This is a genomic window from Butyricicoccus sp. (assembly GCF_977037065.1).
Map to the genome: position 1 here is coordinate 1 of NZ_CDRQNY010000012.1, position 57,671 is coordinate 57,671.

At 56.1% G+C, this 57,671-nt stretch carries 51 protein-coding genes and 1 tRNA gene (1 of these 52 running past the window's edge); 35 read left to right on the forward strand and 17 right to left on the reverse strand.

Annotated elements, in window-relative coordinates:
* Positions 1-232: 232 nt before the first annotated feature.
* From gltA to ACWVX6_RS05765, 3 genes are all read right to left on the reverse strand, one after another.
* Complete coding sequence (gene gltA / locus ACWVX6_RS05755) at positions 233-1,627, reverse strand: NADPH-dependent glutamate synthase (protein WP_455152604.1); 1,395 nt, start codon at positions 1,625-1,627, stop codon at positions 233-235.
* A 2-nt stretch (positions 1,628-1,629) separates the two neighbouring features.
* A complete protein-coding gene (locus tag ACWVX6_RS05760) occupies positions 1,630-2,481 on the reverse strand; it encodes a sulfide/dihydroorotate dehydrogenase-like FAD/NAD-binding protein (protein ID WP_118480492.1) in 852 nt (283 codons plus the stop codon).
* A 160-nt stretch (positions 2,482-2,641) separates the two neighbouring features.
* Positions 2,642-2,884, reverse strand: coding sequence for an SH3 domain-containing protein (locus ACWVX6_RS05765; RefSeq protein WP_455152605.1), 243 nt, complete (start codon positions 2,882-2,884; stop codon positions 2,642-2,644).
* A 229-nt stretch (positions 2,885-3,113) separates the two neighbouring features.
* On the opposite strand from ACWVX6_RS05765, the gene ACWVX6_RS05770 reads away from it, so the two are divergent.
* From ACWVX6_RS05770 to ACWVX6_RS05860, 19 genes are all read left to right on the forward strand, one after another.
* Positions 3,114-3,923, forward strand: a complete 810-nt coding sequence (locus ACWVX6_RS05770; protein ID WP_455152606.1) for a basic amino acid ABC transporter substrate-binding protein — start codon at positions 3,114-3,116, stop codon at positions 3,921-3,923.
* An 84-nt stretch (positions 3,924-4,007) separates the two neighbouring features.
* Complete coding sequence (locus ACWVX6_RS05775; protein WP_442861183.1) at positions 4,008-4,790, forward strand: amino acid ABC transporter permease; 783 nt, start codon at positions 4,008-4,010, stop codon at positions 4,788-4,790.
* Positions 4,777-5,499: an amino acid ABC transporter ATP-binding protein gene (locus ACWVX6_RS05780; protein ID WP_110436534.1), complete on the forward strand. Its 723-nt coding sequence runs from the start codon at positions 4,777-4,779 to the stop codon at positions 5,497-5,499. Before ACWVX6_RS05775 ends, ACWVX6_RS05780 begins: the two co-directional genes overlap by 14 nt.
* A 748-nt stretch (positions 5,500-6,247) precedes the next feature.
* Entirely contained in the window at positions 6,248-9,988 is a 3,741-nt protein-coding gene (rpoB, locus tag ACWVX6_RS05785) for a DNA-directed RNA polymerase subunit beta (RefSeq protein ID WP_455152607.1), read from the forward strand.
* Positions 9,989-10,041: 53 nt separating this feature from the next.
* Positions 10,042-13,575 (forward strand): DNA-directed RNA polymerase subunit beta', encoded by a 3,534-nt coding sequence (gene rpoC, locus ACWVX6_RS05790; protein WP_116705140.1) that lies wholly within the window; start codon positions 10,042-10,044, stop codon positions 13,573-13,575.
* Between the two features lie 568 nt (positions 13,576-14,143).
* Complete coding sequence (locus tag ACWVX6_RS05795) at positions 14,144-14,386, forward strand: ribosomal L7Ae/L30e/S12e/Gadd45 family protein (protein WP_118285314.1); 243 nt, start codon at positions 14,144-14,146, stop codon at positions 14,384-14,386.
* Positions 14,387-14,452: 66 nt separating this feature from the next.
* Positions 14,453-14,872 (forward strand): 30S ribosomal protein S12, encoded by a 420-nt coding sequence (gene rpsL / locus ACWVX6_RS05800; protein WP_110436538.1) that lies wholly within the window; start codon positions 14,453-14,455, stop codon positions 14,870-14,872.
* Positions 14,873-15,191: 319 nt separating this feature from the next.
* Positions 15,192-15,662, forward strand: coding sequence for a 30S ribosomal protein S7 (gene rpsG, locus ACWVX6_RS05805; RefSeq protein WP_181967828.1), 471 nt, complete (start codon positions 15,192-15,194; stop codon positions 15,660-15,662).
* A 39-nt stretch (positions 15,663-15,701) separates the two neighbouring features.
* On the forward strand, positions 15,702-17,807 hold the full coding sequence (gene fusA / locus ACWVX6_RS05810) for an elongation factor G (RefSeq protein WP_118360477.1): 2,106 nt from the start codon (positions 15,702-15,704) through the stop codon (positions 17,805-17,807).
* Between the two features lie 91 nt (positions 17,808-17,898).
* Positions 17,899-19,101, forward strand: coding sequence for an elongation factor Tu (gene tuf / locus ACWVX6_RS05815; protein ID WP_118480502.1), 1,203 nt, complete (start codon positions 17,899-17,901; stop codon positions 19,099-19,101).
* Positions 19,102-19,216: 115 nt separating this feature from the next.
* Positions 19,217-19,435: a hypothetical protein gene (locus ACWVX6_RS05820; protein WP_455152608.1), complete on the forward strand. Its 219-nt coding sequence runs from the start codon at positions 19,217-19,219 to the stop codon at positions 19,433-19,435.
* 465 nt (positions 19,436-19,900) lie between these two features.
* A complete protein-coding gene (locus ACWVX6_RS05825; protein ID WP_455152609.1) occupies positions 19,901-20,200 on the forward strand; it encodes a hypothetical protein in 300 nt (99 codons plus the stop codon).
* A gap of 20 nt (positions 20,201-20,220) precedes the next feature.
* On the forward strand, positions 20,221-22,461 hold the full coding sequence (gene recD2 / locus ACWVX6_RS05830) for an SF1B family DNA helicase RecD2 (RefSeq protein ID WP_455152610.1): 2,241 nt from the start codon (positions 20,221-20,223) through the stop codon (positions 22,459-22,461).
* A 14-nt stretch (positions 22,462-22,475) separates the two neighbouring features.
* Positions 22,476-23,393: a type II secretion system protein gene (locus ACWVX6_RS05835; protein ID WP_455152611.1), complete on the forward strand. Its 918-nt coding sequence runs from the start codon at positions 22,476-22,478 to the stop codon at positions 23,391-23,393.
* Between the two features lie 153 nt (positions 23,394-23,546).
* Positions 23,547-24,578, forward strand: a complete 1,032-nt coding sequence (gene mreB, locus ACWVX6_RS05840) for a rod shape-determining protein (RefSeq protein ID WP_417189285.1) — start codon at positions 23,547-23,549, stop codon at positions 24,576-24,578.
* A 47-nt stretch (positions 24,579-24,625) separates the two neighbouring features.
* Positions 24,626-25,645: an SHOCT domain-containing protein gene (locus ACWVX6_RS05845; RefSeq protein ID WP_455152612.1), complete on the forward strand. Its 1,020-nt coding sequence runs from the start codon at positions 24,626-24,628 to the stop codon at positions 25,643-25,645.
* A gap of 7 nt (positions 25,646-25,652) precedes the next feature.
* The gene (tadA, locus tag ACWVX6_RS05850) at positions 25,653-26,153 is read left to right on the forward strand and encodes a tRNA adenosine(34) deaminase TadA (RefSeq protein WP_116705133.1); all 501 of its coding nucleotides are present in this window, start codon (positions 25,653-25,655) and stop codon (positions 26,151-26,153) included.
* A gap of 80 nt (positions 26,154-26,233) precedes the next feature.
* A complete protein-coding gene (locus tag ACWVX6_RS05855) occupies positions 26,234-27,601 on the forward strand; it encodes a sodium-dependent transporter (RefSeq protein WP_455152613.1) in 1,368 nt (455 codons plus the stop codon).
* A 791-nt stretch (positions 27,602-28,392) separates the two neighbouring features.
* Positions 28,393-28,944, forward strand: coding sequence for a hypothetical protein (locus ACWVX6_RS05860; RefSeq protein ID WP_455152614.1), 552 nt, complete (start codon positions 28,393-28,395; stop codon positions 28,942-28,944).
* 63 nt (positions 28,945-29,007) lie between these two features.
* Here ACWVX6_RS05860 and ACWVX6_RS05865 read toward each other — a convergent pair whose 3' ends face one another.
* A complete protein-coding gene (locus tag ACWVX6_RS05865; RefSeq protein WP_455152615.1) occupies positions 29,008-30,366 on the reverse strand; it encodes a C40 family peptidase in 1,359 nt (452 codons plus the stop codon).
* Between the two features lie 71 nt (positions 30,367-30,437).
* On the reverse strand, positions 30,438-30,734 hold the full coding sequence (locus ACWVX6_RS05870) for a hypothetical protein (protein ID WP_110437114.1): 297 nt from the start codon (positions 30,732-30,734) through the stop codon (positions 30,438-30,440).
* Between the two features lie 453 nt (positions 30,735-31,187).
* Here ACWVX6_RS05870 and mtaB point away from each other — a divergent pair, with 453 nt between their 5' ends.
* The 4 genes from mtaB (at position 31,188) to ACWVX6_RS05890 (ending at position 34,722) form a co-directional block, all read left to right on the forward strand.
* The gene (gene mtaB / locus ACWVX6_RS05875; RefSeq protein WP_455152616.1) at positions 31,188-32,465 is read left to right on the forward strand and encodes a tRNA (N(6)-L-threonylcarbamoyladenosine(37)-C(2))-methylthiotransferase MtaB; all 1,278 of its coding nucleotides are present in this window, start codon (positions 31,188-31,190) and stop codon (positions 32,463-32,465) included.
* 83 nt (positions 32,466-32,548) lie between these two features.
* Positions 32,549-32,728: a hypothetical protein gene (locus ACWVX6_RS05880; protein WP_270579309.1), complete on the forward strand. Its 180-nt coding sequence runs from the start codon at positions 32,549-32,551 to the stop codon at positions 32,726-32,728.
* Positions 32,729-34,037: 1,309 nt separating this feature from the next.
* Complete coding sequence (efp, locus tag ACWVX6_RS05885) at positions 34,038-34,604, forward strand: elongation factor P (protein WP_110437112.1); 567 nt, start codon at positions 34,038-34,040, stop codon at positions 34,602-34,604.
* 42 nt (positions 34,605-34,646) lie between these two features.
* Positions 34,647-34,722, forward strand: a tRNA-Val gene (locus ACWVX6_RS05890).
* Between the two features lie 137 nt (positions 34,723-34,859).
* Here ACWVX6_RS05890 and ACWVX6_RS05895 read toward each other — a convergent pair.
* The 7 genes from ACWVX6_RS05895 to ACWVX6_RS05925 form a co-directional block, all read right to left on the reverse strand.
* The gene (locus ACWVX6_RS05895) at positions 34,860-35,957 is read right to left on the reverse strand and encodes a M56 family metallopeptidase (RefSeq protein ID WP_455152617.1); all 1,098 of its coding nucleotides are present in this window, start codon (positions 35,955-35,957) and stop codon (positions 34,860-34,862) included.
* A 52-nt stretch (positions 35,958-36,009) separates the two neighbouring features.
* Positions 36,010-36,432, reverse strand: a complete 423-nt coding sequence (locus ACWVX6_RS05900) for a BlaI/MecI/CopY family transcriptional regulator (RefSeq protein WP_117490976.1) — start codon at positions 36,430-36,432, stop codon at positions 36,010-36,012.
* A 483-nt stretch (positions 36,433-36,915) separates the two neighbouring features.
* Positions 36,916-37,305 (reverse strand): DUF1284 domain-containing protein, encoded by a 390-nt coding sequence (locus tag ACWVX6_RS05905; RefSeq protein ID WP_270579304.1) that lies wholly within the window; start codon positions 37,303-37,305, stop codon positions 36,916-36,918.
* Positions 37,302-37,871, reverse strand: a complete 570-nt coding sequence (locus ACWVX6_RS05910) for a biotin transporter BioY (protein WP_455152618.1) — start codon at positions 37,869-37,871, stop codon at positions 37,302-37,304. The genes ACWVX6_RS05905 and ACWVX6_RS05910 overlap by 4 nt, the downstream gene beginning before the upstream one ends.
* Positions 37,872-38,011: 140 nt before the next feature.
* The gene (locus ACWVX6_RS05915) at positions 38,012-39,061 is read right to left on the reverse strand and encodes an FUSC family protein (protein WP_418371407.1); all 1,050 of its coding nucleotides are present in this window, start codon (positions 39,059-39,061) and stop codon (positions 38,012-38,014) included.
* Between the two features lie 254 nt (positions 39,062-39,315).
* Positions 39,316-39,525, reverse strand: a complete 210-nt coding sequence (locus tag ACWVX6_RS05920; protein ID WP_455152619.1) for a hypothetical protein — start codon at positions 39,523-39,525, stop codon at positions 39,316-39,318.
* Between the two features lie 103 nt (positions 39,526-39,628).
* Complete coding sequence (locus ACWVX6_RS05925) at positions 39,629-40,342, reverse strand: tetratricopeptide repeat protein (protein ID WP_455152620.1); 714 nt, start codon at positions 40,340-40,342, stop codon at positions 39,629-39,631.
* A gap of 255 nt (positions 40,343-40,597) precedes the next feature.
* On the opposite strand from ACWVX6_RS05925, the gene ACWVX6_RS05930 reads away from it, so the two are divergent.
* The 3 genes from ACWVX6_RS05930 to ACWVX6_RS05940 all read left to right on the forward strand — a co-directional run bounded on the left by ACWVX6_RS05930 (position 40,598) and on the right by ACWVX6_RS05940 (position 44,134).
* The gene (locus ACWVX6_RS05930) at positions 40,598-41,857 is read left to right on the forward strand and encodes an SPFH domain-containing protein (RefSeq protein ID WP_455152621.1); all 1,260 of its coding nucleotides are present in this window, start codon (positions 40,598-40,600) and stop codon (positions 41,855-41,857) included.
* Between the two features lie 179 nt (positions 41,858-42,036).
* Positions 42,037-43,143 (forward strand): hypothetical protein, encoded by a 1,107-nt coding sequence (locus ACWVX6_RS05935; RefSeq protein WP_455152622.1) that lies wholly within the window; start codon positions 42,037-42,039, stop codon positions 43,141-43,143.
* Between the two features lie 13 nt (positions 43,144-43,156).
* A complete protein-coding gene (locus ACWVX6_RS05940) occupies positions 43,157-44,134 on the forward strand; it encodes a TPM domain-containing protein (protein ID WP_455152623.1) in 978 nt (325 codons plus the stop codon).
* 68 nt (positions 44,135-44,202) lie between these two features.
* On the opposite strand, the gene ACWVX6_RS05945 is transcribed toward ACWVX6_RS05940, so the two are convergent.
* Positions 44,203-45,060 (reverse strand): hypothetical protein, encoded by an 858-nt coding sequence (locus ACWVX6_RS05945; RefSeq protein WP_455152624.1) that lies wholly within the window; start codon positions 45,058-45,060, stop codon positions 44,203-44,205.
* A complete protein-coding gene (locus tag ACWVX6_RS05950; protein WP_455152625.1) occupies positions 45,060-45,533 on the reverse strand; it encodes a hypothetical protein in 474 nt (157 codons plus the stop codon). Before ACWVX6_RS05950 ends, ACWVX6_RS05945 begins: the two co-directional genes overlap by 1 nt.
* A 315-nt stretch (positions 45,534-45,848) precedes the next feature.
* Here ACWVX6_RS05950 and ACWVX6_RS05955 point away from each other — a divergent pair, with 315 nt between their 5' ends.
* From ACWVX6_RS05955 to ACWVX6_RS05990, 8 genes are all read left to right on the forward strand, one after another.
* Positions 45,849-46,913, forward strand: a complete 1,065-nt coding sequence (locus ACWVX6_RS05955) for an FkbM family methyltransferase (protein ID WP_455152626.1) — start codon at positions 45,849-45,851, stop codon at positions 46,911-46,913.
* A 98-nt stretch (positions 46,914-47,011) separates the two neighbouring features.
* Positions 47,012-47,434, forward strand: coding sequence for an HIT family protein (locus ACWVX6_RS05960; protein WP_110437098.1), 423 nt, complete (start codon positions 47,012-47,014; stop codon positions 47,432-47,434).
* A 141-nt stretch (positions 47,435-47,575) separates the two neighbouring features.
* A complete protein-coding gene (locus ACWVX6_RS05965) occupies positions 47,576-48,625 on the forward strand; it encodes an FAD:protein FMN transferase (protein ID WP_455152627.1) in 1,050 nt (349 codons plus the stop codon).
* A complete protein-coding gene (locus tag ACWVX6_RS05970) occupies positions 48,615-48,986 on the forward strand; it encodes a NusG domain II-containing protein (protein ID WP_455152628.1) in 372 nt (123 codons plus the stop codon). Before ACWVX6_RS05965 ends, ACWVX6_RS05970 begins: the two co-directional genes overlap by 11 nt.
* A gap of 12 nt (positions 48,987-48,998) precedes the next feature.
* Positions 48,999-49,514: a Gx transporter family protein gene (locus ACWVX6_RS05975; RefSeq protein ID WP_455152629.1), complete on the forward strand. Its 516-nt coding sequence runs from the start codon at positions 48,999-49,001 to the stop codon at positions 49,512-49,514.
* Positions 49,515-49,564: 50 nt separating this feature from the next.
* Positions 49,565-49,897, forward strand: a complete 333-nt coding sequence (locus tag ACWVX6_RS05980; RefSeq protein ID WP_417191331.1) for a hypothetical protein — start codon at positions 49,565-49,567, stop codon at positions 49,895-49,897.
* A 992-nt stretch (positions 49,898-50,889) separates the two neighbouring features.
* Entirely contained in the window at positions 50,890-52,542 is a 1,653-nt protein-coding gene (gene gltX, locus ACWVX6_RS05985) for a glutamate--tRNA ligase (RefSeq protein ID WP_455152630.1), read from the forward strand.
* 139 nt (positions 52,543-52,681) lie between these two features.
* Positions 52,682-54,340 (forward strand): glutamine--tRNA ligase/YqeY domain fusion protein, encoded by a 1,659-nt coding sequence (locus ACWVX6_RS05990; protein WP_118361592.1) that lies wholly within the window; start codon positions 52,682-52,684, stop codon positions 54,338-54,340.
* 201 nt (positions 54,341-54,541) lie between these two features.
* Here the strand turns inward: ACWVX6_RS05990 and ACWVX6_RS05995 are convergent, their stop codons facing one another.
* From ACWVX6_RS05995 to ACWVX6_RS06005, 3 genes are all read right to left on the reverse strand, one after another.
* Entirely contained in the window at positions 54,542-55,201 is a 660-nt protein-coding gene (locus ACWVX6_RS05995) for a hypothetical protein (protein ID WP_455152631.1), read from the reverse strand.
* A gap of 17 nt (positions 55,202-55,218) precedes the next feature.
* The gene (locus ACWVX6_RS06000) at positions 55,219-55,899 is read right to left on the reverse strand and encodes a hypothetical protein (protein WP_455152632.1); all 681 of its coding nucleotides are present in this window, start codon (positions 55,897-55,899) and stop codon (positions 55,219-55,221) included.
* 100 nt (positions 55,900-55,999) lie between these two features.
* The gene (locus ACWVX6_RS06005; RefSeq protein WP_110437089.1) at positions 56,000-57,241 is read right to left on the reverse strand and encodes a 6-phosphofructokinase; all 1,242 of its coding nucleotides are present in this window, start codon (positions 57,239-57,241) and stop codon (positions 56,000-56,002) included.
* A gap of 260 nt (positions 57,242-57,501) precedes the next feature.
* Here ACWVX6_RS06005 and fba point away from each other — a divergent pair, with 260 nt between their 5' ends.
* Positions 57,502-57,671, forward strand: the 5' end (the start) of a protein-coding gene (gene fba, locus ACWVX6_RS06010) for a class II fructose-1,6-bisphosphate aldolase (RefSeq protein ID WP_455152633.1). The gene runs 799 nt beyond the window's last position; the window shows 170 of its 969 coding nt (coding positions 1-170); the start codon lies at positions 57,502-57,504; its stop codon lies off the right edge, out of view.

The following is a 57,671-nucleotide window of genomic DNA, read 5'->3' on the forward strand; positions in this document are numbered from 1 at the left end:
GTGCGGCAGCACGCATAAAATAGAATTTGCGGAGCAAATTCATAAAAAGTCGGGGCGTGTACCTGACTTTTTATACAAGGGAAGAAAAAATGTGCCCGCAGGGCGCGGTTTTTCTTCAGTATTCGCTTGAAAGCGTGGTTTCGAGCGAGAGGCTGCTCGAAAAACGAAGTTTTTCGACAGTCTCAAAGAACCTGTCGTAAGACAGGTTCTTTTTCACATAAGTAAGCAAAAATTACTTGTTCTTATTCTTGATGTACTCGTCCATCGCAGCCGCAGCGCGCTTGCCTGCGCCCATTGCGAGGATAACGGTAGCCGCACCGGTAACAGCGTCACCGCCGGCGAACACGCCGTCCTTGGAGGTGATGCCGTGCTCGTCGTCAGCCACGATGCAGCCCTTGCGGTTGGTATCCAGACCCGGAGTCGTGTGACGAATCAGCGGGTTCGGGCTGGTGCCGATCGCCGCGATGACGCAGTCGAGGTCGAGTACAAACTCGCTGCCCTCGACCGGAATCGGACGGCGGCGGCCGGATGCGTCAGGCTCACCCAGCTCCATCTGCTGGCACTTGAGACCGGTGACGTTGAAGTTCTCGTCAGACAGCACCTCGAGCGGCGCGGTCAGGAACTTGAACACAACGCCCTCTTCCTTCGCGTGGTGAATCTCCTCGAGACGAGCCGGAAGCTCCTTCTCGGAACGGCGGTACACGATGTAAACTTCCTCGGCGCCCATGCGCTTTGCGCAGCGAGCAGCGTCCATGGCTACGTTGCCGCCGCCGACAACTGCAACCTTCTTGGCGTGGTAGATCGGGGTGTCGGCGTTTTCCTTGTACGCCTTCATCAGATTGATGCGGGTCAGGTACTCGTTTGCGGAGTAAACGCCGTTTGCGTTCTCGCCCGGAACGCCGATAAAGGTCGGCAGACCGGCACCGGAGCCAACGAAAATTGCTTCAAAGCCGTCACCGAACAGCTCGTCGATGGTCTCAGAGCGGCCTACAACGAAGTTCAGAACAAACTCAACACCGAGGTCCTTCAGCGTGTCGATTTCCTTCTGCACGATAGCCTTCGGCAGACGGAACTCCGGAATGCCGTACATCAGAACGCCGCCGGCGGTGTGCAGTGCCTCGAAAACGGTAACCTCATAACCCATACGAGCCAGATCGCCTGCACAGGTCAGACCGGCCGGGCCTGCACCAACGATGGCAACCTTGTGACCGTTGGACTCCGGCTTTACCGCCTTTTCGGTGCTGTTTTCGCGCGCATAGTCGGCTACAAAGCGCTCCAGACGGCCGATTGCTACAGCCTCGCCCTTGATGCCGCGCACGCAGTGGCACTCGCACTGGCTTTCCTGCGGGCAGACACGGCCGCAGACAGCCGGCAGTGCGGAGGTCTCCTTGATCTTCGCAGCCGCCTCGAGGAACTTGCCCTCAGCCACCAGAGCGATGAACTCCGGAATCTTAACCTGTACCGGGCAGCCGGTCATGCAGGGCTTGTTCTTGCAGTTCAGGCAGCGCTGTGCTTCTTCGACCGCCATTTCAGCGGTGTAGCCGAGCGTTACCTCTTCGAAATTTTTATTGCGGACGTCCGGCGCCTGCTCGGGCATCGGGCACTTCTTCGGATTCATATTCGGCATGATTACTTGACCTCCTTCTTGAACAGATTGCAATGCTCCTCGCGGCGCTCTACCGCCGCGCGCTCCTGTGCCTTGTACATGGCACCGCGGCGCATTGCACTGTCAAAATCAACGAGGTGACCGTCGAAATCCGGGCCGTCAACGCACGCGAACTTGGTCTCGCCGCCAACGGTGAGACGGCAGCCGCCGCACATGCCGGTACCGTCAACCATGATGGTGTTCATGGAAACGATGGTCTTGATGCCGTACGGACGGGTGGTCTCGCAGACGAACTTCATCATGATCATCGGGCCAATCGCGATAACAGCATCGTACTGGTTGCCCGCGTCGATCAGCTCCTTGAGCACCTGGGTAACCAGAGCCTTGCGGCCGTTCGAGCCGTCGTCGGTTACGATGTGCAGGTTGGTGCAGGCGTTCTTCATCTCGTCCTCGAGGATGATGATGTCCTTGCTGCGGAAACCGGCGATCAGGTCAACCTCAGCGCCCATTTCGTGCAGCTTCTTTGCCTGCGGATATGCGATCGCACAGCCCAGACCGCCGCCGACAACAGCGACCTTCTTGAGACCCTCCAGCTCGCTCTCCTTGCCGAGCGGACCGACAAAATCATGCAGGCAGTCGCCCTCGTTCAGCGCGCCGAGCGCCATCGTGGTTGCGCCGACCTCCTGGAAAATGATCGTGACGGAACCCTTTTCACGGTCAAAATCTGCGATCGTGAGCGGAATACGCTCGCCTTCTGCGCTGACACGCAGGATGATGAACTGACCCGGCTCTGCCTTGCGGGCAACGTGCGGTGCCTCGATCACCATCAGCTTGGTGTTTGCGTTCAGCGTTTGCTTTTTCAAAATCTGATACACTCTTTTTCGTACCTCCTTGCGATTGTCGCATCGAACATTTTACATTATACTGTATCGCTTTAAGCAACGCAAGTAAAAATGCAAAATCAGCAGTAAAAATGGGCGAAATTGATGAAAATACACCTTGTTTGTCAAAAAATTAACTGATTTGACGAAAGCTTCACAAAGCCGGACGGCAGTAAAACAGCACAATGTCGGTTTTCGGAACCCAGCCGCAGGCCGTGCGCGTGCGTACATGACACCAGCCGTTCTGCTCACGCAGGATGAGCAGGCGCGCACCGCTTGCCGCACTGCCGACAATCGGCGCGGAGCGAACCGGATCGGAGTGCAGCAGGAGAAGCGCGCCGCGCGGCTCGGCGCAGGCCGTGCGAAACGCAGGCGATACATATATAACAGGGGACATAGGGCACCTCCTTGTGGTTAATGCAGACTATGCTGCGAAAATGCAGAGCGTTAATTGGCAATTAACGAATTACCGATGGCTTGCGTCAGGATTGCTGAAAAAATAAATGCTTTTCCATAGTTTTTTCGCTGAAATTTAGGTTGCATTATTATAGAACGCGCTGTATAATAATCAATATTAGAAAGAGATGCCCGTTTTGCACGGGTCAAATCGGAAGGAGTTAACACAAATGAAGAAGTTTTCCATTGCTATGCTGAGCATGGTACTGGCAGGTTCTATGCTGCTGACCGGCTGCGGCGGCTCCAAGACCGCTGATTCCAGCAGCGACGCACAGGATTCCACCACATCTACCTCTGCGGACGGCGGCACGCTGCGCATGGGTACTAACGCTACTTTCCCGCCGTACGAGTTCGTTGGCGACGACGGTAACGTACAGGGCATCGATGTGGACATTGCTGCTGCTATCGCTGACAAGCTGGGCATGAAGCTCGAGGTCACCGATATGGAGTTCGATTCCCTGATTCCGGCGCTGCAGAGCGACACCGTCGACGTGGCGCTGGCTGGCATGACCGTTACCCCGGATCGTCAGGAGAACGTAGATTTCTCGGATTCCTACGCAAAGGGCGTTCAGGTCATCATCGTTAAGGACGGTTCCGATATCGCTTCTCCGGAGGATCTGGAGGGCAAGAACATCGGCGTTCAGACCGGCACCACCGGCGACATCTACTGCACCGGTGACTACGGTCAGGAGCATGTAAAGCAGTTCAACAACGGTCCGCTCGCAGTTGCTGCACTGGTAAATGATCAGATCGACTGCGTTGTTATCGACCAGGAGCCGGCTAAGAACTATGTTGCTGCAAACAGCGGCCTCAAGATCCTCGACACCGCTTACGCTGACGAGGATTACGCGATCGCTATCAAGAAGGGCAACACCGAGCTGCTCGACAAGGTAAACGGCGCTCTGAAGGAGCTCGAGGGTGACGGCACCCTGCAGTCCATCGTTGACAAGTATATCAGCGCTGACTCCGCAGCACAGTAAATCAACAAACGCGTACAAAGGAAGAGGGACGGTTCAGCGCCGCCCCTCTTTTGCAGTAAAATGAAAAGAAAGAGGGGATGACCTGTGAACGGTATTACAATGGACCAGTGGCTGAAAATTGTACCGGATTCGGTTGTCAATCTGCCGGAGGGTCTGCGGAACCTGCTGTTCCAGCTGTACCAGACCTTTATCGCAGCGGACCGCTGGAAATGGTTCCTGAACGGTCTGAAAATCACATTTGCGGTCACGATCGGTGCACTGATCCTCGGTGTTATCATCGGTCTGCTGATCGCTATAGTCCGCACGGCGCATGATTCCCGCCGCATGGGCAAAAGCAACATCATTCTGAGCATTCTCAACGCAATCTGCAAGCTGTATCTGACCGTCATCCGCGGTACGCCTATGATGGTTCAGCTGCTGATCATGGGCTTTGTTATCATGGTGCCTAAGGATGATACAGCACGTCTGGTGTGCGGCATCGTTACACTGGGCATCAACTCGGGCGCGTATGTTGCCGAGATCGTGCGCGGCGGTCTGATGTCGGTCAATCCGGGTCAGATGGAGGCCGGCCGTTCGCTCGGCCTGAACTATGCACAGACCATGCGCCTGATCGTCATTCCGCAGGCAATCAAGAACATTCTTCCGGCGCTCGGCAATGAGATGATCACCCTGCTGAAGGATACCTCGCTCGTGTCGGTCATCGCGCTGCGCGACGTGACCAAGCAGGCACAGAATATTGTGTCCAATACCTATCAGGCCTATGTGCCGTATGTCAGCCTTGCGATCATCTATCTGGTGCTCGTTATCATCCTGACCAAGCTGCTCGGCATTTTTGAGAGGAGGCTGCGCGAAAGTGATCGACGTTAAAAACCTGCACAAATCCTTTGGCAACCATGAGGTGCTCAAGGGTGTCAACGAGCATATCGAGAAGGGCGAGAAGGTCGTAGTCATCGGCCCGTCCGGCTCGGGCAAGTCCACCTTTCTGCGCTGCCTGAACCTGCTCGAGGAGCCGACCGGCGGCGAAATTATCTTCGAGGGACAGAACATTACCGCCAAGGACACGGATATCAATCTGGTGCGCCGCCGTATGGGCATGGTGTTCCAGCAGTTCAACCTGTTCCCGCACCTGACCGTGCGCGAGAATATCAAGCTGGCACCGGTCAAGCTCAAGGTCATGACCGATGAAGAGGCGGACAAGCGTGCGCTCGAGCTGCTCGCGCGTGTCGGTCTGCCGGACAAGGCGGACAGCTATCCGGCGCAGCTTTCCGGCGGTCAGCAGCAGCGTATCGCCATCGCGCGTGCGCTGGCAATGAATCCGGATGTGATGCTGTTCGACGAGCCGACCTCGGCGCTTGACCCGGAAATGGTCGGTGAGGTTCTGGAAATCATGAAGGAACTGGCCGACGACGGCATGACCATGGTTGTTGTTACCCACGAGATGGGCTTTGCCCGCGAGGTTGCAACGCGCGTGCTGTTCATGGACGGCGGCAATATCGTAGAGCAGAACGAGCCGAAGGAGTTCTTCGCAAATCCGCAGCATCCGCGCTTAAAAGACTTTCTGTCGAAAGTCCTCTAAGGGGGACGCTGTCCCCCTTAGATACCGGAAAAGTTCCCAAGGAAACTTTTCCGGATATCCCCCTCTCGTCCGCACGGCGGACGAGGTCGCGCCGCCGCGGCGCGAGCAGTGGGATAAAAGTCAGGTACACGCCCTGACTTTTATGGGGAATTTTATGCGGTCTGCTGCGGCAGACCTGTCCCTGCCTGTTCCGGCTTCGCCGAAAGGCGGCAGGGAATGGTATTCCGTGCGCTTTGCGCGCGGAACGTGAAAAGGCACGCTGTCAGGCGTGCCTTTTTTGTATGCTGCGGTTTATTTGGTTGTTTTTTTCGGTGAACGGACGACTTTCTTCGGGGTGTTTCCGTAGGGCAGGATGACCCATCCTGCCGTTTCGGTGAACGGACGACTTTTCTTCGGAGCGTTTCCGTAGGGCGGGCTGCCCACGGCCCGCCGTATAACGACGAGAAACGGGTAAGCGGGTACGCTGCTGTAATGCAGTGGTCTGACAGGGGATTTTTGCGGAGAATAACAAAGGGAGAGGACAAAACCTCTCCCTTTTTGTGCAATTATTGTTCGTCATATGCTTGACGGATCTGTTCAAAGCATGGTATAATGGTTTGCTGCTGAAAGTTGCAGGCTTATTCCTATGCCTGTCATTATGTTAGCACTGTCTGCTGAAAAATGCAAGACGAATGAATGAAGTTCTTGCAACGCCGCCGGGCGTATCAACCAACACCAACAGCCGAAAGAAACGGAGTGATCAAAGCACATGAAGGTGAAAGACGTACAGCACGGCAAAACCACACGAAAGAGCTTTGCACGAATCGAAGAGATTCTCGAAATGCCGAATCTCATCGAGGTGCAGAAGAAGTCTTACGAATGGTTCCTGGATCAGGGCCTGCGTGAGGTTTTTGACGATACCGCGTCCATCACGGACTACACCGGAAATCTGGAGCTTTCCTTCCTCGATTTTTCGATGGACGAGGAGCCGAAGTACAGCATTGAGGAGTGCAAGGCACGAGATGCAACGTATGCAACTCCGCTGAAGGTCCGCATGCGTCTGCGCAACAAGGAGACCGGCGAGATCAAGGAGCAGGAAATCTTCATGGGTGATTTCCCGAAGATGACCCACGCTGCTACCTTCATCATCAACGGTGCAGAACGCGCGATCGTATCTCAGCTCGTTCGTTCCCCGGGCGTATACTACGGCAGGGAGCTTGACAAGACCGACAAGGTTCTGCTCTCCGCTACCGTAATCCCGTACCGCGGCGCATGGCTCGAGTACGAGACCGATGCAAACGACGTTTTCTACGTTCGCATTGATAAAAACCGCAAGATTCCGATCACCAGCTTCATCCGTGCCATCGGCGTTAAGACCGATGCCGAGATCAAGGAGCTGTTCGGTGAGGACCCGCTGATCGTTGCAACCCTCGACAAGGACCCGGCGCATACCGCCGAGGAAGCCCTCATCGAGATCTACAAGAAGATGCGTCCGGGCGAGCCGCCCTCTGTGGAGTCGGCTACCTCTCTGATGGACGCCATGTTCTTCGATATGCGCCGCTACGATATTTCCGCAGTCGGCCGCTACAAGTACAACAAGAAGCTGAACATCGCACGCCGCATCACCGGCCACAAGCTGGTAAATGCAGTCGCTGACCCGATGACCGGCGAGGTTCTGGCTGAGGACGGCGAGGTTCTCTCCCGCGAGAAGGCAACCATGATGGCTGCCCGCGGCGTAAACAGTGTTGTGATCGAGTCTGCTGAAGGCACTGCTGTTAAGGTATTCGGCAACGGCATGGTAGACGTAAACGATTTCTCCGAGTACCTCGGCGGCGCAACCGCAGAGGATCTGGGTCTCAAGGAGAAGGTTCGCTTCACCGTCCTCAAGGAGATCATCGACTCCGGCGTACAGGGCGACGAGCTGAAGAAGACCGTTAAGGAGCGTCACTTCGATCTGGTTCCGAAGACCATCATCGTTGATGATATGCTCGCTTCCATCTGCTATCTGCTCAACCTCGGTCACGGCATCGGCACGGTTGACGATATCGACCATCTGGGCAACCGCCGTCTGCGCTGCGTAGGCGAGCTGCTGCAGAACCAGTTCCGCATCGGCTTCTCCCGCATGGAGCGCGTTATCCGCGAGCGCATGACCATTCAGGACCTCGACGTTGTTACGCCGCAGTCCCTGATCAACATCCGCCCGGTAACCGCTGCCATCAAGGAGTTCTTCGGTTCCTCTCCGCTGTCCCAGTTCATGGACCAGAACAACCCGCTGGCTGAGCTGACCCACAAGCGCCGTATGTCCGCCCTCGGCCCCGGCGGTCTGTCCCGTGACCGTGCATCCTTCGAGGTTCGAGACGTACACTACTCGCATTACGGCCGTCTGTGCCCGATCGAGACCCCTGAAGGTCCTAACATCGGCTTGATCTCCTATCTGGCAACCTACGCACGCATCAACGACTTCGGCTTTATCGAAGCACCGTACCGCGTAATCGAAAAGACCAAGGACGAGGAAACCGGCGAGGTCCTCTGCCACGTTACCGACGAGGTTCGCTACATGACCGCGGACGTCGAGGACGAGTACATCGTCTGCCAGGCTACCGAGCCGCTCGACGAGAACAACAACCTCGTAAACGACCGTGTAACCTGCCGTATGCGCGACGAGTTCGTTGAGGTAGACCGCAAGGACGTTGACCTGATGGACGTTTCTCCGCGCATGATGATCTCGGTTGCTACCGCATTCATCCCGTTCCTCGACCACGACGACGCAAACCGCGCACTGATGGGCGCGAACATGCAGCGTCAGGCCGTACCGCTGCTCCGCACCGAGGCTCCGGTCGTTGCAACCGGCATGGAGTACAAGGCAGCTGTTGACTCCGGTACGATTCCGCTGGCAGAGGGTGACGGCGTTGTTACCCGCGTAACCGCCCGCGAGGTTTGCGTACACTACGACAACGGCACCGACAAGACCTATCCGCTGACCAAGTTCATGCGTTCCAACCAGTCTACCTGTATCAACATGCGTCCGATCGTTGATCTGGGCGAGCGCGTCAAGGCAGGTGACGTTCTGTCCGACGGCCCGTCTACCGATCAGGGCGAGGTTGCACTGGGCAAGAATGCCCTCATCGGCTTCATGACCTGGGAAGGCTACAACTACGAGGACGCCGTACTGCTGAACGAGCGTCTGGTACGCGACGACGTTTACACCTCCATCCATATCGAGGAGTACGAGTCCGAATCCCGTGATACCAAGCTCGGACCCGAGGAGATCACCCGCGATATCCCGAACGTCGGCGAGGACGCACTCCGCAACCTCGACGAGCGCGGCATCATCCGTGTCGGCGCTGAGGTTCATGCCGGCGACATCCTGGTCGGCAAGGTTACCCCGAAGGGCGAGACCGAGCTGACCGCAGAGGAGCGCCTGCTCCGCGCGATCTTCGGCGAGAAGGCACGCGAGGTTCGTGATACCTCTCTGCGTGCGCCGCACGGCGAATCCGGTATCGTTGTAGACGTTAAGGTATTTACCCGTGAGAACGGCGACGAGCTGTCTCCCGGTGTCAACATGGTTGTCCGCGTTTATATCGCGCAGAAGCGCAAGATCTCTGTCGGCGATAAGATGGCAGGCCGTCATGGTAACAAGGGTGTCGTTTCCCGCATTCTGCCGCAGGAGGATATGCCGTTCCTGGAGGATGGCCGTCCGCTCGACATCGTACTGAACCCGCTGGGCGTACCGTCCCGAATGAACATCGGTCAGGTGCTCGAGGTTCACCTTGGCTTCGCTGCCAAGAAGCTCGGCTGGAAGGTCGAGACCCCGGTATTCGACGGCGCAACGCTCGAGGATATCAAGGAGACGCTGGTTGCAGCAGGCGTTAACGAGGACGGCAAGAGCGTCGTATACGACGGCCGTACCGGTGAGAAGTTCGATAACCGCGTAACTGTTGGTTATATGTACTACCTCAAGCTGCATCATCTGGTAGACGATAAGATCCATGCCCGTTCGACCGGCCCGTACTCGCTCGTAACCCAGCAGCCTCTGGGCGGCAAGGCGCAGTTCGGCGGCCAGCGCTTCGGCGAGATGGAAGTTTGGGCGCTGGAAGCATACGGCGCCGCATATACCCTGCAGGAGATCCTGACCGTCAAGTCCGACGATATCACCGGCCGTGTCAAGACCTACGAGGCGATCGTCAAGGGTCACAACGTACCGCAGCCGGGCGTTCCGGAATCCTTCAAGGTACTCACCAAGGAGCTGCAGGCTCTGTGTCTGGATATTCAGGTTCTGGACGAGAACATGGAAGTGATCGAGCTGTCTGAGGACGACGACGAGGAGACCGCTGAGTACACCCGTCCGATGGAGCAGGCTGTCTCCGGCGCGGATGACGAGTTCACCGCAGCAGGCTTCGGCATCAACGATGCCGAGGAAGGCGACACCGATCTCTTTGCACTGGATAACCCCGCCGAGGATGGCGGTGACGATGCCGAAGGTGATTTCGACGACGGTCTGGGCGAATAAGGCTGAGCGTAAGTGAAATCATCTGTGAATAGGGAAGGAGCATCTTAAAATATATGGGATATCATACGTTTAACGCCATTAAGATCGGTCTGGCTTCGCCCGAGCTGATCCGCCAGTGGTCTTACGGCGAGGTAAAGAAGCCCGAAACCATTAACTACCGTACGCTCAAGCCGGAACGCGATGGCCTGTTCTGCGAGCGTATCTTTGGACCGACCAAGGACTGGGAGTGCCACTGCGGCAAGTACAAGAAGGTCCGCTTCAAGGGCAAGATCTGCGACAAGTGCGGCGTTGAGGTCACCAAGGCCAAGGTCCGCCGCGAGCGCATGGGCCACATTGAGCTGGCAGCGCCGGTATCGCACATCTGGTACTTCAAGGGCATCCCGTCCCGCATGGGCCTGATCCTGGATATCAGCCCGCGTGTACTGGAGAAGGTCCTGTACTTTGCAAACTATATCGTAATTGATCCGGGCGACACGCCGCTGATGAAGAAGCAGATCCTGACCGAGGCTGAGTACCGCGACATGCGTGAAAAGTACGACGAGGACTTCCGTGCCGGCATGGGCGCGGAGTCCATCAAGGAGCTGCTCGCGGAGCTGGATCTCGACCAGCTCTCCAAGGAGCTGACCGCAGAGCTGCGTGAGGCTTCCGGTCAGAAGCGCCTGCGCATCATCAAGCGACTGGAGGTTGTTGAATCCTTCCGTCTGTCGCACAACCGCCCGGAGTGGATGATCATGGACGTTGTTCCGGTCATCCCGCCGGAAATCCGCCCGATGGTACAGCTGGACGGCGGCCGCTTCGCAACGAGCGACCTGAACGACCTGTACCGCCGCGTCATCAACCGCAACAACCGCCTCAAGCGCCTGCTCGAGCTGGGTGCGCCGGATATCATCGTGCGCAACGAGAAGCGCATGCTGCAGGAGGCTGTTGACGCCCTGATCGATAACGGCCGCCGCGGCCGTCCGGTCACCGGCCCGAACAACCGTGCACTCAAGTCCCTGTCCGACATGCTGAAGGGCAAGCAGGGCCGTTTCCGTCAGAACCTGCTCGGCAAGCGAGTTGACTACTCCGGCCGTTCGGTTATCGTCGTAGGCCCGGATCTGAAGATCTATCAGTGCGGTCTGCCGAAGGAAATGGCACTCGAGCTGTTCAAGCCGTTCGTTATGAAGAAGCTGGTTGAGGACGGCACCGCGCAGAACATCAAGTCTGCCAAGAAGATGGTAGAGCGTGCAAAGCCCGAGGTATGGGACGTGCTCGAGGGCATCATCAAGGGTCATCCGGTTATGCTGAACCGTGCACCGACCCTGCACCGTCTGGGTATTCAGGCGTTCGAGCCGGTCCTCGTAGAAGGCCGTGCGATCCGCCTGCATCCGCTGGTATGTACCGCATTCAACGCCGACTTCGACGGCGACCAGATGGCAGTTCACGTTCCGCTGTCCGCAGAGGCACAGGCTGAGGCTCGTCTGCTGATGCTGTCCGCGAACAACCTGCTCAAGCCGCAGGACGGCAAGCCGGTTACCATTCCGTCTCAGGATATGGTCCTCGGCTCCTACTACCTGACCATCGACCGCGATACCGAGCCGGGCGCCGGCAAGGTATTCCGCAACGTGGACGAGGCTCTGATGGCGTACAACGAGGGTATCGTTGGCATTCACGCGCCGATCAAGGTACGTCTGTCCAAGGAAGTAAACGGCAAGACCGAGTCCGCTATCGTAGACGCGACCCCGGGCCGCCTGATCTTCAACGAGCGCATCCCGCAGGACCTCGGCTTTGTTGACCGCTCGGATCCGTCCAAGAAGTTTGATCTTGAGATCATGTTCACCTGCGGCAAGAAGGAGCTTGGCAAGATCATTGACAAGTGTATCCGCGTACACGGCTTCCATATCACCGCTGAGGTGCTCGACTCCATCAAGGCGATGGGCTACAAGTACTCCACCAAGGGTGCGCTGACCGTAGCCGTAGCCGACATGCTCGTGCCGGAAGGCAAGGACGAGATGATCCGCGAGTCCGAGAAGAAGGTTGCCAAGATCGACCGCAAGTACAAGCGCGGCTTTATCACCGATCAGGAGCGCTATCGTCTGACCGTAGCCGAGTGGGAAGAGACCACCAAGAAGGTTACCGCAAAGCTGCAGGCCAACATGAAGGAGCAGCGCTACAACCCGATTCACATGATGGCTGATTCCGGTGCCCGTGGTTCTATCAACCAGATCCGTCAGCTGGCCGGTATGCGAGGCCTGATGGCATCCGCCTCCGGTAAGACCATCGAAATCCCGATCAAGTCCAACTTCCGTGAAGGCCTGACCGTACTCGAATACTTCATCGCTGCCCGCGGCGCTCGAAAGGGCATGGCCGATACCGCACTGCGTACCGCTGACTCGGGTTACCTGACCCGCCGTCTGGTAGACGTTTCTCAGGACGTTATCATCCGCGAGGACGACTGCGGCGCAACCAAGGGTATCTGGGTAGAGGATATCAAGGAAGGCAACCAGATCATCGAGCCGCTGCGCGAGCGTCTGCTCGGCCGCTTCCCGGTTGACGATATCGTAAATCCGGAGACCGGCGAGGTTATCGTACCGAAGAGCAAGATGATGACCGAGGCTGACGCCGATGCGGTTGTCGGCGCCGGCATCACCCGCGTTCAGATCCGCTCCGTGCTCGAGTGCCGTGCCCGCAAGGGTGTCTGCGCGCACTGCTACGGCATCAACCTGGCAATGGGCACGCCGGTCGGCAAGGGTGAGGCTGTCGGTATCATCGCAGCACAGTCCATCGGTGAGCCGGGTACCCAGCTGACCATGCGTACCTTCCATACCGGCGGTGTCGCAGGTTCGGATATTACGCAGGGTCTTCCGCGAGTTGAGGAGCTGTTCGAGGCCCGCAAGCCGAAGAAGGCTGCAACGCTTGCCGAGATCGGCGGCATGGTCTCCATCGAGGAGTCCAAGCGCACCACCGTCAAGACCGTCAACATCGTCAACCCGCAGACCGGCGATATGCGTTCCTACCAGCTGGCTTCGTCCTCCGGTATCCGCGTAACCGACGGTCAGGAGATTCCGCAGGGCTTCCAGCTGAACGAAGGCTCGCTCAACCCGCATGACATTCTGCGTATCCTCGATCCTCGCGCCGTTCACGACTACGAGATCAAGGAAGTTCAGAAGGTTTACCGTCAGCAGGGCGTAGATATCAACGATAAGCATATCGAGGTCATCGTTCGTCAGATGATGCGCAAGGTTCGCGTTGAGGACGCAGGCGACGCTGAGGTTCTGCCGGGTTCTGTTATGGACTGGCTCGAGTTCGAGGATTACAACAACAAGGTGCAGGCACGCATCGACGCCGGCGAGGAAGGTCTCCGTCTGGCAGTTGCGGAGCCGACCCTCATGGGTATCACCAAGGCATCCCTCGCAACCGATTCATGGATGTCCGCTGCATCCTTCCAGGAGACCACCCGCGTGCTGACCGACGCCGCAATCAAGGGCAAGGTCGATCCGCTGATGGGCCTGAAGGAGAACGTAATCATCGGCAAGCTGATTCCGGCCGGCTCGGGTGTGTCCGATTACTGCACCGGTCACTACGAGCAGACTGTAAATCTCGACTGATTTGCAGAAAGCCGAAAACGCTGTATAGATTAAGTAAAACAGGGGAACACTGTAAGGTGTTCTCCTGTTTTTGCTTGTGCCGAATGGAAAATTGAGAATGGAGAATTACCGTGACGGTTTACAATGTTTCTCCGTTTCAATTTTATGCTGAATGGATACCGTATCTATCCGGTCTGTACAATCTACCCCGTAGGGGCGAACATTGTTCGCCCGCAAACCGATAACGACAGGCACATATTTATTGGTAGACCGTTTGCATAATGTTACCCCCGTAGGGGAGGCCATTAGGCCATTGGCCTCCTGTGCTATGGTTAAACGGATGCGTGGGCGAGCACTGCTCGTCCCTACGGGATAACGTGTACCAATTGTTAGAAACGGTGCGCCGAGGTCGTCGCACCCTACGGTATAGCGTAATCATTGAATGTATCCTGCGGAAACTCCTTTTGCCAGGGGTCAAATTTGTCTGGAAAAGAAATTTCTCGTAAAAAATAAAAAAATTCGAGAAAACACTTGACAACAAGGGGACAAACCCGTATACTATGGGAGTATGCCGTATAGGAGGAATATTATGCTTTCAGAACTTCACACGGCGCACAAGGTGATCGGTGTAAAGCAGTCGAAAAAAGCGATTCGGGACGGCGCAGCCGCACAGGTCTTTGTTGCGCTGGACGCAGAAAAACGAATCGTCGGACCGATTTATGAGCTTTGCAGTGAACACGGTATGGAAGTTACCGAGGTCACCACGATGACGGAGCTCGGCGATGCGGTCGGCATTGATGTCGGCGCGGCAGTAGTCGTAGTTCTGCACTGATTTTTCTTTGTTGAATTGCGCAAAACGCGCTTTTCATAAATATCTTTGAAAGAAGGAGGAAATAAAATGCCAACTTTTAACCAACTCGTCCGTAAGGGTCGTGAGGCAGTCGTTACCAAGTCTACGGCACCGGCTCTTCAGGTAGGCTACAACTCTCAGAAGAAGAAGGCTACCGATCAGTCCGCTCCGCAGAAGCGCGGCGTTTGCACCACGGTTAAGACCATGACTCCGAAGAAGCCGAACTCTGCTCTTCGTAAGGTAGCTCGTGTAAAGCTGACCAACCAGATGGAAGTTTCCGCTTACATCCCCGGTGAAGGCCACAACCTGCAGGAGCACTCTGTAGTTATGGTTCGCGGCGGTCGTGTAAAGGACCTTCCTGGTGTTCGTTACCACATCATCCGTGGTACTCTGGATACCCAGGGTGTTGCTAACCGTCGTCAGGCTCGTTCCAAGTACGGCGCTAAGCGCCCGAAGGCCGGCAAGTAATCTGCGCCTGACCGCGCATATCGTCGTTGCACCCACACTTGCGTACCTTTGTACGCGGCGTGCGGGATGCGCCTAGATCTGCACGATCATGCTTGATTACTCCTGTACAGTTACAATATGTGCTGTGCAGCCTGTAATGAGCCAACCCACAAGGTTTTGCGAGAAAGTTATTTTTCAGCAAAGCAGCTATGCTTTGTCTGAGGCATTTTAGTTCCGATTGCATAAATCGGGCCTTTACCTCGGACAGGCATGAACAACGGCGGTCAAAGATCCGCCGAAGTACCTATGAAATCAAATATTTTTGAAGGAGGGAAGTAAAGTGCCAAGAAGAGGTAATGTCCCCAAGAGAGACGTTCTGCCCGATCCGCTTTATAATTCCAAGCTCGTCACCAAGCTGGTAAACTCTATCATGCTCGACGGCAAGAAGGGCGTTTCGCAGAAGGTTGTTTATGGTGCTTTCGATATCGTTCGTGAAAAGACCGGTCGTGAACCGCTGGAGGTTTTCACCGAGGCTATGGAAAACATCATGCCGACCCTGGAAGTTAAGGCTCGCCGTGTAGGCGGCGCTACCTACCAGGTGCCGATGGAAGTTCGCCCGGAGCGTCGTCAGACCCTGGGCCTGCGTTGGATCACCAAATACTCCCGCGCTCGTTCTGAAAAGACCATGCGTGAGCGTCTGGCAGGCGAGATCCTGGACGCTTGCAACAATCTGGGCGGTGCTGTTAAGAAGCGCGAGGATACCCACAAGATGGCAGAGGCGAACAAGGCGTTCGCACACTACCGCTATTAATCTGTCGGTTTCCGCATAACGCTTTGAAAGGAGAGCAATATGCCTAGAGAATATTCCCTGGAAAGAACCAGAAATATCGGCATCATGGCGCACATCGACGCCGGTAAGACCACTACCACCGAGCGTATTCTGTATTACACCGGTGTAAACCATAAGATCGGCGATACCCATGACGGTACCGCTACCATGGACTGGATGGAGCAGGAGCAGGAGCGTGGTATCACCATCACCTCCGCAGCTACCACCTGCCACTGGTCCGGCTCTACTCATCAGTTCCCGGAGCATCGTATCAACATCATCGACACCCCGGGCCACGTTGACTTTACCGTAGAGGTAGAGCGCTCCCTGCGTGTACTGGACGGTTCTGTAACCGTATTCTGTGCAAAGGGCGGCGTAGAGCCGCAGTCTGAGACCGTTTGGCATCAGGCTGACAAGTACAAGGTTCCGCGTATGGCGTTCGTAAACAAGATGGACATCATGGGTGCTGACTTCTACAACGTAGTCGGCATGATGAAGGACCGTCTGAAGTGCAACGCTGTTCCGGTTCAGCTGCCGATCGGCTCTGAGGATACCTTCAAGGGTATCATCGACCTGATCACCATGCGCGCTGAGGTTTACTACGATGACCTCGGCAAGGATATCCGCGACGAGGATATTCCGGCTGACATGATGGAGAAGGCTCAGCAGTACCACGACGAACTGTGGGAGCACGTTGCTGAGCTGGACGAGGACCTCATGATGAAGTACCTCGAGGGCGAAGAGCTGACCATTCCGGAAGTTAAGGCTGCAATCCGCAAGGGCTGTATCGCCAACGAGATCGTTCCGGTACTCTGCGGCACCGCATACCGCAACAAGGGCGTACAGCCGCTGCTGGACGCTGTTATCGAATACATGCCGGCTCCGACCGACATCCCGGACATCAAGGGTGTAAACCCGCAGACCGACGAGGAAGATTCCCGTCCGTCTTCTGATGACGCGCCGTTCTCCGCGCTGGCGTTCAAGATCGCTACCGACCCGTTCGTTGGCCGTCTGACGTTCTTCCGCGTATACTCCGGCACCATCACCGCTGGTTCCTCCGTACTGAATGCTACCAAGGATCAGCGCGAGCGTCTGGGCCGTATTCTGCAGATGCACGCTAACCACCGTCAGGATATCGACTGCGTATATTCCGGCGATATCGCTGCGGGCATCGGCTTTAAGAACACCACCACCGGCGATACGCTGTGTGATGAGAAGCACCCGATCATCCTCGAGTCTATGGAGTTCCCGGACCCGGTTATCCGTGTTGCGATCGAGCCGAAGACCAAGGCTGGTCAGGAGAAGATGGGTATCGCGCTGGCTAAGCTGGCAGAAGAGGACCCGACCTTCAAGACCTACACCGATGAGGAAACCGGCCAGACCATTATCGCTGGTATGGGCGAGCTTCATCTGGAGATCATCGTTGACCGTCTGCTGCGCGAGTTCAAGGTAGAGGCTAACGTAGGTTCTCCTCAGGTTGCTTACAAGGAGACCATCCGCCGCTCCGCTGACGTTGATCAGAAGTACGCTCGTCAGTCCGGTGGTAAGGGCCAGTACGGCCATGTTAAGATCATCGTTGAGCCGAACGAGTCCGGCAAGGGCTACGAGTTCATCAACAAGATCGTTGGCGGTGCTATCCCGAAGGAATATATCGAGCCTGTTAATCAGGGTATCCAGGGCGCTATGCAGGCTGGTATCCTCGCAGGCTACCCGGTTGTTGACGTTAAGGTAACCCTGTATGATGGCTCTTACCACGAAGTTGACTCCTCTGAGATGGCGTTCAAGATCGCTGGTTCTATGGCGTTCAAGGAAGCTATGAAGAAGGCTGATCCGGTTCTGATGGAGCCGATCATGCAGGTTGACGTAATGGTACCGGAGGAGTACATGGGCGACGTTATCGGCGACTTGAACTCCCGTCGTGGTCAGATCCAGGGCATGGAGCCGCGCGGCGGCGTACAGGCTATCTCTGCCGGCGTTCCGCTGAGCGAGATGTTCGGTTACGCAACTGCTCTGCGTTCCCGCACCCAGGGCCGTGGCCAGTACACCATGCAGCCGAGCCACTACACTGAAGTGCCGAAGAGCATTCAGGAGAAGATCATCGACAACCGTAACAAAAACAACGACTAAAATCTGCTGCACCCTATTGCATTTTTTCTCGAAATGCAGTAAAATAAATGCAACATGACTTTTAATTCATTTTACGAGGAGGATATCCACAATGGCAAAGGAAAAATTTGACCGTTCTCTGCCGCACGTTAACATTGGCACCATCGGCCACGTTGACCACGGCAAGACCACTCTGACCGCTGCAATCACCAAGGTTCTGGCTCTCGAGGGCGATGCTGAGTATCAGGCATACGACGCAATCGACAAGGCTCCGGAGGAGAAGGAGCGCGGCATTACCATCAACACCGCACACGTTGAGTATCACACCGCTAACCGTCACTACGCTCACGTTGACTGCCCGGGCCATGCCGACTACGTTAAGAACATGATCACCGGCGCTGCTCAGATGGACGGTGCTATCCTGGTTGTATCCGCTGCTGACGGCCCGATGCCGCAGACCCGCGAGCACATCCTGCTGTCCCGTCAGGTAGGCGTTCCGTATATCGTTGTCTTCATGAACAAGGCTGATCAGGTAGACGACGAGGAGCTGCTCGACCTGGTTGAGATGGAGATCCGTGAGCTGCTGTCCTCTTACGATTTCCCGGGCGACGACGTTCCGGTAATCCGTGGCTCCGCTCTGAACGTTCTGACCTCTGACTCCACCGATCCGAACGCTCCGGAGTACAAGTGCATCCGCGACCTGATGGAAGCTGTTGACACCTATATCCCGACCCCGGACCGTGCTGCTGACAAGCCGTTCATCATGCCGGTCGAGGACGTATTCTCCATCACCGGTCGTGGTACCGTAGCTACCGGCCGTGTAGAGCGTGGCCAGCTGAAGATGGGCGAGGAAGTTGAGATCGTTGGTCTGATGGACGCTCCGCGCAAGACCGTTGTAACCGGTATCGAGATGTTCCGCAAGCTGCTCGACTACGCTGAAGCAGGCGACAACATCGGTGCTCTGCTCCGTGGTATTCAGAAGACCGAGGTTGAGCGCGGTCAGGTTCTGGCTAAGCCGGGCTCCATTCACCCGCACACCAAGTTCCACGGTCAGGTATACGTTCTGAAGAAGGAAGAGGGCGGCCGTCATACTCCGTTCTTCAACAACTACCGTCCGCAGTTCTACTTCCGTACCACCGACGTAACTGGCGTTATCACTCTGCCGGAAGGCACTGAGATGTGCATGCCGGGCGATAACGTTGAGATGGACGTTGAGCTGATCACCCCGATCGCTATCGAGGAAGGCCTGCGTTTCGCTATCCGTGAGGGTGGCCGCACCGTAGGTTCCGGCGTCGTAACCGCTATCAACGCTTAATTTCAGTTAAGCAATAGCATAACGCAATTTACAAGCTCCCATGCTTCGGCATGGGAGCTTTTTTGTGCGTAAAATCCTCTTTCCTGCGCATACTATGCGAGGGAGGGATGCAATTATGCCGGAAAATCATGAAAACCGCTATCAGCTCCGGGCGGCCGAGAAGGCGTTCGAGTGGCTGCGCCGCAGCAAACCGGCAGTGGCCGCGCGGGAACAGGAAAAGATGAGCGAGGGTATCGCGGTGCCGCCCAATGAACGGGATTGCGGCACCGCCTGTTCCATGCAGGGCACCGATCGGGAAACGCTCAACGAGTGGTGCAAAGAACACGAAACCTGAAAAAGAGACGCGAAAGCGTCTCTTTTGAGGCTGTCGAAAAACTATCGTTTTCCGAGCAGCCTCTCGCTCGAAACCACGCTTTCGAGCGAATACTGAAGAAAAACCGCGCCCTACGGGCACATTTTTTCTTCCCTTGTATAAATTCCGAGATACATGCTCCCGGAATTTATGAATTTGCTTCGCAAATTCTATTTTATGCGTGCTGCCGCACGAAGCGTGAAAATTAAAATAATACTTTTTTGACAGACTGAAAAGAGACGCGAAAGCGTCTCTTTTTCAGAAATGGAGAATTGAGAATGGAAAATGAAATTTGGATATAGTTCTATCATCACGTTCATTCTCCATTCTCAATTTTCAATTATTCCCTGATTTTCTGCTCGGTTTACTTATCCGAACAATTGTGCTATACTATATACTAACAAAGTATTCCCTCCGTGCATAGGCTGATAGCAGGAGGGAACGCTCATGTCTGTTTTTCTGCAATCGGTTCTGGCGGTATTTGCCGCGGTGGGATTTTACACCGTGCTGCACACGGTGTACGAGATCGTCTCCGCGCGGCTGCTGCGGCTGCACGGCTCGGCGGAGCTGACGCTGTACGGCGACGGCTGCGATGCCGTCAGCGAACACCTGATCCGCGCGGCACTGCGCGTGCGGCGGCAGTATTTTTCCGGTCTGCTGATCACATTTGTCGAAATCGGCAGCGGACAGGGACAGAACATCGCCAAGCACATGGCGGCACGGCAGGACATAACCTATCTGGAATGACAAGTTGGGACGGTGGGACGTTGGACGAAAAAGAATATTTGATCGTGCGCGGCACGGTGCAGCAGATCGTTTACTACAACGACGAAAACGGCTACGCCGTGCTGCGCCTTGCTGCGGAAAACGGAGCCGAGGTCACGGCGACCGGCACGTTTCCCAACATTGGACTGGGTGAGGAGGTCATTCTGACCGGCTGCTGGGTGACGCACCCGACATACGGCGAGCAGTTTGCGACCGAGGCGTTTGAGCGCCGGCTGCCGACCTCGGTGCGCGGCATCGCGGAGTACCTCGGTTCGGGTCTGATTCGCGGCATCGGTCCGCGGCTGGCGGCAAAAATTGCGGAAAAGTTCGGCGAGGACACGTTTGACATTCTTATGCACGAGCCGGAGCGTCTGTCGGAGCTGCGCGGCATTACCGACCGCAAGGCGAAGGAGATCGGCCGTCAGTTCACCGAACAGAGCGAAATGCGCCTGCTGATGGACTTCCTGAGCGAACACGGCCTGCCAGTTGCACTCACGCCGCTGCTGTACAAGCGCCTGCACGACAGCGCCATCGACGCACTGTGCGAGAACCCGTATCTGCTGTGTGACCCGTACTATGATGTGGATTTCAAGCTGGCGGACGGTCTGGCGATGGAGCTTGGACTGTCGCTGCTGAGCGATGAGCGCGTGGACGCGGGCATTCTGTATACGCTGACCTTCAACCTGAACAACGGCCACACGTTCATCCCGGTGGAGAAGCTGCTGTACGCGGTATGCATGCTGCTGAGCGACGATGACGTGGTCGTGGATGAGGATCGGGCGCTGCGCGGCATTTCCCGTCTGGAGGAGAAGGGGCGGCTGGTGCGCGAGCATATCGCGGGCCGCGACGCGGTCTATCTGCGCGATATGCACGACGCGGAGGCCTACCTTGCCGAAATGCTCAGCTACATGGCAGAGCGCAATTATGAGTACGATTTTGACGTGGATGAGCTGCTTTCCACGCTTTTGGAGAGCAGTGAGTTCACTTTTTCCGAGAAACAGCAGCTTGCGATTTCAACGGCTGCACGCAATGGTCTTGTTATCCTGACCGGCGGCCCGGGCACCGGCAAAACGACCACGGTGCGCGGCATCCTGCAGGTGTTTGAGGCACTGGGACTGGACACGCTGCTCGCTGCGCCGACCGGCCGCGCGGCAAAACGTCTTTCTGACCTGACCGGCATGGAGGCGAAAACCATCCACCGGCTGCTCGAGGCAGGCTTTGCGGGCGGCGGACGCACGGTGTTTGCCCGGAGTGTGACCAATCCGCTCGAGTGCGATGCGGTCATTCTGGACGAGGTGTCCATGGTGGACATCACGCTCATGCAGGCGCTCATCAATGCGCTGCCGCACGGTGCACGGCTCGTGCTCGTCGGTGATGCCGATCAGCTGCCGCCGGTCGGCCCGGGCAACTTCCTGCGCGACCTGATCACCTCACATCGGGTGCCGACCATTCAGCTGACTGAGATTTTCCGTCAGGCGCAGCAGTCGGATATTGTCATGAACGCGCACGCGGTCAATGCGGGTGAAATGCCCAGGCCATCCGGCGCGGACGGCGACTTTTTCATCATGAAACGGGCGGATCCGGCGTCTGTTATCGAAACGGTGGCACAGCTTTGCGCCCAGAGACTGCCCAAGCATTACGGCTTCACTCCTGCACAGATACAGGTGCTTTCGCCTGCCAAGCGGCACGGCAGCGGAACCATTCCGCTCAACCGCCGTCTGCAGGAGGCGCTTAATCCACCGAGTGAAAGCAAGCTGGAAAAGCGCTTCGGAGACACCATTTTCCGCGAGGGCGACCGCGTGATGCAGGTGCGAAACAACTACGACATCGTGTGGGAAAAGCAAGGCGACGACGAGCAGGGAACCGGCGTGTTCAACGGCGACGTTGGCGAGATCATCCGCATTTTTCCGCAGCAGGAGTGCATGGTGATTCGCTTTGACGACCGCATTGCGACCTATACCTTTGATATGCTGAACGAGCTGGAGCTGGCGTATGCCGTTACCGTACATAAATCGCAGGGCAGCGAGTTTGACGCGGTGGTGCTCGCTCTGTCGGACGGTCTGCCGCGCAAGCTGCTTACGCGCAACATTCTCTACACCGCGATCACACGCGCGAAGCGCCTGCTGGTTATCGTCGGCAGTCAGGATGTGGTAGCGTATATGGTAAATAACAACCAGAAGGGCAGACGGTACAGCGCGCTGAAAGCTCGTCTTAGGTTAGCCGAAACTTCCGGAGTTCAGTAAAAGGTGCTGATAAAATGCAGAAGAAAGAGAAAAATACCTGCAAGGGATTTACGCTGGTGGAATTGATCGTTGTGCTGGTCATTCTGGCGATCCTTGCGGCATTTATGATACCGGCGCTGATACAGTATATCGAGAGAAGTCTGGAGGCATCCGACCTCATCGAGGTGCGGGCGGCGTATATTGATGTGCTGACTGCGGTTACGGAGCAGGACAGCGAAAACATGAGCAAGACGGTCAGGCTGAAGCAAAAGCAGGATGACTGGCAGTCGAGAGATCCCATTACAATTGCAGGCGTTACCCATTCTAAGGCGCAAGGAGATACCGCAAACTGGAAAGGAATCCCTGCTGCGGGCGGGGAATGCGAGGTGTACTACGACAGCGCAGCGGCTGTGATCGTGTTTGACTGGAAGGGCAAGAGCACATCGGGCAGCACGATCGACTGGAACGAGAAGCTGCACGACATACTCGATCGGACCGGTATTTTGAAGAAACTGAACTATAATCAGAATTTTGAGATCGACTCGAAGTGCACCAATTCCACTATGGTGCCCCAGGTGAAGAAAGAGATCGGAAGCGACAGCCTGCTGAACAGGGGCACATGGGCGTTTCTCGGCAGTTCCACGAACGAGAGCAACCGCTATTTGTTCTGGACATCGGTCGATACAAATGCCGTCGGTGCGGGCAAGCAGATACCGGTCATTGTCAGCCGGGCGAGCGGCGGCTTTTACATCTCCGAAACGATTACCGCGGCCCGGAGCAACAAGGGCAAAAGCTATGTTGCGATTGCGGACCATATCAACAGTTTCAACACCTTTAAGGATTATACCACAGGAACGAAATATGACACGCTGGCGGAGGCGTATGCAGCCTATAAAGAACAGGTGGAAAACGATGTCAGATTCCAGCAGTATAAGAACACGCTGCCGGAGTGATGCCGTTTTCTCTGTCGAATTTTCGGTATTTGCCCCGGAGTCTTGCAAATGGCGCACAAAATCTGTATAATGGTAATACTGTCAATCCACGCGAACAGAGCGCGGAGAAAGGAATGAAATATGGCTTCTTTTCTGCAAAGAATCGCGAAAAAGATGTCGCTTTTTTCGAGCGATATCGGCATCGACCTCGGCACGGCAACCGTGCTGGTCTATGTAAAGGGCAAGGGTGTTGTACTTAACGAGCCGTCCGTTGTGGCGGTGGACAAGGTTTCCGGTAAAATTCTTGCCGTGGGCGAGGAAGCGCAGAGCATGCTTGGCCGTACACCGGGCAACATTGTCGCCATCCGTCCGCTGCGCGAGGGCGTTATTTCGGATTACGAGATGACCGAGCGCATGATCAAGGAATTCATCGCAAAGGTGCAGGGCATCCACCTGTTCAAGCCGAATGTGGTCATTTGTGTGCCGTCCATCATCACCGAGGTGGAGGAGCGTGCCGTCATTGATGCGGGCACGCAGGCGGGCGCAAAGCGCGTTTTTCTGGTCGAGGAGCCGGTCGCGGCGGCTATCGGCGCGGGTATCAACATCAACAGGGCCAACGGCAATCTGGTGGTCGATATTGGCGGCGGCACGACCGATGTGGCGGTTATTTCGCTCGGCGGCATTGTCGAGTCCACGTCCATCAAGGTCGCGGGCGATAAGTTCGACGAGGCCATTGTCAAGTACGTCCGCCGTAAGCACAATGCGCTGATCGGCGACCGCACGGCAGAGGAGATCAAGCGCACGGTCGGCTGTGTGTATCCGCGCAGCGAGGAAGCGATCATGGAGGTCAGGGGACGCTGTCTGATGACCGGACTGCCGCGCACGTTTACCGTAAGCTCGAGTGAGATTCTCGATGCACTCGAGGAGGTCTCCTCGGCGATCGTCGAGGCGGTGCACTGGGTGCTCGAGCGCACACCTCCCGAGCTGACCGGCGACATTTCCGCCAACGGTATCACCATGACAGGCGGCGGTTCGCTGATCTGGGGCTTCGATAAGCTGATCGCCTCCAAGACCGGCATTCCGACGCGCGTTGCGGACGAAGCGGTTTCCTGCGTGGCGTACGGTACCGGCAACTGTCTGGAAAACCTGTCGAAAATGCAGGACGGCACGATGAATCTGTCGCGGCAAAGACAAATGAAACGATAAAAGTACATAATTCAAGTTACCGGTAAACGCGAGGAGGGTGAATTCTGATGAGTAAAAACGTAGTTGCAGCTATTCGAGAGGACGCACCGTTCGTACCGGCGGGACGCTATTACTTATTTTCCGAGCCGGCGGCGTGGACGCTGATGCCGACCGACGAGGGCAGCGGGCAGCTGCCGCTCACGCTGGACAAGGGCGCGTATACGCTTACCGCGGACGCGGCACCGACCGAGCCGGACGAAATGCAGGGCATGCTTCGTGTGTACAAGCTGCGCCCTGTCGCGCTGACCCTGACCGACAGCAGCGGAAACCATGCCGCGCTTTCCGTGTCCTACGGCGCGGACAATCTTGCGGTGCTGCAAAGCTGGGGATTCGACTGCCGCAGTGCCGGTGAGCCGACGGACAAGCCTGCGGAAACCTTCACGGTTGCCGTTAAAAACGGCGGCGGACTGCTGCCGAAGGCAAAGCTGGAGGTCTGGCGCGACGGCGATGCGCTGCGCTTTTTCCGTCGGGATAAGGGCCTCTACACGGGCAAGGGCAGCCTGCAGAGCGGTGAGCTGCCGGTTCGTTCGATTCGCTCGGTAAAGGCAGCGGGAGAACTGCGTCGGGAGGCGTATCAGGTACACGGCACAGAGGGCGGTCTTATGACCGGCAGAGCGATTGCGATCGGTTCGGCGCTGGCACTTGTCTTTGGCTTGTTCGGTACACTTCTGCTGAATATTGTCGGTCTGGTAATCGGCATCGTGATCGGCATAATCGTCGGCATTCAGACCAGTTTGCAGGAGGGTGAACCGGACCGTACGGAATACCGCGAGGTAGACGAGCGCAGCACAGCGGTAGAGATTGACGCACCGACAGGCGGTGCTGCAACCTTGTTCTTTGAACCGCAGGCAATGGAGAGCTTCGCTAAATTGCTGACGTTCGAGGAAATGCGCGGAGAAGCAAGGAAAACTGCACCAAAGGCGGATATGATCGACCAGTTGGAGCGGCTGGCTGGACTGCACGAAAAAGGGCACCTGACAGATGAAGAATTTGAGCAGGCGAAAGCGCGTCTGCTCGGGAAAATCTGAGGAATTTATGACCGAACAGGAAAAATATATGAAGGCCGCGCTCAAGCTGGCGCAAAAGGCGGCGGATGAGGGCGAAGTGCCGGTCGGCGCGGTGGTTGTCTGCGATGGCAAAATTGTCGGACGCGGACGCAACCGACGGGAAACCAAAAAAAACGCACTGCACCATGCAGAAATCGAGGCCATCGAGAAGGCGTGTAAAAAGCTGGGCGGCTGGCGGCTGCACCGCTGCGACCTGTACGTTACGCTCGAGCCGTGCCCGATGTGCGCAGGTGCGCTCATCAACTCGCGCATGAAAACCGTGTACTACGGCGCACCCGACCCGAAGGCCGGCTCGTGCGGCTCGCTGATAAATCTGTTCGCACTGCCGTACAATCATCAGCCTGCGTTGGTGAGCGGCGTGCTGGAGCAGGAATGCGCGGACATTCTGCGGAATTTCTTCCGTGAGCTGCGTAAAAAACGGAAAGAAATCCGAAAATTAGAGAAATCACGCGTCGAAGAACAATCATGACGCTTGATTATAGTATGTAAGTCGTGCCGATATTGCAGTTTACTCAATACGCGGCACAGAAAAAAGGGGAAAAATAAACAATGCCAAGAGAAAGACTCGGTTCACGTCTCGGCTTCATCCTGCTTTCCGCAGGCTGCGCCATCGGCGTGGGCAACGTATGGAAGTTCCCGTGGATGGTCGGTCAGTACGGCGGCGGCGCGTTCGTTGTGTGCTATGTGCTGTTCCTGCTCATCCTCGGTCTGCCGATCATGACGATGGAATTTGCCATCGGCCGTGCGAGCCAGAAAAGTCCGGTGCGGGCGTATCAGGCGCTCGAGAAGCCGGGCAGCAAGTGGCATATCCACGGCTATCTGGCGATGATCGGCAACTATCTGCTGATGATGTTCTACACCACCGTGTGTGGTTGGATGCTGTACTACTTCTACCTGACGGTCAGCGGCCGATTTGTCGGCGCGACCGGTGAGCAGGTGCAGGCAGCCTTCCCGGAAATGCTCGGCAAGCCGGTGGTTATGACGGTCTGCATGGTTGCGGTTGTTGTCATCGGCTTTATGATCAACTCGTTCGGTCTGCAGGGCGGCCTGGAGCGCGTGACCAAGGTGATGATGATCATTCTGCTGGCCATCATGGTCGTTCTGGCGATCAACAGCATCATGACCGAAGGCTCGGGCGAGGGCCTGCGCTTCTATCTGATTCCGGATCTCGGCCGTATGCAGGAGTGCGGCATCGCCAATGTTATCGTTGCCGCGATGAATCAGGCGTTCTTCACGCTGTCGCTCGGCATCGGCGCGATGGCTATCTTCGGCAGCTATATCGGCAAGGGCCGTGCGCTGCTCGGCGAGGCCGTCAATGTTGCAATTCTGGATACGTTCGTAGCATTTACTGCCGGTCTGATCATCTTCCCGGCGTGCTTTGCCTTCGGCGTGGCACCGGACAGCGGTCCGAACCTGATCTTCGTTACGCTGCCGAATATCTTTAACCATATGGCGTTCGGCCGCCTGTGGGGCAGTCTGTTCTTCGTATTCATGGCGTTTGCGGCCTTCTCGACCGTCCTCGCCGTGTTTGAGAACATCATGTCCTGCTGCATGGATCTAACCGGCTGGAGCCGCAAAAAGACCGCAGCCATCAACATCGTGCTGATGATCCTGCTGTCGCTGCCGTGCGTGCTCGGCTTCAATGTCTGGTCCGGCTTCCAGCCGTTCGGCGCAGGCTCGAATGTGCTCGACCTCGAGGATTTCCTCGTGTCCAACATCTGGCTGCCGCTCGGTTCGCTAGTTTACCTGTTGTTCTGCACCTCCCGCTGCGGCTGGGGCTGGAAGAACTTCAAGGAGGAGGCCAACGAAGGCGGCGGACTCAAGGTCAAGGATAATATCCGCTTCTATGTAAGCTATATCCTGCCGATTATCGTGCTCATCATCTTTGCACTCGGCATTAAGGATAAGTTCTTCTAAAGAAATGCGAAAAGCACCGCGAAAGCGGTGCTTTGAGGCTGTCGAAAAACTTTGTTTTCCGAACAGCCTCTCGCTCGAAACCACGCTTTCGAGCGAATCTCGAAGAAAAACCGCGTCCTGCGGACACATTTTTTCTTCCCTTGTATAAATTCCGAGATACATGCTCCCGGAATTTATGAATTTGCAAAGCAAATTCGATTGAATGCGTGCTGCCGCACGAAGCATAAAAATCGAATATTGCTTTTTTGACAAGCTGAAAGCACCGCGAAAGCGGTGCTTTTTTTCGTATGCGAAGCAGTAATTGAGAATAGAAAATGGATATTGACCCTGCGGTGAAGCAATGTGCAGATGGGTTGCACGGCGGGGCACCCCAGTGTGGCTTCTCCTGCCCTTCGGGCAATTCACCTTACGTTGCGCCTGCGGAGAGCAGCCGATATGTGTAGCAGTAGATTATCTGTGAACTGCGTATAGGCGGAGAAAGACACGCAAGAGTAACCCGACTGCCGTTTTCCTTTTCGAAGCGGTCGCCGGTCTCTGGTATGCGTCAGATTAGGAAACAAGGGAAAGGTAGGAGTTCAAAGAGGAAGGGCACTCATTGAATCCGCGCACGGCGCGGGAACAATGTTTAGCAGCCTACGGGCAAACCGCAGGTGTCCCTTCCTTTTTGCCCACCGCCGCGGGTGCGGCGAACCTCCCAGCCAAAGGCTGGCTCCAATTCCGCATCCGATAGCACGCATATAAACCCCAATCCCGCATAAGCTGTTGCAAGAAGCAAAAGGGAGGCACCCGCCATGCAGGAGGAAAAAAGCGCAGTCTATACCGTAATCTTAGGTGTATGCCTGTTCCTGTGCCTGCTGATGCTGGGAAATATGCTGATGGGCAGGGCGGATACCGGCACAGCGCCTGCCGCACCCGAGGAGGGCGATGCAATGGAATTTCACATCACGGAGGACGATATCGCGTCTGTGCTGACCGAAGCGCTGCCGTTTCCGGTCGAGGACACGGCGGTCAAAATCAGCCGTGACGGCACGATTGCCGTGACGGCAGCCGTAACCCGTCAAGCACTGACGGAAAGCAATCTGGTACCCGGCAAGCTGCGCACGGCGCTGCTGTTTCTGCCGGAGCGCTGCAAGCTGTACGGCGCGTGGAGCGCAGCTGTTTCAAACGGCAAACTCAGCCTTACCTGCCGGACCATCAAGCTGGAAGGCTTCACCTTGCCCGAGCAGACCGCGCAGGCACTCTCCGATGCGTTCGCCGCACAGTGGAATACCCGCATGGAACAGCGGGACTTCATGCCGCAGACCATACAGTGGCAGGACGGGGAAGCGGTGCTGCTGGGATAACCGCTCTCAACAGGCAAAAGAAAAATCCCTTCGGAAAACCGAAGGGATTTCTGGTATGTAACCTTACTCAAAAATTACGCGGCCTGCGCCCTGATAGCGGGTCGCATAGCTGCCGGTCAGCGACGAGTACTTAACCACATCGCCCGTGCTGGGTGCGTGGATGAACTGGTTACTGCCGACATAAATGCCTACATGACTGATGGACGAGGTGCTGCTGCCGAAGAATACCAGATCGCCCGGCAGAAGGTCGTCGCGGGAAACACGGGTGGTGGCATCATACTGTGCCTGAGCGACACGCGGGATGGAGCCGACCGTGTTCTTGAACACATAGGAGGTGAAGCCGGAGCAGTCGAAGCCGCTCGGCGTGCTGCCGCCGTATACATACGGAACACCGAGGAACTGTGCAGCATAGTTCAGCACGCTCTGGCGCTTTGCGCTGATCGAGACAGAAGCTGCGTTGTTCGACGGGGTGATCGCCGTACCGGACGAAGCAGTTACGAGGTAGTCCGCACTGATGTAGCCGGCCTTGCCTGCGTAGGATACCTTGCTCCAGCCGTTAGACGTGCTGAGCACGGTAACAGCGGTGCCGTTCTTCAGCTCACCGAGAATGGTGGAAGAGGTGCTTGCCGCAGAGCGGAAGTTTACGGTAGAGGAGCACTTAACTACTGCTGCCGTACCGGTGGACGCGGACGTGTTATTGGATGCCGAACCGGTGGTCGATACATAATCCTGCTTGATGTAGCCGGTCTTGCCGGAGCAGGTTACCTTGCACCAGCCGTTCGCGGTGCTGACAACGGTAACTGCGGTGCCGTTCTTCAGCTCTGCCAGAATGGAAGAGGAAGTATTGGCCTCGGAACGCAGGTTTACACTCGAGGAACACTTCACCGTACCGGCGGTGCCGGTCGTAGAGGTAACGGTGTTCGACGGAGCGATGGCGGTGCCGGCGGAGCTGCTTGCGAGCGTGATATAATCCGGGTGGATATAGCCGGTCTTGCCATTGTATGTAACCTTGTACCAGCCGCTGCTTACGCCGACTACATTTACCTTGGTGCCGTTCTTCAGCTCACCGTAAGAGGTGGACGAGGTGTTCGGCGCCGAACGGAAATTTACACTGCTCGAGCACTTTACAGTGCCGGTGCCGAGTGCAACGTTGGTTGCGGTGGTGCCGGTCAGGTACTCGCCGCTGACGTAGCCTTCCTTGCCGTTTACGGATACCTTGTACCAGCTGGAGCTGTTATTCAGTACCGCAACCGTGGTACCCTTGGAGAGGGTCGTGATCACTGCACCGCCGGGGGACTGACGCAGGTAAAGCGAATCTGCGTTTACCTTGGCCTGAAATACTGCCAGCGAGTTCGGCAGGACCATCGACATCGCAAGTGCACCGGAAAGTGCGAAGCGAGCGAGTTTTTTAGAAAAAGACATGAAATTGAAGCCTCCGTTTCAAAATGGGAGAAAACAGCCTTTACACTGCCGCAGCAAGCTGCGGTGAAGTCTTACTTCGTGTGCAGTGCTCTGCCGAGCCAGATGGATGCAATATCCATCGCTGCCCACATGCTGTTCTTCTCGGTTTTCTTGACGATACGCTCTTTCATACGTACGTTGGGATCGGTCTGCTGAAGCTGTACGGATACACGCTTTGCAACCGGCAGACCCTTGTAATCACTAGATTCGAGGATCTGCATCATAATGATGTGAGAGTCACTCATCGAGCCGTAATAGATGATGTTTTCCTTACGCATCAGCGGGTGACCCTTGTATTCCAGAAGGTTATTCTTCTTGGTGGTAGGCATTATCTGCACTCCTTATAGTTACAAAATGGTTACATTCCAAAGTTACATTACGGTTACAGTATAGCATGCTCGAACAGGTTTGTCAAACATTGTTTTGAAATTTCGCATTTTTGTGATAAAATAGAGCCTGTCAAACGCGAAAAAAACGCAGGAATCGACAGCGAAAATCCACAGCGGCCGCACGCGCACGAGAGTAAGGTTACAGACGCTGTAACCCGATCGAACACCATAGGCAACACCGCACAATTAAAGCTGCGGCGCTTTGCGGTAATTTTGTGTCCTAACTTCGTTGTAATTTCACGGTAATACATCAAGTATTACCGCAAAACTACGCCTCGTTAGTACGCAAAATTCCTCGCAAATCGCTCTTGTTCAATTATGCGGTGTTACCTATTATATATAGGCGTTCACAGAGCGCGTGTCGGGCCGCTGAGAGCAAAGGAATGTACATTTGTGAAATTTGCTTTTTTCACCTTGGGCTGCAAGGTTAATTTATTTGAGACGCAGGCGCTCAGTCAGCTGGCGCAGGCGCGTGGACATGAGATCGTGGATAAGGACGCGGACGCCGTGATCGTTAACACCTGTACGGTAACATCGGTGTCCGACCATAAGAATATCCGCGCGTTCCACAAGCTGCGGAGAGACAATCCGAACGCGGTTATCGCGGCGTGCGGCTGCTTTGCACAGACCGATCCGGAGCGTGTCCGCGCCACCGGCGAGATCGACCTTATTTGCGGTACCAGAGACAGGGCGCAGGTGATCGACCTGTGCGAGCAGGCCGTCAGCGGACAGGCCGTACAGGTGCGTGAGAGCGAGGACAGCGGCTTTGAGACTCTGCCTGCCGGTATCCCGCACGGCCGCACGCGCGCGCTGCTCAAGATCGAGGACGGCTGCAACAACTTCTGCACCTACTGCATCATTCCGTATGCGAGAGGGCGGGTGCGCTCACTGCCGGTCGAGCAGGCGCTCGAGCAGACGGCGCGGCTGGCTGACGCGGGCGTGCACGAGATCGTGCTGACCGGCATCGAGATCGCGTCCTACGGCAAGGACTTCGAGCCGCAGGTGCCGCTCACCGAGCTGCTGGAGAAGCTGCTGACCGCGCAGCCGAACGTGCAGTTTCGGCTTGGCTCCCTCGACCCGCGGGCGGTGGACGATGCGTTTTGTGAACGGCTTGCCGGCTTTGCCAATCTCGCACGGCATTTCCATTTGTCCATGCAGAGCGGCTGCGATACCGTTCTCCGGCGCATGAACCGCCACTACACGAGCGAGGAATTTTACCGGTGTGTCGAGCGGCTGAGACGTGCGTTTCCGGACTGCTCGGTTACGACCGATTTGATTGTCGGCTTTCCGGGCGAGACTGAGGACGAGTTTACGCAGACGCTGGCCTTTCTGGAGAGATGCGCGTTCGCGTCCGTGCATGTATTCCCGTATTCTGTGCGCGAGGGCACAAAGGCGGCCGCCATGCCGAGTCAGCTCGATCAGCAGACCAAAACCGCCCGCGCCGAGCGGGCAAAGCAGGTGGCGGAGACGCTCAGCACTGCCTATCGAAAGCAGTTTGTCGGCCGCACGCTGTATGCGCTGCCCGAGCACCCGACCGGCGGCCTGTGGGCGGCGCACGGACGCTACGGCTTTCCTGTATATATAGAGGATCAGGCGGAGAAAAATCATCCGGTCACCGTAAAGGTTATCGGTCTGCACAAGGACGGCGTATTGGTGAAAATTGAGAATTGAAAATTGAGAATGGAGAATGTGTAACCACTTTCGGCCTCTTACCATAGAATGTAATGAAATCTTTGATAGGAGGAAATGACAGTATGTGTTCTTCTAACGGCTTCTGGGGCGAAAATTCCTGGTGGTGGATCATCATCCTGATCATCTTGATCTGGGTATGCTGCGGTCAGGGCAGCGGCGGCTGCGGTTCCTGCGGTACCTGTGGTACCTGTGGTGATAATACCTGCGGCGGCTGCGGTAATTGCGGCAACTGCTGCTGCTGAGCGGCTGACATATCCACAGAAGGGAAGAGGCACCGCGTGAGCGGTGCCTTTTTCGTTTTCTCGGCATAGGGCAACTGAGGAAATGCGAACCGCGCAGGCGGTCTTTTCGGCAGTGGCTGACCGGGGGACGCGAACTGCGTAAGCGTGTTCGCCCCTAACGGGCGGCTTCTTTTCTGCACCGGCTGAGCGGGGTACTCGAACTGCCGCAGGCGTGTTCGCCCCTGACGGGCGGGAAGTTTTTCGCTGAACCTCAGCGGGGAGTGCGCCTACCCGGCGGGGGCACAAGAGGGTAGACACCTGCGGTTTCCACCCTCTGATTTTCTCCCCTTTCCCTTGGAGAGTCTGGCGCAGATTACCGACATGTGACCGCTGCGAAAATAGGGGAACGGCAGAGGAGTTTTTCTACCGTATCTTTCTCAACCTGTTCGCAGGGGCAGATACATTACTGCTACACATATGGGCTACTCTGCGCAAGGCGCGGCATAGCAGTGCCGCGCAACTCTTTAACGCGTTATACCGGAAGGCACCTACGAATTAAGCGTTTGGTACAATTTATCTTCGCAGGTGCTGTCTATATAACGCGCTGACGAATTGCGCGGCACTGTCATGCCGCGCTTGCTTAGATGAAATCACATGTGTAGCAGAATGGCATCTGACACTGCGAACAGGTTACGAAAGACACGGTAGAAAAAATCCTCTGCCGTACTCCTTTTCGAAGCGGTCACATGTCGGCAATCTGCGCCAGATTAGGAAGCAAGGGAAAGGTAGGAGTTCAAAGAGGAAGGAAAACCGCAGGTTGTCCTTCCTTTTTGCCCCCGCGGCGGGCGCCGCGACGCTCCCGCCGCAGCGGCGGCGAATCCCCCCGCTGAGGTTCAGCGGAAAACTTCCCGCCCGGAAAGGGCGAACACGCCTGCGGCAGTTCGAGTGCCCCGCTGGGTCGGTGCAGAAAAGGAGCCGCCCGTTAGGGACGAACACGCTAACGCAGTTCGCGCACCCCGGTCCGCCGGTGCAGGAAAAGGAGCCGCCCCGTTAGGCCGAACCCGCCTGAGGCAGTTCGTATGCCCCGGTCAACCGGTGCAGGAAAAGGAGCCGCCCCGTTAGGGCCGAACCCGCCTGCGGCAGTTCGTATGCCCCGGTCAACCAGTGCAGGAAAGCGCCGAGTTCCACCGCAATAAAAATTTTCAAGAAAATATGCGTTACCCTCTTGCAAAATACGCGAAAATAGGGTATTATATACAAGCACTGTTTTGTATGAACAGTCGAATGATGCTTAATGATGTAAAAAATACTATTATTTGGAGGCATAGCGATTATGACCGCAGGTGAATTTCGTAACGGCGTAACTTTTGAAATGGACGGTCAGGTACAGCAGGTTATTGAGTTCCAGCATGTAAAGCCGGGCAAGGGCGCTGCTTTTGTTCGTGTCAAGATGAAGAACGTCGTAACCGGTGCGGTTACTGAGACCTCCTTCAACCCGACTGCTAAGTTCGAGGAGGCTTTCGTAGAGCGCCGCGAGATGCAGTATCTGTACAATGAAGGCGACCTGTACTACTTCATGGACAACGAGACCTACGAGCAGATTCCGATCAGCAAGGATACTCTGGGCGACGATTTCCGTTTCGTGAAGGAGAACGAGAACGTTAAGGTTCTTTCCTACAAGGGCAGCGTTTTCGCAGTTGAGCCGCCGCTGTTCGTTGAGCTCGAGATCACTGAGACCGAGCCGGGCGTTAAGGGCAACACTGCTACTAACGTACTCAAGCCCGCTACCGTTGAGACCGGTGCTGTTGTTAAGGTTCCGATCTTTATCGAGCAGGGTGAGCGCATCCAGATCGACACCCGTACCGGTGAGTATCTGGGCCGCAGCAAGACCAAGTAAAAATTTGCAGCCAGCAGGGATGGCAGCCGCCATCCCTGATTTGGACATTTAGCTCAGCTGGAAGAGCATCCGCTTGACGTGCGGAAGGTCAGCGGTTCGAACCCGTTAATGTCCACCACCAAGCCACTCATTTTGAGTGGCTTTTTCTTTTGTCTGCACAAAAGCAGCTGAGACCCCACATCTCAGCTGCTTCTATTTTCGTCCCACATTTTGCTTTTACTCTCTGTGCTGCCGCTATCCTTCGGCAGCTGCCTTTTATTGCTCGGTCTCGCGGATATATTTGAAAACCGAGTGCTCCAGATAAAATTGCACGTCACCTTCTGTCAGCTCATACGGCTTGTGGCCGTCAATGCACAGCCAGTATCGTCCGTCCGCACTTTGCTTGAGATAGGCATTCTCGTCGTCAAAATAGACGGTCGAGCTGCTGTCAGGCTCGGCCGGCGGCTCGAATGCCGGCTGCGGCAGCACCGCATACGACAGTGCCAGCAGGACGGCAAAGCTGCCGATGAGTACGGCGCTTGCGGTTCGGCCGTTCGGCTGCTCTGCGCAGGCGAGCACGGCGGTGAATCGCTCCCGCATGGCCTTGTCCGCCTCGGCGCGAAACAGGGCCGTGGACGGCTGCGGCACCGGCTGCTGTGTGCAGCTTTGCTTCATCGCGGCGAGGATGGCGCGCAGATAGGCTGTGCGTTCCTGCGCATTCAGCGTCTGTGCAATCGCACGGTCGCATTTAAGCTCGAGCGTTTGTTCCAAATCCTTCTGCAGCAGGTATACGACCGGATTCCACCAGAAAATGATGCAGTACAGCGTTACGAGCAGCTTGACAGCCGTATCATGGTTGAGAAAATGCGTGTACTCGTGCAGCAGAATGTAGTGCAGCTCGGCATCTGTGTACGTCTTGTTCGGCAGAATGATATATCGGCGCAGCACACCTACGCCAAAGGCGGATTCGATATTCGCGGCTGTACGTCCGCGAACTTTGATGGTGCGGCCGGTCTGACGCCGGATCTCGCTCAGCAGGGAAGCCGTGCGGCTGTCCCATGGCCTGGCTTGCCGCGCAGCGCGGATGGCTTTGCGATACTGCAGCGCGTAACGAATCAGCAGAAAAACTGTGCCGAACAGCCAGATTGCATACAAAAGCAGTCCGACCGACAGGTGTGTGACCGGCTCAGGCTTGCGCGTCAGAAAGCTGTAGATGCGCGGATACACGACGCTGTCGCTCACAATCACTGCGTGCGGAAACTCGAGCGGCAGCAGCAAGCGCGCGGCGCAGAACAGGTACAGCAGCACCATGGTCAGCACGCCGAAATGCGGCCGGAAGCGTGTGCACCGCACAAGATAGATTACGATGATCAACAAACTGCTCCACAAAAGTGCAGATATAAAGGAAAACAGGGTTATTTGCATATTATTTCTCTTCTTTGTTCTGCAGCGCAGCTTCATACTGATCGACCATTTTTTCCAGCTCGGCAATCAGCTTTTCTTCCTGCTCGGATTCGTTTGATTTGGCAGGTTTTTTGAACAGCGCCACGGCGATTCGGGCAAACAGTGCCTGGTTCACGCCTTGCTCCTCGAGCATGTTCGCCAGAAATTCGTCCTTGGTGTAGCAGGGGACAAACTGCCGCGACTGATAGCGTCCGTTCTGCAGCAGACCGCTGACTTGCACCATGCCTTTTTTGACAAGCTGACCGAGCAGTTTGTCGATATAATTGGTGTTCCAGCGGGCTTCCGTAACTTTTTCGGCAAGCTGCAGCGTTGTGAGCGGACGGTTTTCCCGCCATAAGGTGTCCATCAGAATTTCCTCGGAGTTGGACAGCTTGAAGCGTTTCATTGGCCTCACCTCTGTTTTGATAATCACCTGTAAGGTGTTTGTTATAAGATAAGAATAACCACCTTTAAGGTGGTTGTCAATATCTTGATGGAAATTTGTAGGAATATCTGAAACTGGACATGATAAATTGTGAGAAGTGACAACATGTTTTCGGACGACAGGGGGAGAGGCACACCTTTCGGTGTGCCTGAGGCTGTCGAAAAACTATCGTTTTTCGGGCAGCCTCTCGATCGAAACCACGCTTTCGATCGAATGCTGAAGAAAAACCGCGTCCTCCGGACACATTTTTTCTTCCCTTGTGTAAAAACCGAGGTACACAAGGTGAATTGCCGCATAGCGGCAAGAGAGGGTGGTCTGGACCACGCCCCCGGTTTTTATGAATTTGCTGCGCAAATTCTATTTTATACGTGCTGTCGCACGAAGCGCAAAATAGAAATCTGACTTTTTCGACAAGCTGAGGCACACCTTTCGGTGTGCCTCATTTCATTTTCCGCAGATATTCTTTTTGCAGGCGCTGACGGGGTACCACGCACATCCGCGACAAATATCCTCCAGCATGGCCGGGGTCATTTGTGTGTCGATTGCACGGATCAGGTCCTGATAAACATACTCGCCCTCGTGCAGATCAAAGTATTCGACCGTCTTTCGGTCAAAACGGGAGACCTTTTCCTGTGCTTCGCACAGGTCGTCGGCGGTGTGGTGCGGGCAGTGCGCGCATAGAGAATCCGAACCAAAGACAAGCCGAATTCGGGTTCCCGGTACATTTCGCAGAGAATGCACAATCGCACTCATATTTTGCACAAATTCTGTGCTATAGCCCTTGCCGGAGTAGCCTTGTGTGCAAAGCAGATGATGCGGGCGCAGCCGGATCATGCCTTGAGCCCCGGGATGCGCTTGCGAACGAGAAAGCCGATCACGGTTGCAAGAACAGCCTTGATGACAGCGGTCGGGATGAACGGCAGCACGCACGCGGTCACGCCTGCGGCGATCGAGCTGTTCATGAGTACGCAGAACATCGCCGTGCCGACAACGTAGTTGGCAATTGTGCCGATGATCAGTGCGAGTACATACGCGCCGCGGAATACATGACGGTGGTCGGCGCCCCAGCCGATGATAAACGCCATCAGCGGGAAGGAGATCAGAAAACCGCCGGTAGGACCGATAAACTTGTCAAAACCGCCGGAAAAGTTCGCAAGCACCGGTACGCCGATGGCACCGAGCAGCAGATAAATTACGCTTGAAACCGTGCTCAGCTTGGCGCCGAGAACGACAGCCGCCAGTGTGATTGCGAACGTCTGCATGGTCATCGGTACGCCGCCGGGCATCGGAATGGAAATCTGCGCCATGATCGCGATGACCGCCGCGAACAGTCCGGAATAGCAGATGTCGCGCACGGAAAACGCGCTGCGCTGTGCGGGCTTGCTGGAAATGTCACTCATTGGGAGTTCCTCCTCGTTGTTTTGCTTATTGCATTAAACCACAGATTTACTGCAATGTCAACTGGTTTTGGGAAAATGGTTGACGGTATGCGGAAAAAAGAAACAGCCGTTCCGTGCATTTGCACAGAACGGCTGTTTGCTCAACTCGCAGAGCGCTCCCAGCGGGCGAAAATGCGGTGGAGAATCAGGCAGAACAGCAGCGCAAAGACCACGCCGAACACATTCTGCGCGACACGCAGACCGACCGCGCTTTTGAGTCCGTATGCGCTGGTTGCAATAGCGAGCGCACCGAACGTGTTGAACACAGCCTGCCAGCCGTATTTCGCGGAAAAACCGACACCGATGCCGCCAATCACGCCGATATAGGCGTAAATCGAGGACGGAAGCAGGAAATACAGCGCTAAAAAGCAGCAAACACCCGCAATATTTCCGATGATACGCCAGCGAACACGGTAACGCATATCGTCCATCGCGGGAAGGATTGCGCTCATGGCGGCAATGCCCGCCCACATCGCACGCGGCATGCCGCTCAGCTCTGCAAGGAAAAGCACGAGCGGAACGCAGATGATCTGGCAAAGCTGCCATTTGGAGCGCGGATGGCGCAGATCGAAAGCAGGAAGGATGTCTCCTGCACAGAGCTCATAGGCATTGCCGCGATGGTTGCCGTAGAATACCGCACAGACCAGAAGCGCACCGACAGCAAGTCCAAACAGGCGCATTTGATAGGCGTGCCCGCTCACATCGTAACCATACAGCAGCAGATAGCCGAGCACGAGTGTGGACTGATTGAACATTCTCGGCTCGTGGCAGCCGAACAGAATGAGCAGGGCAATCGCAGCAGCATTGATGAACAATCCGCCGACCGGGCCGGCCAGATTGGCTGCATGCGGTCCGACGGCCATAATGCCGAAAAATCCGGCGAGCAGCAGCGTGGACTGCCCTGTGCGAATGCACAGATGTGCGCTGCGGAATACGAGCAGATACAGCAGCACGACTACGCCGACAATGCTGTTGTCCGCGCCGAAGCCCAGACTGTAAAGTGAAACAAAAATAAAGCAGAATGCGACGGTTATCGCAATTTTGGTCAAGTACACGGCAATATGGTACAGCTTTTCGCGCTGTGACGCACTCTCGCGGATGAGTTTCTTTGAGCCTGCCTGATTGACCTGTAATTCCTGATAAAATGTCATGAAATTCCTTTCCAATAGGTGAAAATGAGTAACTGTATAACTATATCACCATCGAAAAGGAATTTCAACTGTTTTTTTCAAAATCGAACAACAGGCCGGATATACTTCCAGAAACGTACACAATCGTGCACAAAATAGAACACACGACCGGGTGCGGTATCCAGACAGCAGCCGGCGGCCGCTCGGCTCGTTCATGAACGCCATCTGCTGCTCGGCTTCGGGGACAAGCTGCCGCAGAAGCGCGCTGACCGTTTCTAAATCCGCTCCGGGAATGCGAGCCTGCTTTTGCATAAAATCCCAGTAACCGATGCTCTCGTAGTTGCGAATGTGTGCGAAACCTGCGACGGCGAACAGTCAAGCAGCCGGGCTAAATACGCGAGTGTCAGCGTTTCGCCCTCGCGCGCACGGATACAGCGGTCAATCTCAGCGATCAGCCGCAGAACATTGTCGTGCCAGTTTTGCATGAAAATCACTCCTTGTCCCTGCATGATACAGGAAAATGAGCTGTGCCGCTTGATCTGATCTGCAAAAAAAGAAAAACCGACGTAAAAACGCCGGTTTTCGATCTTATCCGTTCTTCTTGATGGCATTGATGAGCTGCTCGGCCTGCGGAGCGCCGTGCTTCTTGGCCTGCTCGGCCCAGTAGAGCGCCTCGTGCGCGTTATGCGGCGTGCCTTCGCCGCGTGCGTACAGGATGGCGGTGTTCATCATGCACGCTGCGTTGCCGCCCTGAGCGGCCTTGAGAAAATACTGGAAGGCGAAGGCCGCATCCTGCGGAACGCCGGTACCGGTGCTGTACAGCCATGCCAGACGGCCCATCGCCAGCACGTTGCCGCGGTTTGCGGCAATCTGGTACCAGCGGACAGCCTCGTCCATGTCCTTCTCCAAGCCGCGGTCGCCCGTCTCGATCAGGCTGGCGATCAGTGCCGCAGCCTCCGGATGACCGTATTCAGCGGCCTTGCGGTACCAGGTGAGCGCGGTCTGCTGATTCTTTTTCACGCCGAAGCCCTTGTCATGGTAGCACGCCAGATTGAACATAGCAACCGGATCGTTTTGCTCAGCCGCCTTTTTTGTCCATTCAAAGGCATTCTCAGCATTCTTTTCCACGCCCTGTCCGCGCTCATACAGCGAGCCGAGCGCACGCTGCGCCGGTGCGCAGCCGTCCTCCGCAAGAGCCAGCCACTGACCGGCCGCTTCAGCAAAATTGCCTGCCTTATATGCGTCCAGAGCCTGATTGAACGCCTGTTCAATGCTCTGCTGATTTTCCTTGTTCGCTTCCATTGTTTACTCCTCCAGACAGTACCGCCTCCGAAATATGCGGTATGCAGATATCTTATTTTATCACACCGCACGTCGAAAGTCTACGAAAAAGCGAAAGAAATAGCATGGCACAACCGTATCTTGACAAAAATGTGAAATGTGTGTGAATGGACTTGCGCTTTGCGCTGAAAAAACGTAAACTGGAAATAGGATTTCTTAAACTAAGGTATAGATTGTAAAACAACGGCACTCTATCAGATAAAAGGAGAATGTCAAATGGGACTTATCAAAGCAGCAGCAGGCGCGGGCGGCGGTGTGCTGGCTGACCAGTGGAAGGAATATTTTTACTGTGATGCGATAAACGCGGACGTGCTCGCGGTCAAGGGCCGCAAAAAGGTCACCAAGCGGTCGAGCAACACCAAGGGCGACGAGGATATCATCACAAGCGGTTCGGTCATCGCGGTGGCGGACGGACAGGCGATGATGATCGTCGATCAGGGCAAGGTCGTGGAAGCCGCATTCGAGCCGGGTGAGTTCGTCTACGATTCGTCCGCCGAGCCGACTATTTTCGCCGGTTCGTTTGGTGACAGCGTGTGCAAAATGTTCGCCAACATGGCCAAGCGCTTCACGTTCGGCGGAGAAGCGCCGCGCACGCAGCGCGTCTACTATTTCAACACCAAGGAGCTGACCGGCAACAAGTACGGAACCGCGTCTCCGGTGCCGTTCCGCGTGCTCGATGAGCGGGCGGGCATCGACATGGACATTGGTCTGCGGTGCTTCGGCGAGTACAGCTACAAGATTGTCAATCCCATGCTGTTCTATACCAACGTGTGCGGCAACATGGCAGAGGAATACCGCCGGGAAAATCTGGACAGCCAGCTCAAAAGCGAGCTGCTGACCGCGCTGCAGCCCGCATTTGCACGCATTGGTGCAAATGGTGTGCGCTACTCGGCGCTGCCCGCGCATACGATGGAAATTGCAGACGCGCTCAACGAACAGCTTTCGTCCAAGTGGCGTGAGCTGCGCGGCATCGAGATCGTGTCGTTCGGCGTCAACTCGGTCAAGGCAGACGAGGAGGATGAAAAGACCATCAAGGAAATGCAGCGCGAGGCTGCCTACCGCGACCCGACCCGTGCGGCAGGATCGCTCGTGCACGCGCAGGCCGAGGCGATGAAGTCTGCGGCAGCGAACGCGAACGCCGGTCCGGCGATGGCGTTCATGGGCATGAATATGGCTGGTCAGGCAGGCGGCGCCAGCGTGCAGAATCTGTACGCAATGGGTCAGCAGCAGGCGCAGGCGGCAGGCGAGTGGACGTGCTCGTGCGGACAGACCGGCAACACCGGAAAATTCTGCATGGGCTGCGGCAGGCCCAAGCCCGAGCAGAACAGCTGGAAATGCGTTTGCGGTACGGTCAATACCGGCAAATTCTGCTCCGAGTGCGGAAAACCCCGACCGGAGAATACGGCCTGGACGTGCTCGTGCGGCGCGGTCAATCAGGGAAAGTTTTGCTCGGAGTGCGGAAAAGCAAGAAATTAGTAATTAGAAATGAGGAATTAGTAATGAAACGTAGGGGCGCACATTGTGCGCCCGAAATCAAACGGTATGCAGATGGTTTACACGGGCGGCCGCTGACCGCCCTCTGCGGAACACGTTCACCATAAAAATAATTACTAATTACTAACTACTAATTCCTGATTCTCCAAAGGAGGATAGAAATGTCAGACAAAGCAACAAACTATCAATGCCCGTCCTGTACGGGACCGCTGCACTACGACGGCGCCGCGGGACGGCTGCAATGCGACTACTGCGGCTCGTCATTTGACCCGGCAGAGATCGAAAAGCTGTACGCCGAAAAGGAACAGCAGGCCGCGTCTCAGCCGGAGACGGGGAGCGACACCGGCGAATGGCAGTCCTCCGCAGATGAGGACTGGGGCGCGGACGCGGACAAGATGCGCGTATACAGCTGTCCGTCCTGCGGTGCGCAGCTGATCTGCGAGGAGACCACGGCGGCGACCTCGTGCCCGTACTGCGGCAACCCGACCGTCATTCCCGAGCAGTTCAGCGGCATTCTCAAGCCGGACTACATACTGCCGTTCAAGCTGAGCAAGGAGGATGCGGTTTCCGCGCTCAAGCAGCATTACAAGGGAAAGCTGCTGCTGCCCAAGCTGTTCCGCGATAATAACCATATCGAGGAGCTGCGCGGCATTTATGTGCCGTTCTGGCTGTTTGACGGCGAAGCCGAAGGCAACGCGAATTACATGGCAACGACCACGCGCGTGTTCCGTCACGGAGACACGGAAATCACCGAGACCAGCTTTTACGAGGTGCAGCGCGCGGGTACGCTGCCGTTCAGCCGCGTGCCGGTGGATGCATCGCGCAAGATGCCGGATGATTATATGGATTCCATCGAGCCGTTTGATTATGCCGGCCTGAAGCCGTTCTCGACCGCCTATCTGCCCGGATTTTTCGCGGATAAGTTCGATGTTTCCATCGAGGAGAGCAGCAGCCGTGCGGACAAGCGCTGTCGGCAGTCGCTGTCGGATGCGCTGCAGGGAACCGCGCGAAACGGCCGTCCGTATACCTCGGTCACGCCGACCGGCGAGGACATTCACCTCAAACGCACCGGCGTGCATTACGCGCTGCTGCCGGTCTGGATGCTGAATACCCGCTGGAACGGCAAGAATTACATGTTTGCGATGAACGGTCAGAACGGACGCATGGTCGGTGACCTGCCGGTGGACAGAAAGCGGTTCTGGGGTCTGTTTGCCGCCGTTGCCGTGCCCATGACTGCGGTGCTGACGGCGCTGCTGTATTTTCTGTAAGGAGGCGGCGTAGATGAAAAACAAGAGAAAACTGCGTCTGGCTGCGCTCTTGGCAGTGCTTTTGCTGCTGTTTCCGGCCTTTGCGGTTGAGGACGATATAACGGATGAGAGCGACAACTCGACCACCCAGACGGAGGAAACTGACCAGACCGCACAGCTCGGCGGCACGGATTCGATTGACCCGTCGGCAGACAAGCCGCGCGTGTTCGACTATGAAGAGGTGCTGACGCAGACCCAGATTGACACGCTCGAGGAAAAGACCAGGGCGATCGCGGAGAAGTACAGCATCGGCGTCGGCATCATCACGATTGACGACTACACGCCGTACGGCGATGGCGCTTACGACGCGGCGGAGCAGCTCTACAACGAGCTTGATCTGGGTGCGAGCGAGGACGGCGACGGCGTGGCGTTGCTCATCAGTCTGGATGACCGCGATTTTGCGACCTATGCGCACGGTGCGAAAGCCGAAGAGATTTTCAGTGATGCGGTCCAGCAGGATTTGGAGTCGTATTTCCTGGATAATTTCGGAAACGACGACTGGTACGGCGGCTTTTCGGACTTCGTTTCCGGCTGTGAGTGGTATTTGCAGCATGTCGCCGAAGGCGGCGAAGCCGGTGTGCCAGTGCATAATGAGGTCGAGATTTCGGACAGTACGCAGGAAGACACAGCGGACGATTCGTTTTCGCTCGGCGGTGCATTCGGCCTGTCGCTGCTCATTTCGTGCGTCATTGCACTCATCGTGTGCATGGTGTTCCGTTCGCAGATGAAATCCGTGCGTACACAGATGACCGCAAACCAGTATGTGGGAAACGGCGGTCTCAATCTGACACTCAGCCGCGATATTTACCGTTATACCTCGCAGAAGCGGCGGCAGATTCCGCGGAATGACAATAATAACAACTCGACCGGCGGCGGTCACGGCGGAGCCGGATTTTCCGGCAGCGTCAGCCATACCAGCAGCGGCGGACATGGGAGAAACGGTAAATTCTGAATGGAGAATGCACATAGCTGCATTTTCCGTAAACAAAAAGCAAAAGACAGCCGACAGGCTGTCTTTTTTTATGCAAAAAACGGAGATAATTCCGCAATTTTCGCAATCGTTTTGGATTCTTCCGGAAAGTCCTTCTGCAGCCTTGCGGCACACCGTCTGCAGAAATCCTCATGCAACTCGGGATTCTCCCGCATTTGCTGCTTGAAGCCCCAGATATGGGTAAAATATCCGTTCTGCGCACCGCCGAACAGTGCAGGCAGGTCACTGAGAGCAGCCGCGCGTGCGTGCTTTTTCTCGGCGCACATGGCGAGCAGCCGCTGTTCGGCGAACACCATGTAGGTGAGTGTGTCGTCGGCATCCGGTGAGCAGCGCATGAAGCGGATGGCGGTGTCCGTGTAGTACCGTCGGAACTCGTCATTGCCGAAATAGGCGAGCGCGGTATTGAACGGCTGTACCGTCCAGTCAAATGAATCAAGCGGGAAGCCTTCGGTTTTGGCGAATGCCGTTTGATCCGGATAGATGGACGGCATAATGTCCTCGCGGTGGATGGCTGCGGTGTCCGGTCCGTCGAGCAGATTGCTGATGGATTTCCAGCAGATGAAATCTGTATCAAGCATCACACACGGCGATGGCATAGCGGAGAGCGCGTACAGCTTGCCGGCCGCCCAGAAGGCTGTGGCGTTTATGTCCTCGGGCATGGTGTCCAACAGAGGATACACGCCGTCATCCCACAAAAAACAAAGCCCGAGCGATTCATAATAACGCTTGGCAGGTGTGTCGCAGATCATGCGGATCGAACCGTTCTCCTTGCGCCACTCGAGCGCGGAAAGCGCGGTCGTGAGCAGTTCAAACGGCTCGATTCGGTATTCCATATGGGGATTGCGGACGAAAAACGGCCTTGTCCAGTTGGAGTGGAACGCCTGCATCAGATCAGCTCCAATCCGTAGCCGCCGACCGGGCACGAGCCGGAACCGAACCGGAACGAACCTGATCCGGAGCCGGAATAACTGGTGCGGTAAGAGGTGGTGTACGAGGTCACATACGAGCCGGAGCCTGAGCCGCACGGCACGCAAACGGTCTGTATAACGGTGGTTTCACCGGATGCGGAGACAACGGTTTCCTCACCCGCTGTCGAGGGGACAGCGCCGCCCATGATGGGCACCGGCGGGCGTTCGTCATCGGCCGGATACCAGCCCTCCGGGTAGGGGTCAACCGCGAAAACAGGTGCTGGTGCGGCAGACTGTGTCGGCTCGCTTGCTTCGGGTGCGGTCTCGGGAGCAGGTGCTTCTTCGGTTTTTGGCTGGCAGTGCCGCGCATAGCTCGCTTCGTCGAACACAACGCCGTCGATCTCGCGGTATTTTTCCGGATTCATTGCCACAATACCGTTCGGTTTGGACATAACACCACACACCTCTCATTCACTAATTATAATTATATATGAAGGGAGCGCAATCCGCAACCGCAAACAAGCAAAATTTTGGCTTTACAATCCGCAGACGGGTTTCGTATAATAGTAGGGAGAAAACAGATACGGTGTTCCGGTCGGTTTATTATGCTGTACCATGTAAAATATTGTAGGGGCGCGCATTGCGCGTCCGTTTTATCAGGTTGGCACAATATCAATTCTGCGGATTGGATTAAACAATTACCGTGAGGCACCCGCCCTACGGTAAAAGTTAGATAAATGTCATTTGTATATAGAATGGGAGAAAATATGGATTTTTTATCGTTAGAGCAGTCGGTCTGGCGCCGATTGCAGCAGGAAACGCGCCCGATCGCGCTGTACGGCATGGGCGACGGCGCGGACAAAATACTTGCGCAGTTTGAGCGGCTGGGCATTCGCGCATCCGCGGTGTTCGCGAGTGATGAATTTGCCCGCGGCAATCTGTTCCACGGGTTCTGCGTGCGCAAGCTGTCGGACACGGTGGCGGAGCTTGGCGAGGATATTGTAATCGTGATTGCGTTCGCCAGCCAAAGAGCCGAGGTGCTGCAGCTGATGTATGCGCTCGAGGACAAATACGATGTGGTGGCGCCGGACGTGCCGGTGGTCGAGGGACCGCTGTTCGATGAGGATTTCGTGCGCGCGCATCAGGACGAGATGCAGCGCGCGTATGATCTTCTGGCGGATGATTTGTCGCGCGAGGTGTTCCTCGACACCGTGCGCTTTAAGCTGTCCGGCAAAATGGAATACCTGCGTCACAGCGAATCAGACAAGAATGAGGTGTTTCATAATCTCCTGCGCCCGACCGCAGAGGAGCACTTCTCCGACCTCGGCGCATACAACGGCGACACCATCCGCGAGCTGCTGCACTACACGGACGGCAAGTTTGCGTCCGTTACCGCCCTCGAACCCGATCGCCGCAGCTTCCGCAAGCTGAATGAGTGGGCGAGTGCCAATATCACGGGCGATGTTATGCTCGTGCAGGCGGGCGCGTGGAACGAGGACACGGTCAAATGCTTCACCGATCAGGCAGGCCGCCAGTCCCGCGTAGCGGGGCAGGGCAAAGAGACGCAGATGCGTGCGCTCGACAGCGTGCTGTCCGGCCGCCCGTGCACCTATCTTAAAATGGACGTGGAGGGCGCAGAGCGCGAAGCCATCGCCGGTGCAGAGAAAACCATTCGGCAGTACGCACCCAAGCTGAATATTGCTGCCTATCACCGCAGTGAGGACTTCTTTCAGCTGCCGCTGCTCATCCATGCGCTGCAGCCGAGCTACCGGCTGTATCTGCGTCACCATCCTTATGTTCCGGCGTGGGATACGAATTTGTACGCAATATAAAAAACAGTGGAAATCCCGGTCGGGCCGTTGTATAATAAAGATAGATTACGGCAGGGTGTGACCTGCCGGAGAATTTATACATGAAGGAGATCATAACAATGGGTTGTTTTTACTGTGATGAGCACCATGAGGGCCGCGAAGCAATCATGTTTAAGGTTGGCGACATGAAGGCAGGTACCCTGTACCTGTTCAAGGATCAGGCACACAAGGGCCGCTGCGCACTGGCGCTTAAGAGCCATAAGAAGGAGCTGTGCGAGTGCGACGAGCAGGAGCGCAACGATTACTGTGCAGATCTGGCTGCTGCTTCCGGCGCTATTAAGAAGCTGTGGGGCTGCACCAAGATCAACCTCGGTTCGTTCGGCGACAGCAATCCGCATCTGCATTTCCACATCGTACCGAAGTACGAGGGCGGCTTTGAGTTCGGCGGCAGCTTTGCCATCACCAATCCGGAGCCGGTTATCCTGAAGGACGAGGAGTACAAGGAAATGATCGAGGCTCTCCAGAAGGAGCTTGGCCTTTAATCCTTTGGCTGCATAAGTCACAAACAGCATCGAACTTTACGGTTCGGTGCTGTTTTTTGTCTTATATGATACTTGCGCACTGCGGGAACGTGCGGTATAATGTACAGTGATTTCGTATTGTATAAACAAAGGAGCAATGCTATGAAACGCTATCTTGCAGCGGCGATGCTGCTGCTTGCGCTGTCCGGCTGCGGCTCAAGCGGCAGCAGTACACAGCTTTACACTACCACCGAGGACTTTTTTGCGATGGACACCTACATGTCGGTCGATGTGTCAAGCGAAAAGAGCGAAAGCGCGGCAGAGGACATGGCTGTCAAGATCGAGCAGCGCGTCAATCAGCTGGACGCGGCGCTCTCGCGCACGCAGCAGGCGGGCGATCTCTACAAGCTGAACCACGCGAACGGTCAGCCGACCGAGGTGAGCGATGACACCTACACCGCGCTTAAGAAAGCGCTCGAGTACGCCGAGATGACAAACGGTGCGTTTGACCCGACGATGGCGCCGCTGACCGACCTCTGGGGCATCGGCACGGACAACGCGCGTGTGCCCGCGCAGAGCGAGATTGATGAAGCGCTGACACATGTCGGCTATCAGAACGTCAAGCTGCTCGGCAACAATCAGGTGCAGCTGCTGAACGGCGCACAGGTCGATCTGGGCGGTATCGGCAAGGGCTACGCAGGCGACATCGTGCACGAAATGGTGGAGAGCGACACCTCGGATCAGTGGCACGTTCTGGCGCGGCTGAGCGGCAATGTCGAGATGTACGGCGGCAAAACCGCAGACAGCGGCACGGACAACTGGAACATCGGCATTGCCGATCCGGACGACAACACGGACTCGATTGCGGTGGTGTCGCTGCGTGACGGCTCGGTTGTTACCTCGGGCGATTATGAGCGCTTTTTTGAGCAGGACGGCAAACGCTACCACCACATTTTTGACCCCGCAACAGGGTATCCGGCGGACAGCGGCCTGCGCGGCGTGACCGTCATTGATCCCTGCTCGACCAAGGCGGATGCGCTGACAACGGCGCTGTTTGTCATGGGTCTGGATAAGGGCATGAAATTCTGCGAGGAGAACGAGATTGCGGCCGTGTTCATCACCTCGGACAAGCAGGTGTACACCACATCCAAGACAGGGGACTGCACGTTTGAGTTCCTCGGCGAGAAAAAAGGATACAACTATGCGGAATAAGCTGAAATTCGGTGATTTCGTCATCATCGGCGTGGTTCTGGTGATGGCAGGCGCACTGGCGGCAGCGCTGGCGTTCCACAGCTCCGGTGACAAGCTGTACGCCGAGGTCTGGCAGAACGATACGCTCATCGAGCGGGTGCAGCTGACCGATGCGACCGACCGCACGATCAAGCTGGACGGCAACACCATTGTACTCTCGGGCAAAACGGCGAAAATGGCGGAGGCGGACTGCAAGGATCAGGTCTGCGTGCGCACCGGTACACTTACCCATGCCGGACAGGCGGCGGTCTGTCTGCCGCACCGCGTGGTGCTCAAGCTGGTCGGTGTGAATGACAGCGGCATCGACGCTGTGGTATCGTAAGGGGTGCAGCACATGAAAAATGCAAAACGATTGACGCTCTGCGGCATGCTGGCGGCGGTGGCTGTCGTGCTCTCGCTCGTCGAGCGCATGTTCCCGCTGGATGCCATCGTGCCCGTGCCCGGCGTTAAATTAGGACTGGCGAACGTGGTAACGCTGTTTGCGCTCACACGGCTGAGCGCGAGAGACGCATTCGCCATCGTGGTAACGCGCGTTGCCATTTCCTCACTGCTGATGGGCAGCGTGTCGGCGTTCCTGTTCTCGCTGTTCGGCGGTCTGCTGTCGCTCATCGTGATGGGGATGCTGCTCAAAGCCGAAGGCAGATTCTGCTCGCTGTTCGGCGTGAGCGTGGGCGGCGCTGCGGCGCATAATATCGGGCAGATGGCAGCGGCTGTGATCTGGCTGAAAAACTGGGCCGTGATCGCATATCTGCCGTTCCTGCTCGTGATGAGCGTGCCGCTCGGACTGGTGACGGGACTGACCTGCTCGGTCGTATTACATCACCTCAAAAAAATTGATTTCGGTGCATAAATTTGAAAAAGCAGCCTCATACTAACGAAAACAGATTAGGAGGGACTGCTATGAAAAAGCTGATCGCCCTGCTGGCGGCGCTGACGATGCTGTTCGTCTGCGGCTGCGGCAGCAACAGCAAGGATAACGGCACAGACAACGGCAATGGCACCAACAATGGCACCAACAACGCTGTTGATGAGCGGCACGACACCAATACGAATACCGTCGGTGATGACGTCCGCGAAGGCGTGGACGATGCAGGCAATGCCGTCGGAGACGCGGTGGACGATGCCGGCAACGCCATCCGTGACGGTGCAGACGCCGTGACCGGAGATAACAATAATGCGGCGAAGCAGCCGAATACGGCGAACGGTACGAATGCTCCGGCGGAGAATCCGTAAAAACAGAAACGGCATGGCGTAAGCTGTGCCGTTTTTCTTTGTTTCTTCTGCATCGACTCACTGGGGTACACGAGTTGCGTCAGCAATACGCTCTGTCCGGGCGGGAGTTTTTTCAGCACCGGCTGAGCGGGGTGCGCGAACTGCGTCAGCGTGTTCGCCCCTAACGGGCGGGGAGGTTTTCGCTGAACCTCAGCGGAGAGTTGCGCTCTGCGGAGCGCGGGAGACTGCGGCGCCCGCCGCAGGGGGCAAAAAGGAAGGGACACCTGCGGTTTCCCTTCCTCTTTGAACTCCTACCTTTCCCTTATTTCTTATCCTGGCGAAAATCGGAGAGCGGCGACCGCTTCGAAATAGGGGAACGGCAGTCGGGTTACCTCAGCGTGTCTTTCTCCGCCTTTTCGCAGTTCACAGACAGCGTACTGCTACACATACGGTTTACTCTACGCAGGCGCGACATGCCCGTGTCGCGCGAATCCTTGGCACGTTGTAACGCACGGCACCTGCGAGGATAAATTGCACCGAACGCCTAATCCGTAGGTGCTGTCCGCAAACTCCAGACTTACGAGTTGCGCGGCACTGCTATGCCGCGCCTGCTGGAAGTAGCCGACCTGTGTAGCAGAACGGTATCTGACACTGCGAACAGGTTGCTCAAGAGGACGGACTCCGAAGGTAGTTCGTCCGCAGCAGAGAAAAAATCCTCTGCCGTTCCCCGTATTTCGCAGCGGTCACATGTCGGCAATCTGCGCCAGACCCTCCAAGGGAAAGGGGTGATTCACAAGAGGGTGGAAACCGCAGGTGTCTACCCTCTTGTGCGCCCGCGCGGCGTCAGCGCAATTTCCGTTCGCTTCGCAAGCGGCAAAACAAGCGATTAAAACTGGCTTTATATCTTGCGTACAAGGCTGCATTGTGCTAAAATAATACTATTATGGGAAAAACACTCGTGGAGCGCACAAACCGCGTCTCCGCGCAGTCTAACGAGTTGGAGTGAGAAATAAATGGATTACAACCGTTTGGCGGAACTGCTGTTTCCGCATATCAATACCACGCCGGAGGAGATGGAGGCTCGCTATCCTAAGCGCGAGCTGCCCGAGGGCGCAAAGGTAACCCGTATGGGCCCAAGTCCGACCGGCTTTATGCACCTCGGCAACCTGTACGGCGCACTGGTGGATGAGCGCCTGGCGCACCAGTCCAAGGGTGTATTTTATCTGCGTATTGAGGACACCGACCGCAAGCGTGAGGTAGAAGGCGGCGTGCAGATGATCATCGACGCGTTCAAGTCGTTCGGCCTGCCGTTCGACGAGGGTGCAACGACTGACGGTGAGACCGGCATCTACGGTCCGTACCGCCAGAGCCAGCGTGCCGAGATCTACCAGACCTTCGTCAAGTCCCTCGTGCAGCGCGGTATGGCGTACCCGTGCTTCTGCACCGAGGAGGAGCTCTCCGCCGCGCACGAGCAGCAGGAGAAGAACAAGGAAAACTTCGGCTACTACGGCAAGTACGCCGTATGGCGCGACCGTCCGATGGAGGACATCGAGGCAGAGCTTGCCAAGGGCACGCCGTATGTTGTTCGTTTCCGCTCGGAGGGCAGCATTGAGCATAAAATCCGTCACGAGGATCTCGTAAAGGGCAAGATGGAAGTCACCGAGAACGATCAGGACGTGGTTATCCTCAAGTCCGACGGCATCCCGACCTACCACTTTGCGCACGTTGTGGACGACCATCTGATGGGCACGACCGTTGTTGTCCGCGGCGAGGAGTGGCTGGCAACCCTGCCGGTGCACCTGCAGCTGTTCCGCGCGATGGGCTGGAAGGCGCCGAAGTACGCACACACCGCCCAGCTGATGAAGATCGACCCGGAGACCGGCGGCAAGCGCAAGCTGTCCAAGCGCAAGGACCCGGAACTGGCGCTGACGTTCTACGCGCAGGAGGGCTATCCGGTGCCGGCGGTACTGGAGTACCTGATGACGCTCCTCAACTCCAACTTCGAGGAGTGGCGCCGCGCAAATCCGGACCTGCCGATGAACGATTTCCAGTTTACCACCAAGAAGATGAGCGGCTCGGGTGCGCTGTTTGATATCGAAAAGCTGCGCGACGTTTCCAAGAACGTTATTTCGCGCATGACGGCAGAGCAGGTTTACGACTTTGTTGCCGAGTGGTCTGCTGTTAACGACAAGGAATTTAACGCGTTGCTGACCCGTGACCCGGCATTCTCCAAGGCGTACCTTGCCATCGGCCGCGGCGGCAAGAAACCGCGCAAGGACCTCGCGCTGTGGTCGGATGCCAAGGGCTACATGGACTTCATGTTCGACGAGCTGTTCCAGCCGGATTACACCATGCCGGAGCGCGTTTCCGCCGAGGACGCCAAGGCAATTCTGAGCGATTTTGCAGGCATGTTCGACGAGAAGGATACGCCGGATGGCTTCTTCGACAAGATGAAGCAGATCGCTTCTGCACACGGCTATGCAGCCGATACCAAGGCGTATAAGGCTGACCCGTCCGCCTATAAGGGCGCCGTCGGTGATGTGTCCATGGTTGTCCGCGTAGCAGTGGCGGGCCGCCAGAATGCACCGGATCTCCAGACCGTAATGGGTATTCTGGGTAAGGATAAGGTGCTTGAGAGACTTGATAAGTGCGCGAAAACGCTCTGATAATTAGGAATTAGGAATGAGGAATTAGTAATTAAGGAGCTGCCGCGCCGGAAGCAAAGGCGATGGTGCAGCAGCTCCCCTATAATTACTGATTGCTAACTACTAATTACTAATTCGATAAAAGGGGAATATCACTATGATGGAAAACGTAAATAACTTTCTGACCGAAATTATTGATGAGGACATTGCGAACGGTCTTTCCGAGCGCATTCACACCCGCTTTCCGCCGGAGCCGAACGGTTATCTGCACATCGGCTCGGCCAAGGCGATCTTTATCAACTGGTCTATCGCGAAAAAATACAACGGTCTGTTCAATCTGCGCTATGACGACACCAACCCGGTCAAGGAGGATACCGAGTATGTAGACTCCATCTGGGAGGACATCAAGTGGCTGACCGGCGAGGAGCCGAGCGGCGGTGTGTATTACGGCTCGGACTACTTCGAGACCTGCTTTAACTGCGCGGTACAGCTGATCAAGGACGGCAAGGCGTATGTTGACGATCTGACGCAGGAGGAAATGCGCCAGTACCGCGGCTCTCTGACCGAGCCGGGCAAGCCGAGCCCGTACCGCGACCGTTCGGTTGAGGAAAACCTGCAGCTGTTCCAGGACATGCGCGACGGCAAGTTTGCCGACGGCTCCAAGACGCTGCGTGCCAAGATCGACATGGCAAGTCCGAACATGAACCTGCGCGACCCGGCGATTTACCGTATCGTGCGTGCACATCATCACCGTCAGGGCGATAAGTGGTGCATTTATCCGCTGTACGACTTTGCACACCCGATTCAGGACGCACTTGAGGGCATCACGCACTCCATGTGCTCGATTGAGTTCGAGAACCACCGTCCGCTGTACGAGTGGGTGGTTGACAACTGCCCGCTGCCGCATCATCCGAAGCAGCGCGAGTTTGCCCGCCTGAACGTAACGCACACCGTTATGTCCAAGCGTTATCTGCGTCAGCTGGTATTTGAAAAGCACGTTGAGGGCTGGGACGACCCGCGTATGCCTACGCTGTGTGCGCTGCGCCGCCGCGGCTACACGCCGAGCGCCATCCTCGATTTTGTACAGCGCGCCGGCATCGCAAAGGCCAACTCGCTGGTTGACATCAAGCTGCTCGAGCACTGCATCCGCGAGGAGCTGAACGAGACCGCGCTGCGCCGCATGGCAGTCACCGAGCCGGTCAAGCTGGTTATCACCAACTATCCGGAGGGTCAGTGCGAGGAGTTCGAAGTGCCGAACAATCCGCGCAATGAGGAAGCAGGCAGCCGCAAGGTTCCGTTCACCCGTGAGCTGTATATCGAAAAGAGCGATTTCGCGGAGGTTCCGCCTCCGAAGTTCCAGCGTCTCAAGCCGGACGGCGAGGTTCGTCTGATGGGCGCGTATATCGTCAAGTGCAACGAGATCGTCAAGGATGACAACGGCGAGATCGTGGAGATCCGCTGCACGGCTGACCTCGAGACCCGCAACGGCATGCCGGTAGACGGCCGCAAGGTCAAGGGCACCATTCACTGGGTATCTGCCGAGCACGCCATCGACGCAGACCTGTATCTGTACGACAACCTGTTCACCCTCGAAAATGTCAATGACGTACCGGAAGGCACGGATTATCTGGATTATCTCAATCCGGATTCGCTCAAGAAGCTGACCGGCTGCAAGCTCGAGCCGTCGCTGGCTGATGCCAAGGAAGGCGAGCGCTTCCAGTTTGTCCGCATGGGCTATTACTGCAAGGACCGCGAGAGCGGCCGCTTCAACCGCATTGTTACCCTGAAGGACAGCTTTGCGAAAACGCTGAAAAAGTAAGCATGGATAAGAAAAGCTCTCTGAACTTTGTTCAGAGAGCTTTTTTCGTTAGCATTTGTTTATCGCTTTACCGTAGGGCGGGATGACCTCATCCCGCCGTGTAAACCATCTGCACGTTGTTATATTCGGCGGGGTGAGGTCACCCCGCCCTACAATTACATTGGTGTTGGAATGAAACGTGAAAATAAAATGATAATAATGCTATAAAACTGTGCTTTCCATTTCCGCATCCTGCGCCAGAACCTTGACGAAGAACTCGAGCCGCCGGAGTGCGTTCTCGATAACCGCCTTATCGGTATCCGGCGTGCCGAACACGGGATGGAACACATGGCGGCTGTCCGGATGGATACAGGTTCGGTCGTCCGCACCGGCGATCATGCTGAAAATGATACCCGAGTTATCCCGTCCGCAGATGTCCTTCGGGTAGGTATGCGTGCTTGCGGCGCGCATACCCAGGAACGGCAGCTTTTCGCTCGGCGTGAAGATGGTCAGCGGGCCGTCCATGCGGTCAATGTCATGCGTGCCGGACAGCACGAACGTTGTCAGCTCCAGCAGGAAGGGAACACCCATCACCGGGTCCTCCTCCGGGAACGGACGTCCCTTGAACATCACGGATTCGAACTGCTGCATGACCGGATAGGTCTTTTTGAACCTCTTGAAAAACCGGAAGTACGGATTTTCACCGAAAACAGCCGTGCGGTCGTAGTCGGCATACTTTTCGCGCAGGGCATCCAGTTCGGCGTGAACAAGGTCGTAAAATTTCGTTATATCCCATGCAGAACGGTCGGGATAGGTGACTTCGAGGATGCCGAGCGGAATATTGCGCTCGGCAAAGGTCGGGTCCTTGATGATTTCAAACATAGGAACACCTCGATTTGTTAAGCGGGTTCGTAGGAACTGTGATAATCGTCAGCGGCTTCGCCGGTCAGCACATCGTAGTAGTACCACTGCGATTTATCCGCGCTGGTGAAGAAATACACGCCGAGGGGGTGCTCTGCGGTATCGCTGGTCAGCCGACCGACATATTCGCCGCTTGCACCGCCTGCGGCCTCGCCGGTGCGGATGATTTCGTCAACGGACACCGGATGCAGCACGGCGATCATGCCGAGCTGCGCGATGGCGTAGGACAGGTACAGCAGGAAGATGGTATAGGCGGACTGCCGCAGCGAAGCCTCCTGCAGAGGGTGGTTCATGCACTTGCCGATCAGCAGGCCGATGAAGGACAGCACGATCAGCGCCGCAATCCACCAGAAGCTGATCTCATACAGCGGGTTCATGCCGGACAGCAGGGCAATGAACAGCATCAGCGCCACCAGAAAGACGAGCAGCGCCTGCGCCCAGCGGCTGTGGTCCCTGCCGTCGGGATTATTGGGTCTGCTGTTCATAAAAATGTTGAAGATGAGCGCAACCGGCGCGAACACCCACAGATAGGTGGGGAAGCCGCCGACGGCACCGTCATACACGGTGTTCCAGTGCGTGGCGAGCAGGCAGGTGCCCAGCCAGACGATGACCGAAGATACGAGCAGCAGCAGATTTTTCTTGGATTTAAAAAGATTCATACAGGAAATTCCTCTTAAAAGCAAACGGGCAGAGCCTTGCGGCTCTACCCGTTTTGATTACGCACCGCAAGGCACGCTCTGTTCAGTTAAACCGAAAAGATTAAGCCTCAGCCTTGATCTTCTTCAGGTTAGCGAAGCGCGGCAGACCGGATACCTTCGGGCCAACGTTCTCGCCGTTGATGAGCGGCAGAGCATAGTCAACGAACTCCTGCGTTACGCCGTTGCCTTCCTCGTTGATCCACTCACGCGGAACCTTCTTCTCGGTGTTGGCAACCTCGGACAGCGGGAGCAGCTCGATCTCGCACTTGTAGCCGTTCTCGTCACGGGTGCACTTGAAGCCCGGCATGTAGTCGGTCTTGCCTGCAACTGCGTTCTCAACAGCAGCCTTGCCGGACATATAGGACTCGTCAACGTCGGTCTTGGAAGCGCAGTGAGCAGCGCAGCGCTGCAGCAGGCTCAGTTCGATGCCGCGAACCTTGCAGCCCAGCTCGTTCTTAACGGTGTCAGCCAGCATGGAAGCCAGACCGCCGAGCTGTGCATGGCCGAAGCCGTCGGTAGCAGAGGTCTTAGCCTCGGATACGAAGGAGCCGTCAGCGTAGTGGATACCCTCGGAAACAGCTACCAGGCAGTTGCCCTTCTCGTCGTAGATGCGCTTTACGTCAGCCAGGAACTTCTTCATGTCGAAGTCGGTCTCCGGCAGGTAAACCAGATCCGGACCTGCGCCCATAGCGGTAGCCAGACCGGCAGCACCGGCCAGCCAGCCAGCGTGACGGCCCATGATCTCTACGATGCAGACCATGCCGGTGTCGTATACGCGAGCGTCCTGATAGATCTCCATGCAGGAAGTAGCGATATACTTAGCAGCGGAAGCAAAGCCCGGGCAGTGGTCGGTGCCGAACAGGTCATTGTCGATGGTCTTCGGAATGCCCATTACGCGGCACTCGTAGCCGGACTTCATCATATACTTGGAAACCTTGTTGCAGGTATCCATGGAGTCGTTGCCGCCGTTGTAGAAGAAGTAACGGATGTCGTACTTCTTGAAGATCTCGAGGATGCGCTTGTAATCGGTGTCGTCAACATCCGGATCAGCCAGCTTGTAGCGGCAGGAGCCCAGTGCAGAGGACGGGGTGTAGCGCAGAAGAGCCAGCTCGTCGCGGTCTTCCTTGTCGATATCATACAGGTCGTCGTTCAGCAGGCCCTTGATGCCGTGTGCCATGCCGAATACGCGGGTGATGGACGGATTGTCCAGTGCTGCCTCCAGCGCACCCAGAACAGAAGAGTTGATTACGGAAGTCGGGCCGCCCGACTGACCGATGACGCAAGCGCCTTTCAGTTCACTCATTGATAAAACCTCCTAAGCAAATTAAAACGCAGAGCAGTGCCGTGCATTTTCTTACTCATAAAGAGTACCATATAATATGAAAAAAATCAATGAAAATCCTGCGTTTTCGGCAGGTTTGGCAATTTTGGCAAACCTGCCGCAGGAATTCGACGAAAAAATGACAGGATTTTTTTGATATGGACTTGATTTTAGCATGCTTAACTGATAAAATAAAAGCAGAATTTTTAAGATTCAGTTTTTATCAGAAAGGAAGTATTCCCATGCCTTTAGTTACTACTACTGAGATGTTCAAGAAGGCTTACGACGGCGGCTACGCTGTTGGCGCTTTCAACGTGAACAACATGGAGATCGTTCAGGGTATCACCGAGGCTTGCCAGGAGCAGCACGCTCCGGTAGTCCTGCAGGTATCCAAGGGCGCACGCGCTTACGC

What these genes read in the sequence shown, in the direction of transcription:
- ACWVX6_RS05980 (WP_417191331.1), top strand. Translation starts at nt 49,565, where the DNA reads ATGAAAAAGCTGATCGCCCTGCTGGCGGCGCTGACGATGCTGTTCGTC.
- ACWVX6_RS05860 (WP_455152614.1), top strand. Translation starts at nt 28,393, where the DNA reads ATGCAGGAGGAAAAAAGCGCAGTCTATACCGTAATCTTAGGTGTATGC.
- ACWVX6_RS05835 (WP_455152611.1), top strand. Translation starts at nt 22,476, where the DNA reads ATGCAGAAGAAAGAGAAAAATACCTGCAAGGGATTTACGCTGGTGGAA.
- ACWVX6_RS05935 (WP_455152622.1), top strand. Translation starts at nt 42,037, where the DNA reads ATGTCAGACAAAGCAACAAACTATCAATGCCCGTCCTGTACGGGACCG.
- rpsL (WP_110436538.1), top strand. Translation starts at nt 14,453, where the DNA reads ATGCCAACTTTTAACCAACTCGTCCGTAAGGGTCGTGAGGCAGTCGTT.
- ACWVX6_RS05880 (WP_270579309.1), top strand. Translation starts at nt 32,549, where the DNA reads ATGTGTTCTTCTAACGGCTTCTGGGGCGAAAATTCCTGGTGGTGGATC.
- rpoB (WP_455152607.1), top strand. Translation starts at nt 6,248, where the DNA reads ATGAAGGTGAAAGACGTACAGCACGGCAAAACCACACGAAAGAGCTTT.
- ACWVX6_RS05855 (WP_455152613.1), top strand. Translation starts at nt 26,234, where the DNA reads ATGCCAAGAGAAAGACTCGGTTCACGTCTCGGCTTCATCCTGCTTTCC.
- ACWVX6_RS05920 (WP_455152619.1), bottom strand. Translation starts at nt 39,525, where the DNA reads ATGCAAAACTGGCACGACAATGTTCTGCGGCTGATCGCTGAGATTGAC.
- ACWVX6_RS06000 (WP_455152632.1), bottom strand. Translation starts at nt 55,899, where the DNA reads ATGAATCTTTTTAAATCCAAGAAAAATCTGCTGCTGCTCGTATCTTCG.
- ACWVX6_RS05965 (WP_455152627.1), top strand. Translation starts at nt 47,576, where the DNA reads ATGAAACGCTATCTTGCAGCGGCGATGCTGCTGCTTGCGCTGTCCGGC.
- gltX (WP_455152630.1), top strand. Translation starts at nt 50,890, where the DNA reads ATGGATTACAACCGTTTGGCGGAACTGCTGTTTCCGCATATCAATACC.
- ACWVX6_RS05845 (WP_455152612.1), top strand. Translation starts at nt 24,626, where the DNA reads ATGAGTAAAAACGTAGTTGCAGCTATTCGAGAGGACGCACCGTTCGTA.
- ACWVX6_RS05765 (WP_455152605.1), bottom strand. Translation starts at nt 2,884, where the DNA reads ATGTCCCCTGTTATATATGTATCGCCTGCGTTTCGCACGGCCTGCGCC.
- ACWVX6_RS05975 (WP_455152629.1), top strand. Translation starts at nt 48,999, where the DNA reads ATGAAAAATGCAAAACGATTGACGCTCTGCGGCATGCTGGCGGCGGTG.
- ACWVX6_RS05770 (WP_455152606.1), top strand. Translation starts at nt 3,114, where the DNA reads ATGAAGAAGTTTTCCATTGCTATGCTGAGCATGGTACTGGCAGGTTCT.
- ACWVX6_RS05865 (WP_455152615.1), bottom strand. Translation starts at nt 30,366, where the DNA reads ATGTCTTTTTCTAAAAAACTCGCTCGCTTCGCACTTTCCGGTGCACTT.
- ACWVX6_RS05940 (WP_455152623.1), top strand. Translation starts at nt 43,157, where the DNA reads ATGAAAAACAAGAGAAAACTGCGTCTGGCTGCGCTCTTGGCAGTGCTT.
- ACWVX6_RS05900 (WP_117490976.1), bottom strand. Translation starts at nt 36,432, where the DNA reads ATGAAACGCTTCAAGCTGTCCAACTCCGAGGAAATTCTGATGGACACC.
- fusA (WP_118360477.1), top strand. Translation starts at nt 15,702, where the DNA reads ATGCCTAGAGAATATTCCCTGGAAAGAACCAGAAATATCGGCATCATG.
- ACWVX6_RS05910 (WP_455152618.1), bottom strand. Translation starts at nt 37,871, where the DNA reads ATGAGTGACATTTCCAGCAAGCCCGCACAGCGCAGCGCGTTTTCCGTG.
- ACWVX6_RS05930 (WP_455152621.1), top strand. Translation starts at nt 40,598, where the DNA reads ATGGGACTTATCAAAGCAGCAGCAGGCGCGGGCGGCGGTGTGCTGGCT.
- tadA (WP_116705133.1), top strand. Translation starts at nt 25,653, where the DNA reads ATGACCGAACAGGAAAAATATATGAAGGCCGCGCTCAAGCTGGCGCAA.
- ACWVX6_RS05950 (WP_455152625.1), bottom strand. Translation starts at nt 45,533, where the DNA reads ATGTCCAAACCGAACGGTATTGTGGCAATGAATCCGGAAAAATACCGC.
- ACWVX6_RS05995 (WP_455152631.1), bottom strand. Translation starts at nt 55,201, where the DNA reads ATGTTTGAAATCATCAAGGACCCGACCTTTGCCGAGCGCAATATTCCG.
- ACWVX6_RS05905 (WP_270579304.1), bottom strand. Translation starts at nt 37,305, where the DNA reads ATGATCCGGCTGCGCCCGCATCATCTGCTTTGCACACAAGGCTACTCC.
- ACWVX6_RS05970 (WP_455152628.1), top strand. Translation starts at nt 48,615, where the DNA reads ATGCGGAATAAGCTGAAATTCGGTGATTTCGTCATCATCGGCGTGGTT.
- ACWVX6_RS05960 (WP_110437098.1), top strand. Translation starts at nt 47,012, where the DNA reads ATGGGTTGTTTTTACTGTGATGAGCACCATGAGGGCCGCGAAGCAATC.
- mreB (WP_417189285.1), top strand. Translation starts at nt 23,547, where the DNA reads ATGTCGCTTTTTTCGAGCGATATCGGCATCGACCTCGGCACGGCAACC.
- ACWVX6_RS06005 (WP_110437089.1), bottom strand. Translation starts at nt 57,241, where the DNA reads ATGAGTGAACTGAAAGGCGCTTGCGTCATCGGTCAGTCGGGCGGCCCG.
- tuf (WP_118480502.1), top strand. Translation starts at nt 17,899, where the DNA reads ATGGCAAAGGAAAAATTTGACCGTTCTCTGCCGCACGTTAACATTGGC.
- ACWVX6_RS05925 (WP_455152620.1), bottom strand. Translation starts at nt 40,342, where the DNA reads ATGGAAGCGAACAAGGAAAATCAGCAGAGCATTGAACAGGCGTTCAAT.
- ACWVX6_RS05825 (WP_455152609.1), top strand. Translation starts at nt 19,901, where the DNA reads ATGTCTGTTTTTCTGCAATCGGTTCTGGCGGTATTTGCCGCGGTGGGA.
- ACWVX6_RS05955 (WP_455152626.1), top strand. Translation starts at nt 45,849, where the DNA reads ATGGATTTTTTATCGTTAGAGCAGTCGGTCTGGCGCCGATTGCAGCAG.
- ACWVX6_RS05870 (WP_110437114.1), bottom strand. Translation starts at nt 30,734, where the DNA reads ATGCCTACCACCAAGAAGAATAACCTTCTGGAATACAAGGGTCACCCG.
- ACWVX6_RS05945 (WP_455152624.1), bottom strand. Translation starts at nt 45,060, where the DNA reads ATGCAGGCGTTCCACTCCAACTGGACAAGGCCGTTTTTCGTCCGCAAT.
- gltA (WP_455152604.1), bottom strand. Translation starts at nt 1,627, where the DNA reads ATGCCGAATATGAATCCGAAGAAGTGCCCGATGCCCGAGCAGGCGCCG.
- ACWVX6_RS05915 (WP_418371407.1), bottom strand. Translation starts at nt 39,061, where the DNA reads ATGACATTTTATCAGGAATTACAGGTCAATCAGGCAGGCTCAAAGAAA.
- ACWVX6_RS05990 (WP_118361592.1), top strand. Translation starts at nt 52,682, where the DNA reads ATGGAAAACGTAAATAACTTTCTGACCGAAATTATTGATGAGGACATT.
- rpoC (WP_116705140.1), top strand. Translation starts at nt 10,042, where the DNA reads ATGGGATATCATACGTTTAACGCCATTAAGATCGGTCTGGCTTCGCCC.
- ACWVX6_RS05820 (WP_455152608.1), top strand. Translation starts at nt 19,217, where the DNA reads ATGCCGGAAAATCATGAAAACCGCTATCAGCTCCGGGCGGCCGAGAAG.
- ACWVX6_RS05795 (WP_118285314.1), top strand. Translation starts at nt 14,144, where the DNA reads ATGCTTTCAGAACTTCACACGGCGCACAAGGTGATCGGTGTAAAGCAG.